56 protein-coding genes and 4 tRNA genes (1 of these 60 running past the window's edge) are annotated in these 49,600 nt (G+C 67.7%); 34 read left to right on the forward strand and 26 right to left on the reverse strand.

Annotated features, from left to right (window positions below; translation table 11 throughout):
* On the reverse strand, positions 1–425 hold the 5' portion of the coding sequence (locus A5752_RS14365) for a bacterial proteasome activator family protein (RefSeq protein WP_067086548.1). The gene continues 79 nt to the left of window position 1, outside the view; only the first 425 of its 504 coding nucleotides appear in the window; its start codon is at positions 423–425; its stop codon lies off the left edge, out of view.
* A gap of 417 nt (positions 426–842) precedes the next feature.
* Here A5752_RS14365 and A5752_RS14370 point away from each other — a divergent pair, with 417 nt between their 5' ends.
* Positions 843–2,039 (forward strand): cysteine desulfurase-like protein, encoded by a 1,197-nt coding sequence (locus A5752_RS14370; protein ID WP_067086551.1) that lies wholly within the window; start codon positions 843–845, stop codon positions 2,037–2,039.
* Positions 2,040–2,045: 6 nt separating this feature from the next.
* Here the strand turns inward: A5752_RS14370 and A5752_RS14375 are convergent, their stop codons facing one another.
* On the reverse strand, positions 2,046–3,020 hold the full coding sequence (locus A5752_RS14375; RefSeq protein WP_067086552.1) for an NAD(P)H-quinone oxidoreductase: 975 nt from the start codon (positions 3,018–3,020) through the stop codon (positions 2,046–2,048).
* 78 nt (positions 3,021–3,098) lie between these two features.
* Between A5752_RS14375 and A5752_RS14380 the strand changes: the two genes are divergently transcribed.
* Complete coding sequence (locus tag A5752_RS14380) at positions 3,099–3,611, forward strand: MarR family winged helix-turn-helix transcriptional regulator (RefSeq protein WP_067086555.1); 513 nt, start codon at positions 3,099–3,101, stop codon at positions 3,609–3,611.
* Between the two features lie 47 nt (positions 3,612–3,658).
* Positions 3,659–3,745, forward strand: a tRNA-Ser gene (locus tag A5752_RS14385).
* Between the two features lies 1 nt (position 3,746).
* On the opposite strand, the gene pdxR is transcribed toward A5752_RS14385, so the two are convergent.
* Entirely contained in the window at positions 3,747–5,141 is a 1,395-nt protein-coding gene (gene pdxR, locus A5752_RS14390) for a MocR-like pyridoxine biosynthesis transcription factor PdxR (RefSeq protein WP_067086558.1), read from the reverse strand.
* Positions 5,142–5,187: 46 nt separating this feature from the next.
* Here pdxR and A5752_RS14395 point away from each other — a divergent pair, with 46 nt between their 5' ends.
* Together A5752_RS14395 and A5752_RS14400 are read left to right on the forward strand one after the other, a co-directional pair.
* Complete coding sequence (locus A5752_RS14395) at positions 5,188–5,598, forward strand: hypothetical protein (protein WP_067086561.1); 411 nt, start codon at positions 5,188–5,190, stop codon at positions 5,596–5,598.
* The gene (locus A5752_RS14400) at positions 5,598–6,509 is read left to right on the forward strand and encodes an NAD-dependent epimerase/dehydratase family protein (RefSeq protein WP_067086563.1); all 912 of its coding nucleotides are present in this window, start codon (positions 5,598–5,600) and stop codon (positions 6,507–6,509) included. Before A5752_RS14395 ends, A5752_RS14400 begins: the two co-directional genes overlap by 1 nt.
* A gap of 16 nt (positions 6,510–6,525) precedes the next feature.
* Here the strand turns inward: A5752_RS14400 and A5752_RS14405 are convergent, their stop codons facing one another.
* The 4 genes from A5752_RS14405 to A5752_RS14420 all read right to left on the reverse strand — a co-directional run bounded on the left by A5752_RS14405 (position 6,526) and on the right by A5752_RS14420 (position 9,576).
* Positions 6,526–7,029, reverse strand: coding sequence for an isoprenylcysteine carboxyl methyltransferase family protein (locus A5752_RS14405; RefSeq protein WP_067086566.1), 504 nt, complete (start codon positions 7,027–7,029; stop codon positions 6,526–6,528).
* 9 nt (positions 7,030–7,038) lie between these two features.
* Complete coding sequence (locus tag A5752_RS14410; protein ID WP_502686733.1) at positions 7,039–8,139, reverse strand: type III polyketide synthase; 1,101 nt, start codon at positions 8,137–8,139, stop codon at positions 7,039–7,041.
* Between the two features lie 152 nt (positions 8,140–8,291).
* Positions 8,292–9,107: a crotonase/enoyl-CoA hydratase family protein gene (locus tag A5752_RS14415; protein ID WP_067086569.1), complete on the reverse strand. Its 816-nt coding sequence runs from the start codon at positions 9,105–9,107 to the stop codon at positions 8,292–8,294.
* A gap of 31 nt (positions 9,108–9,138) precedes the next feature.
* On the reverse strand, positions 9,139–9,576 hold the full coding sequence (locus A5752_RS14420) for a hypothetical protein (RefSeq protein ID WP_067086571.1): 438 nt from the start codon (positions 9,574–9,576) through the stop codon (positions 9,139–9,141).
* Positions 9,577–9,617: 41 nt separating this feature from the next.
* Between A5752_RS14420 and A5752_RS14425 the strand changes: the two genes are divergently transcribed.
* On the forward strand, positions 9,618–10,196 hold the full coding sequence (locus A5752_RS14425) for a TIGR03086 family metal-binding protein (protein ID WP_067086574.1): 579 nt from the start codon (positions 9,618–9,620) through the stop codon (positions 10,194–10,196).
* Between the two features lie 98 nt (positions 10,197–10,294).
* On the opposite strand, the gene A5752_RS14430 is transcribed toward A5752_RS14425, so the two are convergent.
* A complete protein-coding gene (locus tag A5752_RS14430; RefSeq protein WP_067086578.1) occupies positions 10,295–10,756 on the reverse strand; it encodes a DUF4334 domain-containing protein in 462 nt (153 codons plus the stop codon).
* Positions 10,753–11,808: a histidinol-phosphate transaminase gene (gene hisC / locus A5752_RS14435; RefSeq protein ID WP_067086580.1), complete on the reverse strand. Its 1,056-nt coding sequence runs from the start codon at positions 11,806–11,808 to the stop codon at positions 10,753–10,755. Before hisC ends, A5752_RS14430 begins: the two co-directional genes overlap by 4 nt.
* Before the next feature lie 83 nt (positions 11,809–11,891).
* Here hisC and A5752_RS14440 point away from each other — a divergent pair.
* The 5 genes from A5752_RS14440 to A5752_RS14460 all read left to right on the forward strand — a co-directional run bounded on the left by A5752_RS14440 (position 11,892) and on the right by A5752_RS14460 (position 14,036).
* Positions 11,892–11,983: transfer RNA gene (locus A5752_RS14440), tRNA-Ser, on the forward strand.
* Positions 11,984–12,029: 46 nt separating this feature from the next.
* Positions 12,030–12,102, forward strand: a tRNA-Arg gene (locus A5752_RS14445).
* Between the two features lie 118 nt (positions 12,103–12,220).
* Entirely contained in the window at positions 12,221–12,724 is a 504-nt protein-coding gene (locus A5752_RS14450; RefSeq protein WP_067086582.1) for a metallophosphoesterase family protein, read from the forward strand.
* Positions 12,717–13,130: an MmcQ/YjbR family DNA-binding protein gene (locus tag A5752_RS14455; protein ID WP_067086585.1), complete on the forward strand. Its 414-nt coding sequence runs from the start codon at positions 12,717–12,719 to the stop codon at positions 13,128–13,130. Before A5752_RS14450 ends, A5752_RS14455 begins: the two co-directional genes overlap by 8 nt.
* A 72-nt stretch (positions 13,131–13,202) precedes the next feature.
* Positions 13,203–14,036, forward strand: a complete 834-nt coding sequence (locus tag A5752_RS14460) for an SDR family oxidoreductase (protein ID WP_082963892.1) — start codon at positions 13,203–13,205, stop codon at positions 14,034–14,036.
* On the opposite strand, the gene A5752_RS14465 is transcribed toward A5752_RS14460, so the two are convergent.
* On the reverse strand, positions 14,037–14,585 hold the full coding sequence (locus A5752_RS14465; protein WP_067086591.1) for a cupin domain-containing protein: 549 nt from the start codon (positions 14,583–14,585) through the stop codon (positions 14,037–14,039).
* A gap of 51 nt (positions 14,586–14,636) precedes the next feature.
* Here A5752_RS14465 and A5752_RS14470 point away from each other — a divergent pair, with 51 nt between their 5' ends.
* Positions 14,637–16,514: an alkyl/aryl-sulfatase gene (locus tag A5752_RS14470; RefSeq protein ID WP_067086594.1), complete on the forward strand. Its 1,878-nt coding sequence runs from the start codon at positions 14,637–14,639 to the stop codon at positions 16,512–16,514.
* Positions 16,515–16,528: 14 nt separating this feature from the next.
* Here A5752_RS14470 and A5752_RS14475 read toward each other — a convergent pair whose 3' ends face one another.
* Positions 16,529–17,302, reverse strand: coding sequence for an SDR family NAD(P)-dependent oxidoreductase (locus A5752_RS14475; protein WP_067086692.1), 774 nt, complete (start codon positions 17,300–17,302; stop codon positions 16,529–16,531).
* A 17-nt stretch (positions 17,303–17,319) separates the two neighbouring features.
* Between A5752_RS14475 and A5752_RS14480 the strand changes: the two genes are divergently transcribed.
* Positions 17,320–17,922, forward strand: a complete 603-nt coding sequence (locus tag A5752_RS14480) for a histidine phosphatase family protein (protein ID WP_067086597.1) — start codon at positions 17,320–17,322, stop codon at positions 17,920–17,922.
* A 10-nt stretch (positions 17,923–17,932) separates the two neighbouring features.
* Complete coding sequence (locus tag A5752_RS14485) at positions 17,933–18,982, forward strand: phosphotransferase family protein (protein WP_067086600.1); 1,050 nt, start codon at positions 17,933–17,935, stop codon at positions 18,980–18,982.
* Here the strand turns inward: A5752_RS14485 and A5752_RS14490 are convergent.
* Positions 18,979–19,368, reverse strand: coding sequence for a LapA family protein (locus A5752_RS14490; RefSeq protein ID WP_067086694.1), 390 nt, complete (start codon positions 19,366–19,368; stop codon positions 18,979–18,981). The genes A5752_RS14485 and A5752_RS14490 overlap by 4 nt on opposite strands.
* 111 nt (positions 19,369–19,479) lie before the next feature.
* Between A5752_RS14490 and A5752_RS14495 the strand changes: the two genes are divergently transcribed.
* From A5752_RS14495 to A5752_RS14515, 5 genes are read left to right on the forward strand one after another with little or no spacing between them, the layout of a single operon-like run.
* Entirely contained in the window at positions 19,480–20,433 is a 954-nt protein-coding gene (locus A5752_RS14495) for an ABC transporter substrate-binding protein (protein ID WP_067086603.1), read from the forward strand.
* A complete protein-coding gene (locus A5752_RS14500; RefSeq protein WP_067086605.1) occupies positions 20,430–21,539 on the forward strand; it encodes an ABC transporter ATP-binding protein in 1,110 nt (369 codons plus the stop codon). Before A5752_RS14495 ends, A5752_RS14500 begins: the two co-directional genes overlap by 4 nt.
* A 3-nt stretch (positions 21,540–21,542) precedes the next feature.
* The gene (locus A5752_RS14505) at positions 21,543–22,217 is read left to right on the forward strand and encodes an ABC transporter permease (RefSeq protein ID WP_067086608.1); all 675 of its coding nucleotides are present in this window, start codon (positions 21,543–21,545) and stop codon (positions 22,215–22,217) included.
* An 8-nt stretch (positions 22,218–22,225) separates the two neighbouring features.
* Positions 22,226–23,029, forward strand: coding sequence for an ABC transporter permease (locus tag A5752_RS14510; protein ID WP_067086697.1), 804 nt, complete (start codon positions 22,226–22,228; stop codon positions 23,027–23,029).
* Between the two features lie 2 nt (positions 23,030–23,031).
* Entirely contained in the window at positions 23,032–23,622 is a 591-nt protein-coding gene (locus tag A5752_RS14515) for a putative glycolipid-binding domain-containing protein (protein ID WP_067086611.1), read from the forward strand.
* On the opposite strand, the gene A5752_RS14520 is transcribed toward A5752_RS14515, so the two are convergent.
* Positions 23,585–24,544 carry a prephenate dehydrogenase gene (locus A5752_RS14520; RefSeq protein ID WP_286159390.1) on the reverse strand — a complete coding sequence of 320 codons (960 nt, stop codon included), beginning with the start codon at positions 24,542–24,544 and terminating at the stop codon, positions 23,585–23,587. The two genes, A5752_RS14515 and A5752_RS14520, sit on opposite strands and share 38 nt — an antisense overlap.
* A gap of 95 nt (positions 24,545–24,639) precedes the next feature.
* On the opposite strand from A5752_RS14520, the gene A5752_RS14525 reads away from it, so the two are divergent.
* The 6 genes from A5752_RS14525 (at position 24,640) to A5752_RS14550 (ending at position 29,049) form a co-directional block, all read left to right on the forward strand.
* Positions 24,640–25,161 (forward strand): tRNA adenosine deaminase-associated protein, encoded by a 522-nt coding sequence (locus tag A5752_RS14525; RefSeq protein ID WP_067086616.1) that lies wholly within the window; start codon positions 24,640–24,642, stop codon positions 25,159–25,161.
* 9 nt (positions 25,162–25,170) lie between these two features.
* Positions 25,171–25,629, forward strand: a complete 459-nt coding sequence (locus A5752_RS14530) for a nucleoside deaminase (RefSeq protein WP_067086618.1) — start codon at positions 25,171–25,173, stop codon at positions 25,627–25,629.
* A gap of 29 nt (positions 25,630–25,658) precedes the next feature.
* Positions 25,659–25,749: transfer RNA gene (locus tag A5752_RS14535), tRNA-Ser, on the forward strand.
* A gap of 83 nt (positions 25,750–25,832) precedes the next feature.
* Positions 25,833–27,044: a PP2C family protein-serine/threonine phosphatase gene (locus A5752_RS14540; protein ID WP_156613863.1), complete on the forward strand. Its 1,212-nt coding sequence runs from the start codon at positions 25,833–25,835 to the stop codon at positions 27,042–27,044.
* Positions 27,041–28,612: a sensor histidine kinase gene (locus A5752_RS14545; RefSeq protein ID WP_067086621.1), complete on the forward strand. Its 1,572-nt coding sequence runs from the start codon at positions 27,041–27,043 to the stop codon at positions 28,610–28,612. Before A5752_RS14540 ends, A5752_RS14545 begins: the two co-directional genes overlap by 4 nt.
* A complete protein-coding gene (locus tag A5752_RS14550) occupies positions 28,609–29,049 on the forward strand; it encodes a response regulator (protein WP_067086624.1) in 441 nt (146 codons plus the stop codon). The genes A5752_RS14545 and A5752_RS14550 overlap by 4 nt, the downstream gene beginning before the upstream one ends.
* Here A5752_RS14550 and A5752_RS14555 read toward each other — a convergent pair.
* Entirely contained in the window at positions 29,035–29,469 is a 435-nt protein-coding gene (locus tag A5752_RS14555) for an ATP-binding protein (protein WP_067086703.1), read from the reverse strand. The two genes, A5752_RS14550 and A5752_RS14555, sit on opposite strands and share 15 nt — an antisense overlap.
* 113 nt (positions 29,470–29,582) lie before the next feature.
* On the opposite strand from A5752_RS14555, the gene proS reads away from it, so the two are divergent.
* Positions 29,583–30,992, forward strand: coding sequence for a proline--tRNA ligase (gene proS, locus A5752_RS14560; RefSeq protein WP_067086627.1), 1,410 nt, complete (start codon positions 29,583–29,585; stop codon positions 30,990–30,992).
* A gap of 6 nt (positions 30,993–30,998) precedes the next feature.
* On the opposite strand, the gene A5752_RS14565 is transcribed toward proS, so the two are convergent.
* Positions 30,999–31,370 (reverse strand): hypothetical protein, encoded by a 372-nt coding sequence (locus A5752_RS14565; RefSeq protein ID WP_067086629.1) that lies wholly within the window; start codon positions 31,368–31,370, stop codon positions 30,999–31,001.
* A 57-nt stretch (positions 31,371–31,427) separates the two neighbouring features.
* On the opposite strand from A5752_RS14565, the gene A5752_RS14570 reads away from it, so the two are divergent.
* Positions 31,428–31,766, forward strand: a complete 339-nt coding sequence (locus tag A5752_RS14570; RefSeq protein WP_067086632.1) for a DUF732 domain-containing protein — start codon at positions 31,428–31,430, stop codon at positions 31,764–31,766.
* Positions 31,767–31,832: 66 nt separating this feature from the next.
* Here A5752_RS14570 and A5752_RS14575 read toward each other — a convergent pair whose 3' ends face one another.
* Both A5752_RS14575 and A5752_RS14580 read right to left on the reverse strand, forming a co-directional pair.
* A complete protein-coding gene (locus A5752_RS14575) occupies positions 31,833–32,297 on the reverse strand; it encodes a lipoprotein LpqH (RefSeq protein ID WP_067086635.1) in 465 nt (154 codons plus the stop codon).
* Between the two features lie 112 nt (positions 32,298–32,409).
* Entirely contained in the window at positions 32,410–32,859 is a 450-nt protein-coding gene (locus A5752_RS14580) for a lipoprotein LpqH (RefSeq protein ID WP_067086637.1), read from the reverse strand.
* A gap of 17 nt (positions 32,860–32,876) precedes the next feature.
* Between A5752_RS14580 and tgt the strand changes: the two genes are divergently transcribed.
* Positions 32,877–34,151: a tRNA guanosine(34) transglycosylase Tgt gene (tgt, locus tag A5752_RS14585; protein ID WP_067086640.1), complete on the forward strand. Its 1,275-nt coding sequence runs from the start codon at positions 32,877–32,879 to the stop codon at positions 34,149–34,151.
* 68 nt (positions 34,152–34,219) lie between these two features.
* On the forward strand, positions 34,220–35,428 hold the full coding sequence (locus A5752_RS14590; protein WP_067086642.1) for a saccharopine dehydrogenase family protein: 1,209 nt from the start codon (positions 34,220–34,222) through the stop codon (positions 35,426–35,428).
* Positions 35,429–35,492: 64 nt separating this feature from the next.
* Here A5752_RS14590 and A5752_RS14595 read toward each other — a convergent pair whose 3' ends face one another.
* From A5752_RS14595 to gluQRS, 3 genes are read right to left on the reverse strand one after another with little or no spacing between them, the layout of a single operon-like run.
* Complete coding sequence (locus A5752_RS14595) at positions 35,493–36,248, reverse strand: amino acid ABC transporter ATP-binding protein (protein ID WP_067086644.1); 756 nt, start codon at positions 36,246–36,248, stop codon at positions 35,493–35,495.
* Positions 36,245–37,708 carry an ABC transporter permease subunit gene (locus A5752_RS27155; protein WP_082963893.1) on the reverse strand — a complete coding sequence of 488 codons (1,464 nt, stop codon included), beginning with the start codon at positions 37,706–37,708 and terminating at the stop codon, positions 36,245–36,247. Before A5752_RS27155 ends, A5752_RS14595 begins: the two co-directional genes overlap by 4 nt.
* A 45-nt stretch (positions 37,709–37,753) precedes the next feature.
* Complete coding sequence (gene gluQRS / locus A5752_RS14605; protein ID WP_067086647.1) at positions 37,754–38,623, reverse strand: tRNA glutamyl-Q(34) synthetase GluQRS; 870 nt, start codon at positions 38,621–38,623, stop codon at positions 37,754–37,756.
* A gap of 247 nt (positions 38,624–38,870) precedes the next feature.
* On the opposite strand from gluQRS, the gene A5752_RS14610 reads away from it, so the two are divergent.
* Positions 38,871–40,193: an MFS transporter gene (locus A5752_RS14610; protein WP_231983413.1), complete on the forward strand. Its 1,323-nt coding sequence runs from the start codon at positions 38,871–38,873 to the stop codon at positions 40,191–40,193.
* 1 nt (position 40,194) lies between these two features.
* On the opposite strand, the gene A5752_RS14615 is transcribed toward A5752_RS14610, so the two are convergent.
* Complete coding sequence (locus A5752_RS14615) at positions 40,195–41,472, reverse strand: aspartate aminotransferase family protein (protein WP_067086709.1); 1,278 nt, start codon at positions 41,470–41,472, stop codon at positions 40,195–40,197.
* 60 nt (positions 41,473–41,532) lie between these two features.
* Between A5752_RS14615 and A5752_RS14620 the strand changes: the two genes are divergently transcribed.
* Positions 41,533–42,990: an NAD-dependent succinate-semialdehyde dehydrogenase gene (locus A5752_RS14620; protein ID WP_231983410.1), complete on the forward strand. Its 1,458-nt coding sequence runs from the start codon at positions 41,533–41,535 to the stop codon at positions 42,988–42,990.
* Positions 42,991–42,993: 3 nt separating this feature from the next.
* On the opposite strand, the gene A5752_RS14625 is transcribed toward A5752_RS14620, so the two are convergent.
* The 3 genes from A5752_RS14625 to A5752_RS14635 are packed head-to-tail and all read right to left on the reverse strand — an operon-like array spanning position 42,994 to position 45,163.
* Entirely contained in the window at positions 42,994–43,653 is a 660-nt protein-coding gene (locus tag A5752_RS14625) for a GntR family transcriptional regulator (protein WP_067086655.1), read from the reverse strand.
* Complete coding sequence (locus tag A5752_RS14630) at positions 43,650–44,369, reverse strand: maleate cis-trans isomerase family protein (RefSeq protein WP_197500620.1); 720 nt, start codon at positions 44,367–44,369, stop codon at positions 43,650–43,652. The genes A5752_RS14625 and A5752_RS14630 overlap by 4 nt, the downstream gene beginning before the upstream one ends.
* Positions 44,370–44,425: 56 nt before the next feature.
* Positions 44,426–45,163, reverse strand: coding sequence for a maleate cis-trans isomerase family protein (locus A5752_RS14635; protein WP_197500621.1), 738 nt, complete (start codon positions 45,161–45,163; stop codon positions 44,426–44,428).
* 77 nt (positions 45,164–45,240) lie between these two features.
* Between A5752_RS14635 and A5752_RS14640 the strand changes: the two genes are divergently transcribed.
* The 3 genes from A5752_RS14640 to A5752_RS14650 are packed head-to-tail and all read left to right on the forward strand — an operon-like array spanning position 45,241 to position 48,208.
* The gene (locus tag A5752_RS14640; protein ID WP_502686734.1) at positions 45,241–46,299 is read left to right on the forward strand and encodes a D-2-hydroxyacid dehydrogenase; all 1,059 of its coding nucleotides are present in this window, start codon (positions 45,241–45,243) and stop codon (positions 46,297–46,299) included.
* The gene (locus tag A5752_RS14645; protein ID WP_067086660.1) at positions 46,296–47,699 is read left to right on the forward strand and encodes an amidase; all 1,404 of its coding nucleotides are present in this window, start codon (positions 46,296–46,298) and stop codon (positions 47,697–47,699) included. Before A5752_RS14640 ends, A5752_RS14645 begins: the two co-directional genes overlap by 4 nt.
* Entirely contained in the window at positions 47,696–48,208 is a 513-nt protein-coding gene (locus A5752_RS14650; RefSeq protein WP_067086663.1) for a DUF3830 family protein, read from the forward strand. Before A5752_RS14645 ends, A5752_RS14650 begins: the two co-directional genes overlap by 4 nt.
* Positions 48,209–48,217: 9 nt before the next feature.
* Here the strand turns inward: A5752_RS14650 and A5752_RS14655 are convergent, their stop codons facing one another.
* Together A5752_RS14655 and A5752_RS14660 are read right to left on the reverse strand one after the other, a co-directional pair.
* Entirely contained in the window at positions 48,218–48,643 is a 426-nt protein-coding gene (locus tag A5752_RS14655; RefSeq protein ID WP_067086717.1) for a hypothetical protein, read from the reverse strand.
* 59 nt (positions 48,644–48,702) lie between these two features.
* Positions 48,703–49,600 (reverse strand): ATP-dependent DNA ligase (locus A5752_RS14660; RefSeq protein ID WP_067086720.1); only part of this gene is annotated, 898 nt, incomplete at its 5' end.

The following is a 49,600-nucleotide window of genomic DNA, read 5'->3' on the forward strand; positions in this document are numbered from 1 at the left end:
ATCTGCTCCAGCTGCTGGCGGGCCGCCATCTGCTGGGCGAACAGCGCCGTCTGGATCCCGTGGAACAGGCCCTCCAGCCAGCCCACCAGCTGTGCCTGCGCGATCCGCAGCTCGGCGTCCGACGGCACGCCCTCTTCGGTGAACGGCAGCGTGAGCCGCTCGAGCTCGTCGCGAAGTTCGGGGGCCAACCCCTCTTCGAGTTCGGTGATGCTCGTGCGGTGGATCTCGCGCAGCCGGGTGCGGCTGGCGTCGTCGAGCGGTGCCGCCCGCACCTCCTCGAGGAGCTGCTTGATCATGGTGCCGATGCGCATCACCTTCGCCGGTTGCTCGACAAGGTCGGTCAGGGACTTGCCGTCCTTCTCCTCGTCACTGTCGGCGTTCGTGCTCTCACCGCTGATGATCTCGATGTTGTCGTCGTCGGTCATATGCCCTGCGTTCCCTCTAATCTCCACGCCATTCGTCGCTGGGGTCCCGCGATCCCGCCCTCGATCGCCGACCATCTAGCGAGATTAGTCCCGTCGCGCGTGGGCCGGTCGCCGCGTCGCGCACGGGCAACGTGGCGCCCGTCACCGCAAATCCGTCGGCGAAACGTCTCGGACCATCGAGCAAACGCCAGCACGCACGGCTATCAGTCCGAACAAGATGTCTCGTTAACCTGCCGTCGCGAGTGTCCGGCGCTGTCGGGCTGACCAGCAACGACAACGGGTTTAGCCCTCCGATCGTCAAGGTCACTGGACTAGTATGGCTGCCCAGCAGACCCAGTCCGACATGGCGGGTCGGGCCGAGTATCGACCAGAATCGTGTCGGTTTGTGAACTCACGGACTCTCGAAGGTGGGCTGGCATGGCATACGACGTCGCCCGGGTGCGCGGTCTGCACCCGTCCCTGGGCGACGGATGGGTGCGGTTCGACGCCCAGAACGGCATGTTGTTGCCCGACGCCGTGGGCCGCGCGGTGTCGACCGCGTTCCGCGGTTCGATGCCCACGCCGGTGGGTCCGCATCCGTCCGCGCAACGCAGCGCCGCGGTGCTGGAGGCCGCGCGGTTAGCCGTGGCGGATCTGGTCAACGCAGATCCCCGCGGCGTCGTCCTCGGCGCCGACCGGTCGATCCTGCTGACCTCGCTGGCCGACGCGTCGTCCTCGCGTGTCGGTCTCGGTTACGAGGTGGTGGTCACCCGGCTCGACGACGAAGCGAACATCGCACCGTGGCTGCGTGCCGCCAATCGCTATGGCGCCAAGGTGAAATGGGCCGAGGTCGACATCGAGACCGGCGAGTTGCCCAGCTGGCAGTGGGAGAGCCTGCTCACCAGGCCGACCCGGTTGGTCGCAATCACCTCGGCCTCTTCGACTCTGGGCACCGTTACCGACCTGCGCGCGGTGACGAAGCTGGCCCACGATCAGGGCGCGATGGTCGTCGTCGACCACTCAGCGGCCGCCCCCTACCAGTTGATCGACATCGACGAGATCGACGCCGACGTGGTGGCGGTCAATGCGTTGGCTTGGGGTGGTCCGCCCATCGGCGCGCTGGTCTTTCGCGATCCGTCGCTCATCGACTCCTTCGGATCGGTGTCGCTCAACCCGAACGCGACCGGTGCTGCGCGGCTCGAGGTCGGTGCACACCAGTTCGGCCTGCTCGCCGGCGTGGTAGCCAGCATCGAGTACCTGGCTTCGCTCGACGAGAACGCGCACGGCACGCGCCGGGAACGCCTGGGGATCTCGATGCACTCGGCGAACGCCTACATGAGCCGGCTGTTCGACTACCTGCTTATCTCGCTGCGTTCGCTGTCGACCGTCATGGTCATCGGTCAACCCGAATCACGAATTCCCGTACTGAGTTTCGCGGTCAACGACGTGCCGGCCGATCGTGTGGTGCAGCGCCTGGCCGACAACGGCATTCTGGCGATCTCGAACGCGAGTTCGCGTGTGCTCGACGTGATAGGCGTCAACGACGTCGGCGGTGCGGTGACGGTCGGGCTCGCGCACTACACCACAACCGCCGAGGTTGATCAGCTGGTTCGCGCGCTGGCCTCGCTGGGCTGACCGCCGCTAATCGGCAACGCGCAGAAGAACTTTCCCGGACACCTCGCCGGACTGCAGCAGCTCGTGCGCCGCGCCGGCTTCCTGCACCGGGTACTCGGCACCGATGATCGGCCGTACCTGACCGCTCTCGATCATCGGCCACACGTTGGCCACCACCGCGGAGACGACATCGCTCTTGCTGCCGCGGCCGCTGACCGGACGCGCGCGAAGCGCGGTCGCGATGACGCCGGCCCGCTTGCCGAGCAGTTTGCCGATGTTGAGCTCGGCCTTCACCCCGCCCTGCATCCCGATGATCACGAGCCGGCCGTCGGACGCGAGTGCGTCGATGTTCCGGTCGAGGTAGGCCGCTCCCATGATGTCGAGGATCACGTCGGCGCCGCCCTCGGCCTTGACCCGCTCGACGAAGTCCTCGTCGCGGTAGTTGATCGTCACCTCGGCGCCGAGCTCGGCGCACAGGTCGAGCTTGTGGGCCGAGCCCGCCGTCACCGCCACGCGGCAGCCGAGCGCGCGCCCCACCTGCACGGCATGGGTGCCGATGCCGCTGGCGCCGCCGTGCACGAGGACCAGTTGGCCGGACGACAGGCCGGCCGTCATCACCAGGTTGGACCACACCGTGCAGGCCACCTCCGGCAGTCCCGCGGCCTCGTGCAGCGACACCGACTCGGGAATCGTCATCACCTGTCCCGCCGGGACGACCACGAACTCGGCGTAGCCCCCGCCCGCCAGCAACGCGCAGACCTGTTGCCCGACAGCCCAATCCGACACTTGGTCGCCAACCGCGGCGACCGTTCCGGAGACCTCGAGCCCGAGGATCTCACTGGCGCCGGGCGGTGGGGGGTATTTGCCCGCGGCCTGCAGCAGATCGGCGCGGTTGATGCCCGCCGAGGCCACCTTGATCAACACCTCGCCGTCGGTGGGCACGACGTCGGGAACTTCTTGCCAGCTCAATCGGCCTTCCGGCCCGGCCACGATCGCATGCATTCAAATAACGCTACTAGCCTGCGAGAACACTGTGACGAATCAGTCGCCAGCAATGTCATCGCCGTTTACTATTGCCGAATGGAGGGGATTATTGCGGGTCGTACCGCGGGGGACATGCCAGGGCTGGACATAGCCGAACAGCGATCCTGGCAAAATTTTTTGGACGCCGCTCTGCGGCTGTACGCGACCTTGAACCGGTCGCTGGTGGATAAGCATCACCTGACGCTCAACGACGTCAGGCTGCTGGACATCCTGGACAAGTCGCCGACGGGATCGGCCCGGATGGGCGACCTCGCCGAGGCGTTGATGTCGCTGCCCAGCCGGGTCACCCGGCAGATCCGTCGATTGGAGATGCAGGGCCTGGTGAAACGAGGGGCCAGCCCCGACGACGGCCGCGGCGTGCTCGCCAGCATCACCGACGACGGACGGACCGCGGTGCGCGACGCGATGACCACATACGCCGAGAACGTGCGGGCGCACTTCCTCGACCGGTTGTCGCGGCCCCAGGTCGCGGCGATGGGCGAGAACTGCAGGCGCATCAGCGTCGCGCTCAAGAACGGGTCGACGAACGCCAAGCTCGGGCGGGTCTGAGGGATTCCCCGTCGCGGCGGGAATCGCCGCCCCGTACTCTTGTCGGCGGTGGCGTGGCAGAGCGGCCTAATGCACTCGCCTTGAAAGCGAGAGACGGCTAACACCGTCCGGGGGTTCAAATCCCTCCGCCACCGCTCACGCGATGTGGTGGGCGATGCGCGCCAGCAGCCGCACACCCGAATCGATCTGTGACTCAGTGAGGTTGGCGTAGCCGAGCAGCAGTCCCGGCGGCGCCGAGGCGGGGTCGGCGTAGCACGGCGCGAGTGGTTCGATCCGCACCCGTTGCTCGGCCGCGCCGCGCACCAGCTCGCCGACCGGGAAGCCGTCGGGGAAGCGCACGGTGAGGTGGACACCGGCGGCCGCGCCGAGCACCCTCGCTTGCGGCAGGTGCCGGGCCAGCGCGCCGAGCAGCGCGTTGCGCCGGGTCAGGTAGCGGCGGCGCATCTGGCGCAGGTGCCTGTCGTAGCCGCCCGACCTCAGCAGCTGCGCGAACGCCAGCTGGTCCATCACCGAACTTCCGGTGTCCGCAAGGCCTTTCGCCGTTCTGACCGATCCGACTAGGTGCGCGGGCAGCACCATCCAGCCGATGCGAAGACCGGGTGCCAGCGTCTTGCTCGTCGAGCCGATGTAGACGACACGGTCAGGTGCGATTCCCTGCAGTGCACCGACGGGCGCACGGTCATAACGGTATTCAGCGTCGTAGTCATCCTCGATGACCAGGTTGCCGGCCCGCGCCCAGTCCATCAACTCGGTGCGCCGCGCCGCCGACAGCACGACCCCGGTCGGGGACTGGTGCGCCGGCGTGGTGAGCACGGCGTCGGCGCCGGTGGCGGCCAGGGCACCGACGTCGAGCCCGTTCTCATCGACGCGAACCGGGCGGGGCTCGATCCCGTTGTCGCGCAGGACCATCCGATGCAGCCAGAATCCGGGGTTCTCCATGGCCAGCGTCGACGCCGGCAGTGCCCGGGCGAGCAACGCCACGGCCTGGGTCGCACCCGAGCAGAGCACGATGTGCTGTGGGTCGGCCAGCACACCACGGACGCGTCGCAGATAGTCGGCCACCGCGGCGCGGGCCGTGAGCAGCCCCTGGGGCGCGACGTACCCGAACGCGTCTGCCTCGATCTCGGCCAGTCCCTGGCGCAGCGCCCGCAGCCAGGCGTCGCGCGGAAAGCTCCGCAGATCCGGTGAGCCCGGCAGGAAGTCGATGTCGTAGCGGGCGGTAGGCAGGTCGTCGCCGCGCGCGGGTGCCTCGACGGCATCGACGGTCGCCACCACCGTCCCCGATCCGTGCCTGCTCAGCAGGAAGCCCTCGGCGACGAGCTGGCTGTAGGCGTCGACGACGAGTCGCCGGGACACTTCCAGGTCGGCGGCGAGGACGCGGCTGGAGGGCAGCCGCGTCCCCGGTGCGAGACGCCCCGTCCTGATGGCGGTCCGCAGACCATCGGCCAACTGGCGGTGCAGTGGGTCGATGGCGCCGCGGTCCAGCTCCACCAGAAGCTCCGGCCCGGAAGTGGTACCCGATTCCGCCATCAAAGTGGTGCCTATCTTGAGGCCAGTAACGAACTAGCGTGACGGTATGACAACGACGCCGACGCGCACAAGGGCCGGGTTGGTCGAGGTGACGCTGATCGTCTTCGGGCTCTACGCCCTTGCCGTGGGGTTGTTCATGATGTTCGCCCCCGGTGCGTTCTTCGACACCCTGGGCTACTTCGGTGTGCGCAACGACCACTACATCTTCGACAACGCCACGTTCGAGGTGCCGCAGGGGCTCATGCTGCTCGCGGCGGTGCGGTGGCACAGCTGGCGCACTCCGGCGCTGGCGTTCGCGACGCTGCGCTGGGCGCTGCACGCGATCAGCCACCTCATCGACCCGCACCACGGCGCGGGTGACTGGATCGGCTGGCTGGAAGCGGGCGGTCTGGTGGTCACCACCGCGATCCTGGCGATTGCCCTGCGCGCCAGCGTCATTACCGATAGGAGACCATGATGCGAGTTCTGGTAGCCGGCGCGACGAGCGTGCCGGGTCTTCCCCTGCTCCGCGAGCTGAACAACCGCGGCCACGAGGTCGTCGGGCTGACCCGGTCGTCGTCCAAAACCGCGGCGATCACGGCTGCGGGTGCCAAAGCCGTCGTCGCCGACGTGTTCGACCCCGACGACATCGACAAGTTGGTCGCCGATGTCGGCCCCGAGGCCGTGGTGTCGCTGTTGACCACGCTGCCGAAGCGGGGACCCATGCGGGTCAAAGACTTCGAACCCGCGAGGAAGCTGTGGGGCACGGGTGCGCCGAACCTGCTGGCGGCCGCGCAACGTGCCGGGGTGCGGCGCGTCGTTGCCGAATCGGTGATCTTCGCGTACGGCTATCCGACGACCGGCCCGGCGATCATCGACGAATCGGACCCCTACCCCGGTCCGCCCCCGAAGGGCGGTGACGCCATGCTCGGCGCGATGCGGGCGATGGAACAGGCCGTGCTGACCTCGAGTGAGCACAGCGACACCGAGGGAATCGTGTTGCGCTACGGCGCCTTCTACGGCCCCGGGGTGCCGCACGACGAGATGTTCGCGCGGATGGCCAAGTGGCGGGTCAGGCTCGACATGGGTGGACACGGAATCACGTCGTGGATCCACATCGACGACGTCGCCAAGGCCACGGCGAATGCGCTCGACCGCGGGCGGGACGGCCAGATCTACAACATCGTCGACGATCGGCCGCAGTCGTTCAACGGGTATCTCCAGGAGATGGCCGAGAAGTTGGGACGCCCTCGGCAGCTACGCATTCCGCGTTCGGTGCTCAAGGTCGCTGCGCCCTACGGCGTCACCGCATTCGGCGATACCTGGCTGCCGCTGTCCAACGCCAAGGCCAAGGCCGAACTCGGATGGACGCCCGTCGCGAGGGTCTGACTCCTCGGTCCGACTACTACGCGTAGCCCAGCGCCGCGTTCTCGGCCCGGATGCGGACGTTGAGCACCAGTGCGTTGGCCACGGTGAAGACGATCGCGGTCAGCCACGCCGAATGGACGAGGGGCAGCGCCGCCACCTCGACCACCACCGCGGTGTAGTTCGGATGGTGCAGCCAGCGGTACGGACCGCGGTCCACGAGCGGTGCGCCCGGAATGACGATGAGCCGCGGGTTCCACCGCTTGCCCAAAGTCGCCACGCACCACCACCGCAACGCCGTGCTCGCGCACACGACGGCCACCATCGTCCAGCCGAGCGCGGGAATGAACGGCCTGTGCAGCGTGGCCACCTCGACGATGCACGACACCAGGAGCAGCGTGTGCATCGACACCATCGCCGGATAGTGGCCCTGCCCGAACTCCCTGCCGCCGTTGGCAAGGGACCAGCGCGTGTTACGTCGCGACACCGCCAGTTCGACGAGCCGTTCGAGCCCGATCGCGACGATGAACAAGTAGTACGCCATGTCCGGTCCTCACCACTTCAGCAGGAGCATCTCGAAGCTGAAGCCCGGCCCCATGGCGAGCAGCACGCCGAACGATCCCGGGGCGGGTGGTGAGGCCAGCGTGCGGTGCAGCACGTCGAGCACCGACGCGGACGAGAAGTTCCCGTTCTCCCGCATCGAGTTCCGGCTGTGGGTGTTCGCCTCCGGCGGCAGGCCGAGCGCGGTGTCGATCGCGTCGAGCACCTTGGGTCCGCCGGGGTGACATATCCACGTGGAGATGTCCGCCACCGTCAACCCGTGGTCGCCAAGGAACGCGGTGACCTCTTCCGAGAGATGGTTCGCGGCCATGTGGGGGACCTCGCGCGACATCACCAGCCCGAAGCCGTCCGACGAGATGTTCCACCCCATCACGTCGACCGTGTCCGGGAACAGCCGGCTCCTGGTCGCCAGTACTGCGGGCGCGTGCGCGATCGTCGGGGGGACGCGGTCCGCACCTGAGGCCACCACCGCCGCCGCGCCGTCCCCGAACAGGCAGGCACCGATCAGCGCCGGGATCGATGTGTCGTTGCGCTGCAACGTAAGTGAGCACAGTTCCACCGAGAGAAGAACCGCGACGTCGGAGGGAAAACCTCTCAGGTAGTCGTGCACACGGGCCATGCCGGCAGCGCCTGCGACACAACCCAACCCGAACAGCGGGATGCGTTTGACGTCGGGTCGCAGGCCGATCCGCGACGCCACTCTTGCGTCGATGGTGGGCACGGCCACGCCGGTGCTCGACACGAATACGATGGCGTCGACCTCCTCGGCATTGACGTGAGCAGCCTCGAGCGCCGAGCGCACTGCCCGCTCACCGAGATCGGCGGCGACCTCGATGTAGGCGTCGTTGGCCTCGGTGAACCCCGACAGATCCGGGTAACGGGACAGTGGCAGCGAGAGACTGCGGCTCTGCACGCCGCTGGTCTCTGCGAAGCGGATGAACTCCGGGCCGCCGACGCTGGTGAGCATCGCCGCGACCTCGGCCTGCTCGTAGCGATTCGAGGTGAAGGCCACCGCTGTGCCCCCGATACGGGGTGCACCGATTCGTTGAACCGCGTCGCTGTCAAGCGACGCGAAGTGAGTTGTATCAGTCATGTAGTGCTGAACGCCGCTGCGGGCAGGATCGTTGCCCGAGGTGACGCATCGCACAGCGATCCGTACGAAATCCGTTGCGGCCGAACGGATTCTGTACGCCTAGTTCCTGATGAGAAGCGGGGAAAGCGATGGGAATGTGCTGGGAGTCAACGCTATTCGCCGGCGAACTTCGGTGGACGCTTCTCGAACATCGCCTTGACCGCCTCGCCCAGATCCTTCGACGGCAGGAATGCCGAATTCCACGCTGCCACATAGCGCAAACTCTCCGACACCCTGGCGATGCGCTGCTGGTCGAGCACGTCCTTGATGCCGTGCACCGTCAGGGGTGGGTTGGCGGCGATCTCGGCCGCGGTCGCGTGCGCCCCGGCGAGTGAGGCGTCGGCGTCGTCGTACACGTCGTTGACCAGACCGATCTTCTCGGCCCGCGCAGCGTCGATGTCCTTACCGGTGAGGGTCAGCTCGCGCAGGTGCCCGTCGGACAGGATCAGCGGCAGCCGGGCCAGCGAGCCCACGTCGGCGACGATCGCCAGCTTGACCTCGCGCACGGAGAACTTCGCGTCGGCGCTGGCGTAGCGGATGTCGACGGCGCTGATCAAGTCGACGCCGCCGCCGATGCACCAGCCGTGCACCGAGGCGATGGTGGGGGTGCGGCAGTCCGCGACCGCGTTGATGGCGCCCTGCATCTTCTGCAGCGTGGTGTGGAACTCCAGGCGACCCTTGGCGCCGGAGTCCAGGCCGGGCAGGCTGCCGCCCATCGCGACCAGGTCGAGCCCGTAGCTGAAGTTCTTGCCCGAGCCGGTCAGCACGATGGCGCGGACCTCCGGGTCGGCGTCGAGCGAGCCGAACACGTCGGGCAGCTCTGCCCAGAACGCCGGGCCCATGGCGTTGCCCTTGCCCGGCCCGATCAGCGTCACGCGTGCGACGTGATCGGAGATGTCAACGGTGACGGATTCGTAGGTCTCGCTCATGGGCGAACACGCTAGTTGGTCGGCCCCGCGGTCACCCCGGCGGCTTGCCCAGCAGAACCTCGTTCACCGTGGCGCTGGGCAGGAACTGGCACGCGGCGTCGACCAGCATCTGGCCGATGCCCTCACCGTCGGGGCCGAGCGGGTTGCCCTCCTGGTTGAGGATCTCGCGGATGACGGCGACCTGGGTCGTCTCGTCGAGCCCGTTGTACTCGTCGCATTTCATCGACAGCGCGTTCGGCGGCGCCGGGACCACCGGAACGTCGGTGTTGCGCGTCGGCAGCGGAATATCGGGCAGCCCGATGTCGGGCAGCCCCGGGATCGACGGTGATGTCGGCCGCGTCGGCGAGGTGGTCAACGGTGGCCCGGGTTCGGTCGTCATCGCGACGGATCCCTCGGTGGTGCGCGAGCATCCCGCCGCGACACCGGCGAAGACCAGCACCGCCGCCGCCACTCGCACGTGCGTCCTCATCCCGGCAACGATAACGCCCCACCGCGACGTAGCGTGGCGTCATGCCCGATGACTTGCGTGCAGGACCCGAATCACCGCCGACCGATGAACTGCGAGCGGCGGAGAAATCGTTCGCCGTGCTGCAGCACGTGCTGCACGGCATCGCCGTCGACGATCTGCACAAGCAGACACCGTGCCGGGAGTTCGACGTGGCGGCGCTGACCGACCACCTGCTCAACTCCATCGCGATTCTCGGCGCGATGGCGGGCGCGGAGTCACCCGAGCGCGACCGCGATGCGCCGGTCGAGCAGCAGGTGGTGTTCGCGGCCCGCTCGGCGCTGGACGCCTGGCAGCGTCGGGGGCTGGACGGCACTGTGGAGTTCGGCGGCAACGAGGTGCCGGCCCGGGTGATGGTCGGCATCCTGTCGCTGGAGTTCCTGGTGCACGCGTGGGACTACGCGGAGGCGGTGGGACGTGAGGTCACCGCCCCCGAGCCGTTGTCCGACTACGTGCTGGGCCTGGCACGCAAGATCATCACGCCGGAGGGGCGCGCCAATGCCGGCTTCGACGACCCGATCGACGTCGGCGCCGACGCCGATGCGCTGACGCGGCTGCTCGCCTACACCGGCCGGCAGGGCTAGCCGTTTCGCGAGACTGAAGGCCTAGCCGTTTCGCGAGACGTACGCCAGGGCTGTGGATGCGCAGCCCCCCACGACCCTGGTGTTCAGCTCGCGAGCGCTCAGACCCGCTCGAGGTAGAAGTACAGGTGCCGGTCCCCGTCGAGCGCGCCCTTGCCGTTCATGATGCCGACGACGGCGTTCTCGTCGACGACCTTGAAATGATCGTGCACCGGCGCGCCGTCGTACACCATCGAGGCCGTCACCTCGCCGCGGAACTCCTCCATCCACAGGCTGGCCTCGCCCTTCATCGCCTCGGTGTTGGAGAACTTGTTGCCGTCGGAGTCCAGGCACACCAGGGGCTTGGCATCGGTTGCTGAGTGGAAGGTCTTGCCGAACCAGTTGAGGCGTTCCATAAACCCGTTCGACTTGTGACCGGTGTGGAACTCGCCGCCCTTCCACTCGCCGATCATGAAGTCGATGGTGGCCGGCTGCAGTGTCGCCCAGAAGTCGTCGAGTTCAGCGTCGGAGATGGCGCCGGTGCGCGCGACCAGTTCATCGAAGGTCTCGCGGGCATCGCTCATTGCTGTCCCATCCATCGGCGGGCGAACTCGAGGAACGCGTCGTTCTCGTGCGTGGCGGCGACGGTGACGCGCACTCCGTCCTCACCATAGGGGCGCACGATGATGCGGTTGTCCGCCGACGCCTCGGCGAACTCCTGCGCGCGCCCGGGCAGGGGCAGCCAGACGAAGTTGGCCTGCGAGTCGGGCACGGTGTAGCCGGCGGCGCGCAGTGCGTCGGTGACCCTGTCGCGTTCGGCGACCACCGCGTCGGTGCGCTCGAGAAGCTCGTCTGCGGCATCCAACGACGCGATGGCGGCGGCCTGCGACACGCTGGTCGCGGTGAACGGCACGTACACCTTACCGAGCGCGGTGATGAGATCCGGGTCGCCCACCGCGTAGCCCACCCGCAGGCCGGCCAGGCCGTAGGCCTTCGAAAACGTCCGCAGCACAACGAGGTTGGGGTGCGAGCGGACGAGGCCGAAGCTGTCGGGAACCATCGGATCGCGGATGTACTCGACATAGGCCTCGTCGAGCGCGATCACGATGTGCGGCGGCACCGCGGCGACGAAGCGGGCGAGCGCCTCGGGTGCGACGACCGTGCCCGTCGGGTTGTTGGGATTGCACACGAAGATCAGCCGGGTGCGGTCGGTGATCGCGGCCAGCATGGCGTCGAGGTCGTGGGTGTGGTCGGTGAGCGGCACCGGTACGGGCGTGGCTCCCGCGGTGCGTACCTGTAGCGGATAGATCTCGAAGCTGCGCCACCCGAAGAGGACTTCGTCGCCGACGGTCGAGGTGATCTGGATCAGCTGCTGGCACAGGCTGACCGATCCGCAACCCACCGAGATGTGCTCGGGGGCGAAGTTGACGTGCTTGGCGAGCCGCTCGCGAAGCTCGACGTAGCCGTTGTCGGGATAACGGTTGATGTTGCCGATGGCATCCTCGATCGCGGCCCGCACGCTCGGCAGCGGGGGATGGACCGTTTCGTTGCTGGCGATCTTGATTGCGCCCGGAACCGTCCTGCCGGGGGTGTAGGCGGGCAGATCAGCCAGTTCGGGACGCAGCCGGACGGTCACCGCACCAGTTTATGGGTCGGTCGAATGCGCTTTGCCTCGCGCGGTAGGCCATGTGTACGCTGTCGGATCGGCGGTAATCGTCAGGAGGCGTGCCAGAGCGGCCGAATGGGGCTCACTGCTAATGAGTTGTCGCCCTCAAAGGCGACCGGAGGTTCAAATCCTCTCGCCTCCGCCACGGCTGACACCGTCAGCCGAACAATTGAACATTGCAGATCGACCATGCGCCCGTAGCTCAACGGATAGAGCATCTGACTACGGATCAGAAGGTTAGGGGTTCGAATCCCTTCGGGCGCGCTTTTTCTTCCCTCGAGCCCGTGCTTGTTCGCGCTGCCACCCGCGATATGTGCACACAACCGTGCGTTCGGCGCGGCCTCCGGGCACGCCGATTGCGCCGCCCACTAGATTGGGAACAGTGCGGCTGTTGTTGATCGCCGATACTCATGTCCCCAAGCGCGCCAAGGACCTGCCCTCGCGGGTGTGGGATGAAGTGACGAAAGCCGACGTCGTCGTGCACGCAGGCGACTGGGTGGACCCGGCGCTGCTGGACGCGCTGGAGGCCCGCGCCAGGCGTCTGGTCGGCTGCTGGGGTAACAACGACGGTGCCGAGTTGCGGCGTCGGCTGCCCGAACGGGCCGACGTGACGCTCGACGGGCTGCGGTTTACCGTCGTGCACGAAACCGGCGCGGCGACCGGCCGTGAGGCCCGCATGGCCAAGGCCTATCCCGAGACCGATGTGCTGGTCTTCGGCCACAGCCACATCCCCTGGGACACCACCGCGAAAACCGGCCTGCGACTGCTGAATCCGGGCTCTCCGACCGACCGGCGGCGTCAACCGCACTGCACGTACATGACCGCCACGGTGCGCAAAGGCACCTTGTCCGACGTCATCCTGCACCCCGTGGACCGCCATGCGTGACCGTCCGGCGCGGGTGGCCGACGTGCACGAGATCGCCGCGGCCATGCCGCACGTCACGCGTATCGAGGGTCCCAAGGGCAACGCGATCTACCAGGTCGGAGGCAAGTCGTTCGTGTTCTTCCGCACGCCTCAGCCCGACGCCGAGGATCCGGAGACCGGCGAACGCTACGCCGATGTGATCATGATCTGGGTGGAATCGGAGATGGACAAGCTGGCGCTCATCCAAGATCCCGGTTCACCATTCTTCACCACCGACCGTTTCGAAGGTCATCCTTCGGTCCTGGTGCGCGCCAGCCGATTACGTGAGATCGGCAAGGTCGAGCTGACCGAGCTCATCCAGGACGCGTGGCTCTCCCGCGCTTCCAAACGCCGGGCCGACCGGTGGCTGGAAGAACACCCTGGCTAGCCGAGATCACGCGTATCACTTCGCCAGTGTGCCCGCGGCGATAGTCTGCGCCTCACGATGGGAGGCGCGGACATGGCGCGAGGGACCGTGGTCAAGGACAAAGTCATCGCCATCACCGGCGGTGCACGCGGAATCGGTTACGCGACGGCAAGAGTGCTGCACCGAAGCGGTGCGAAGGTGGCCATCGGTGACGTCGACGAGGTAGCGGCCAAGCAGGCGGGCGTCGACCTCGATGTCGACTTCTACGCCCGCCTGGACGTCACCGACCGGCAGTCGTTCACGGCATTCCTCGACGATGTCGAACGAGAAGTAGGGCCGGTGGATGTCCTGATCAACAATGCGGGCGTGTGTCCGACGGGGCCGTTCGCCGACGAGCCCGACGAGGTCACCCACCGCACGCTGGGCATCAACGTCTTCGGGGTCATCCTCGGTACGAAGCTGGCGGCTGAACGAATGGTCAAGCGAGGCAGTGGCCACATCATCAACATCGCTTCGCTCGCCGGGATCAACGCCGTGCCCGGAATCGCCACCTACTGCGCGACGAAGCACGCGGTGATCGGTTATACCGACACGGTGCGCCTGGAACTGCTGGGCACCGGCGTCACCGCGTCCGCGGTCCTGCCCACCTTGACGAACACGGCGATGATCGACGGGGTGGGCAGCATGCCGGGGATGCGCAACGCCGAACCGGAAGACGTCGCCGCCGGAATCATCCGGCTCATCGCAAAACCGAGGCCACGACTCACGGTTACCCGGCAAGCCGGTGCGATGATGGCCGTCACAAAACGACTGCCATTGCGAGTGAACGAGGCGGTCACCCGTGCGCTCAAGGCGGACCGGATTTTCGCCGACGCCGCCGGGACCGAGGCGCGCCGCGAGTACGAGGGTCGCGCGCGAAGCTCCTAACTACCTGGCCGGCACGTTGGCGTGCTCGGCCCCGCAGATGAACACTGCCATCCGGGCCGGCGTATCACCCGGGTTCTTCCACCGGTGCCGGGTCCCGTTCTGCACGACGGTGTCGCCCGGATGCAGGGTCACTTCGGCGCCGTCGTCGAGCTCGAGGACGACTGTGCCCTCGAGCACCACCTCGAAGTCGACCGTGTCCGTCGTGTGCATGCCCGGGTCGGTGTAGTCCATGTAGCCGAGCATTCCCGGCAGCTTCTCCTCCATCTCCAGCATCGCCTCGTCGATGTCGAGGGCCTCCGGGGCCTGGGCGCCGTGCGACGGCGGCAATGTCAGCATCGCGAACCGAAACCCGCCGACCGGCGGAAAGTAGTTGTGCCACTGCGGCATCGAACCGTCGCCGGGAAAACGGCAGGGCTCGTCGCCGCCCCACAGAAGATGGTTCTCGAAGCCGGGCATCAGCATCGTCTCGATCGGCGCGACCTCGTCGTCGCTGACGAACACGGACTTGCCTGACGGATCGTGACCGGTCACCACTCGGCGTACTTGCATGGGCTCAGTGAACCAGCCCCGCGCCGACCCGGGAATGAATATCGTGACGCCATGCGACAGAAACCTCCCACGGCCGTCATCGAGTCCGCACACCGGGAGCACCTCACGGCGTTACCGTTCGACGACACCGCGGACTTCACCGATGCCGACCGCGGTTTCATCGCGGCGCTCGAGCCGTGTGTGATCAAGGCCGCCGACGGCCGAGTGGTCTGGGACAACGACACATACGCGTTCCTCGACGGCGATGCCCCGACGTCGGTGCATCCCAGCCTCTGGCGACAGAGCGGCCTGTGCGCGAAACAGGGTCTCTACGAAGTGGTCGAGGGCATTTACCAGGTGCGCGGATTCGACCTGTCCAACATCACCTTCGTCGAGGGCGACACCGGCGTGATCGTGATCGACCCGCTGATCTCCACGGAAACCGCGGCGGCGGCGCTGGCGCTGTACCGCGAACACCGGGGAGATCGGTCCGTGAGCGCTGTCATCTATACCCACAGCCACGTCGACCATTTCGGCGGCGTCCTGGGCGTCACCTCACAGGCCGACGTCGACGCAGGACGCGTTGCGATCATCGCGCCCGAGCACTTCACCGAACATGCCGTGCAGGAGAACGTCTATGCGGGCACTGCCATGGGCCGTCGCGCGAGCTACATGTATGGCGCGCTGCTGGCCCGGGGGCCGCAGGGGCAGGTGGGGTGCGGACTCGGGCAGGTGACGTCGACGGGCGAAGTCGCGCTGATCGTTCCGACCGTCGACATCCGCGAGACCGGCGAGACCCACACCGTGGACGGTGTCGAGATCGAGTTTCAGATGGCACCAGGCACCGAGGCGCCCGCTGAGATGCACTTCTACTTCCCGAGGTACCGCGCGCTGTGCATGGCCGAGAACGCCACCCACAACCTGCACAATCTGCTGACCCTGCGTGGGGCGCTGGTGCGCGACCCGCACGGATGGGCCGGTTACCTGACCGAGGCGATCGACGCGTTCGCCGACCGCGCCGATGTGGTGTTCGCGTCCCATCACTGGCCGACGTGGGGCCGCGACCACATCGTGGAATACCTGTCGCTGCAACGGGATCTGTACGCCTACCTGCACGACCAGACGTTGCGTCAACTGAACCAGGGCTTCACCGGTATCGAGATCGCCGAGGACTTCACGCTTCCTCCCGCGCTGCAAAAAGCGTGGCACGCACACGGCTACTACGGTTCGGTGAGCCACAACGTGAAGGCCGTTTACCAGCGCTACATGGGCTGGTTCGACGGTAATCCAGGCCGGCTGTGGGCCCACCCGCCGGAGGCCGCAGGGCCCCGCTACGTCGCCGCGATGGGCGGACTGGACCGCGTGGTCGAGATCGCCCGCCAGGCCTTCGACGAGGGTGACTACCGCTGGGCAGCAACGCTTCTCGACCACGCGGTCTTCACCGATGAGCAGCACGCCGAGGCGCGTGAACTGTACGCCGACACCCTCGAGCAACTCGCCTACGGCGCCGAGAACGCGGTGTGGCGCAATTTCTTTCTCTCCGGTGCGACCGAACTGCGCGAGGGCAACTTCGGCACACCCACCCAGACCACGTCGACGTCGATGGTCGCGCAGCTGACTCCCGAGCAGATCTTCGACGCGCTGGCCATCACCGTGAACGGTCCGCGGGCATGGGATCTGTACCTCGCCATCGACGTCACCTTCGGTGACACCGCGACAAATTACCGGCTGACGCTGCGCAACGGGGTGCTGGTGCACCGAAAGGTGGCCGCCGACCAAGCGTCGGCTCAGGCGACCGTGAACGTCGCCAGCAAGCTGCGGTTGCTCGCGCTCGCCGCGGGCGACGACAATTCACCCGGCCTGGACATCTCCGGCGACATCGGTGCGCTGCAGTCGCTGATCGCCGCGCTGGACCGCCCCGATCCGGCGTTCAACATCGTGACGCCATAATCGGCGGGGAACGGTTACGGGATGCCGCCGTCGACGCGGAGAATCGAGCCCGATGTGTAGCTTGACGCGTCCGACATCAAATACAGTGCGGCGCCTACGATCTCGGGTGGTTCGCCGAGCCGCTGCAGCGCGAAGTGCTGCGCGCCCTTCTGCGTCGCGGGGATGTCCCAGGCCTTGCTGATGTCGGTGAGAAACGGGCCGGGCATCAGCGTGTTCACCCGGACGGTCGGGCCGTAGGCCAGCGCGAGCCCCTCGGTCAGCGCGTTGAGCCCCGCCTTGGCCGCCGAATACGGCAGCTGCTCGGGGCGGGGGCGGCGCGAACCGCTCGAGCTCACATTGATGATCGAGCCGCCACCGTCGGCGACCATGCGCTCGCCCACCAGCGCAGACAACCGGAACGGGCCCTTGAGGTTCAGGTTGATCACCGAGTCGAACAACTTCTCGGTGACCGAGGGCAGCGACTCGTACAGCGGCGACATTCCCGCGTTGTTGATGAGCACGTCGACCTTGCCGAAACGTGCATACGCCGCGTCGACCAACCCGTCGAGCTCATCCCATCGCCCGACGTGCACCTGGTACGGCAGCGCGGCCCGGCCGGTTGCCGCGGCGATCTCCTCGGCCGTCGCCACGCACGAGTCGTATTTGCGGCTGGCGATCACGATGTCCGCACCGCACCGCGCGGCGGCCATGGCCATCTCCTTGCCCAGCCCGCGGCTACCGCCGGTGACCAGCACGACCCGGTCGCTCAGGTCGAAGAGCTCGGCTGCGAAATCTCTCTCGGAACCCATGGCCATATGGTGGCACGGTGCAGTTGCTCATCATTCGACATGCGTTGCCGCTCCGCAGCGAGCCGGGGCAGGGCTCCGATCCCGACCTCTCCGAAGAGGGCATCGAACAGGCCAAACGCCTGCCCGAGGCGCTGGCGCGCTTCCCCGTCTCACGACTGGTCAGCAGCCCCCAGAAGCGCGCGATCCAGACCGCGGAGCCGGTCGCCGAGGCGCTCGGCCTGCCGATCGACATCGACGACCGGCTGGCCGAGTATGACCGCGACCTCTCGCACTACACGCCCGTCGAGGAGATCTCCGAAGAGGACATGCGCCGGCTGGCCAACGGCGAGTTGCCCAGCGGCGTCGACCAGTCGGCGTTCCTCTCCCGGGTCAAGGCCGGGGTGGACGACATCGTCAAGGCCGCCAAGCGGGAGGACACCGTCGCGCTGTTCAGCCACGGCGGCGTCATCAACGCCCTGGTCCACGACGTCATGGGCACCGAACGGCTGTTGTGCGTGCAGGTCGACTACGCCGGCATCACGCGGCTGCTGTGGTCGTCGACGCGCAAGGCGTTCTTCGTAGCCGGAGTCAACTCCACCGAGCACGTATGGGACCTGCTGCCCAGGAATCAGCAGTGGTAGACATTTGCAAATGACCGCTGAGCCGCGCCCGCCCCAGCCCGCCCGACTGGAAGGGCTCGATCTCGACGCTCTGGACCGTCATCTGCGTTCGGAGGGCATCGCCCGTTCCGGTGACCTGCGCGCCGAGCTGATCTCCGGCGGCCGCTCCAACCTGACCTTCCTGGTGTGCGACGACCAGTCGAAGTGGGTGCTGCGCAGGCCTCCGCTACACGGCCTGACGCCGTCGGCGCACGACATGGCCCGCGAGTACAAGGTGATCTCCGCGCTGCAGAACACCGCCGTGCCGGTGCCGCGCGCGGTGACCATGCGTAACGACGACACGGTGCTGGGCGCGCCGTTCCAGATGGTCGAGTACGTCCCCGGCCGGGTGATCCGTCACGCGGCCGAACTCGAGGCCCTCGGCGACAAAGCCGCCATCGAGGCCTGCGTCGACGCGTTGATCAAGGTGCTCGCCGATCTGCACGCGCTCGACCCGGAAGAGGTCGGCCTCGGCGACTTCGGCAAGCCCACGGGATACCTCGAACGGCAGGTGAAGCGCTGGGGCGGGCAGTGGGAGTTGGTGCGCCGCGATGGGGACGAACGCGACGACGACGTCAAGCGACTGCACACCGCGCTCGGAGAGGCGATCCCGGCGCAGAGCCGCAGCGCGATCGTGCACGGCGACTACCGCATCGACAACACGATGCTCGACGCCGAGGACGGAACCAAGGTGCTCGCGGTTCTGGATTGGGAGATGTCCACCCTGGGCGACCCGATCAGCGATGCGGCGCTGATGTGTGTGTACCGCCACCCGATGTTCAACCTCGTGCACGCCGACGCGGCGTGGGCGTCACCGCTGATCCCTCCGGCAGACGAACTCGCACAACGGTATTCGGTGGCCTCCGGTCAACCGCTGGACCACTGGGAGTTCTACATGGGCCTGGCGTACTTCAAGCTGGCGATCATCGCGGCGGGCATCGCCTACCGCGGTCGGGTTGGCGGCGCGCCGTCGGACTTCGTCACCATGGTCGACGACGCGGTCGCGCCGCTGATCGACGCCGGGCTCGAGTCGCTCCGCTAGCGCAGCGCGGCTTTGTAGTTCTTCTTCGCCGCGCGGCGCAATTGGACCATCCGTGCCATTCCCGCGAGCGCGGCGATCAGACCGCCGCACACCGCGGCGAGCAGAATCGCCACCCCCAACGGCAGCTGCCAGTGCCAGCCGAGGAACGCGAACTGCGCCGACTCGGTGTTCTGCGCGATGAAGATCAGCAGCACGATCAGGATGAGCAGGCCGCTGATGACCGCGGTCCACAGCGCGGCGGCTCTGGTGAAGTGGACCCTGTTGACCGACGGTGGCGTGTGCTCGGCGATCTCGTCGTCCGTCGGCGGAACCGGCGGCCCGGGGTTGGGTGGGCCGTAGGGTTCCGGCTCGTTCTGCGCTGACGCCCCATACGGATCGGTACTCATGGCTCCATCTTTGCCCTTTCGCGTCCGCGGCAAACGGCGTTTGACGTGGACCGTCGAATCGATGCCCGACAAACCGCGCGTAGCTGCGGCGATGTCGATACTGTCGGGTTCATGACCTCGATGCCGCGACGCCGGCGCCGGCCGCTCGTCGTGGTGGTGGTGGTTCTCGCGTTCCTGATGACCGTGTCCTGTGGGAGCTCGAACCCGCTCGGTGGCGGCGAGATATCCGGTGACCTCAAGACGATCGCGGTGGGATCGGCGGATTTCACCGAGTCGAAGATCATCGCCGAGATCTACGCCCAGGCCCTGGAGACCAACGGCTTCACCGTGCGCCGCCAGTTCGGGATCGGCAGCCGCGAGACCTACATCCCCGCGGTGCAGGACCACTCCATCGACCTGATCCCGGAGTACACGGGCAACCTGCTGCAGTACTTCGACGAGGACACCACCGCCACCACCCCCGACGCGGTTCTGCTCGAACTGTTCAAGGTGCTGCCCGGGGACCTGTCGATCCTGTATCCGTCTCCCGCCGAGGACAAGGACACCCTCGCGGTGTCCGAGGCGACCGCGCAGCGGTGGAATCTCAAGACCATCGCGGATCTGGCCAAGCACTCGCCGGAGGTGAAAGTCGGTGCGCCTTCGGAGTTTCAGACCCGCGTGACCGGTCTGGTCGGGCTCAAGGACAGCTACGGCCTCGACATCGCACCGGCGAACTTCGTCGCGATCAGCGACGGCGGCGGCCCGGCGACCGTGCAGGCGCTCAACAGCGGGGCGGTCACCGCCGCGAACATCTTCAGCACCTCACCGGCGATCGAGCAGAGCAGGCTCGTCGTGCTCGAGGACCCCGAGAACGTGTTCCTCGCCGCCAATGTGGTGCCGCTGGTGGCGTCGCAGAAGATGTCCACCGATCTCAAGACGGTGCTCGACGCGGTCAGTGCGAAGCTGACCACCGAGGCCCTGATCGAGCTCAACACCTCGGTCGAGGGCAACCGGGGCATCGATCCCGACGAAGCGGCGCAGAAGTGGATCGCGGACAACGGATTCGACAGGCCGGTGCAGAAGTGATCGAGTTCGCCAACGTCACCAAACGCTATCCGGACGGCACGGTCGCCGTCGACGACCTGACGCTCGAGGTGCCCGAGGGAACGCTGACGGTTTTCGTCGGCCCGTCCGGCTGCGGCAAGACCACCTCGATGCGGATGATCAACCGGATGATCGAGCCCAGCTCGGGCACCCTGACCGTCGACGGCCGCGACGTCACCAAGGTCGATCCGGTCAAACTGCGTCTCGGCATCGGATACGTGATCCAGAGCGCGGGACTCATGCCGCACCTTCGGGTGGTCGACAACGTGGCCACCGTCCCGGTGTTGCGGGGCGAATCACGGCGCAGCGCACGGCGATCCGCGCTCAAGGTGATGGAACGCGTCGGCCTCGATGTGAAGCTCGCCGATCGTTACCCGGCGCAGTTGTCGGGTGGCCAGCAGCAGCGGGTCGGGGTGGCCCGGGCGCTGGCCGGCGACCCGCCGATCATGCTGATGGACGAACCGTTCAGCGCCGTCGACCCCGTCGTGCGCGAGGAACTGCAGGCCGAGATCGCCCGTCTGCAAAGCGAATTACGCAAGACGATCGTGTTCGTCACCCACGACATCGACGAGGCGGTCAAGCTCGGCGACAGGGTGGCCGTGTTCGGACGCGGCGGGGTGCTGCAGCAGTACGGCGACCCCGCGTTCGTGCTGTCGAATCCGGCCAACGAGGAGGTGGCGGCGTTCGTCGGTGCCGACCGCGGCTACCGCGGGCTGCAGTTCTTCCACGCGTCGGGCCTGCCCCTGCATGACGTCGACCACGTCGACGAAAGCGAGCTGGACACCCTGGATCTGGGGCCCGATGACTGGTGGCTGGTCACCAAGGACAACAGAAAACCGTATGCCTGGATCAACGCCGACGGTGTCGCCCTGCGCCGCAGCGGAAAGTCGCTCTACGACAGCACGATCGGCGGCGGATCGCTGTTTCGCCCGGACGGTACGCTGCGCAACGCGCTCGACGCGGCGTTGTCCTCGCCGAGCGGGCTGGGGGTCGCGGTCGACGACGACGGGCGGCTGATCGGCGGGGTGACGGCCGACGACGTCCTGGCAGAACTCGAAAAGCAGCGTCGCATACCGGAGTTGGGCTAGCGGATGCGGTATCTGCTCAACCACCTCGACGACCTGTGGGCGTTGACGGTGATCCACCTGCGGCTGTCTCTGATCCCGATCGTGCTGGGCCTGATCATCGCCGTGCCGTTGGGCGCGGCGATCCAGCGCACCACCGCGCTGCGACGGCTGACCACGGTCACCGCCAGCATCGTCTTCACGATCCCATCGTTGGCGCTGTTCGTGGTGCTGCCGCTGATCATCCCGACCCGCATCCTCGACGAGGCGAACGTGATCGTGGCGCTGACGCTCTACACCGTCGCCCTGCTGGTGCGTGCGGTGCCGGAGGCGCTGGACGCGGTGTCGCCGACGGTTCTCGACGCCGCGACCGCGGTCGGATACCGGCCGCTGACGCAAATGGTGAAAGTCGAACTACCCCTTGCCGTTCCGGTACTGATCGCCAGCCTGCGCGTGGTGGCGGTCACGAACATCTCGATGGTGTCGGTCGGTTCGGTGATCGGCATCGGCGGGCTGGGGACCTGGTTCACTGAGGGCTACCAGGCCAACAAGAGCGATCAGATCGTCGCCGGCATCATCGCGATCTTCGTGCTGGCGATCGTCATCGACACGCTCATCATGCTCCTGGGTAGGGCGCTCACCCCGTGGACGCGTGCGGCACGCGGGCCTCGGACATGGGGCCGGGCGAGGGCCGCGTCATGACGGGGCCGATGGATTTCCTGCGGGAGGCGCTGGCCTACCTCTTCACCGCCGCCAACTGGGGCGGCCCCGCCGGACTGCTCGCCCGCACCCTCGAACACCTCGAATACACCGTGGTGGCGCTGTTCTTCTCGGCGGTCATCGCGATTCCGATCGGGATGCTCATCGGCCACACCGGGCGCGGAACATTTCTCGTCGTCACGGGCGTGAACGCGTTGCGCGCGCTGCCGACGCTCGGTGTGCTGCTGCTCGGCGTGCTGCTGTGGGGGCTGGGGCTGGTGCCGCCGACCGTCGCGCTGATGCTGCTGGGCGTACCGCCCGTACTGGCGGGCGCCTATGCCGGCATCGCCAACGTGGATCGCACCGTGGTCGACGCCGCGCGCTCGATGGGAATGACCGACCGGCGCATCCTGTTGCGCGTCGAGACGCCGATCGCGTTGCCGTTGATCCTCGGCGGGCTGCGCACCGCCACGCTGCAGATCGTCGCGACCGCGACGGTCGCCGCGTACGCGAGCCTCGGCGGGCTCGGACGCTATCTGATCGACGGCATCAAGGTGCGCCAGTTCCATCTGGCGTTGGTCGGCGCGTTGATGGTGACGGCGCTGGCGTTGATCCTCGATGCGGCACTGGCGTTGGCGGTATGGCTCTCGGTGCCGGGAACCGGACGGCTCAGTATCCGGGGACGGCGCATGCCGCAGCCGTTCCTCGGTGACGAAGTCGTTCTCGAATCCCGCCCCGGCGCAACATCACAGCGCGACCGAAAAACCACCGACCATGCACGTTACGAACGAGGGGACCCTTCGCATACGGTATAGGGGTGAGTGAAGCAGGCGGCTCCGAAAAGTCATGGCCGGCGATTCTGACCTGGCGGGCGCACGACGTCCCGCGGATGGAATCGGTCCGGGTGCATGTGTCGGGCAACCGCATCAAGGCGTACGGCCGGATCGTGGCCGCCGCGACGCCGTCTCATCCGGCGTTCTCCGCCGACTATGACTTGGTGACCGACGAAACCGGCGGCACCAAACGGCTCTCCATGACCGTCACGCTCGCCGAGCGCGAGCGCCAACTGTCGATCGCCCGCGACGAAGAGAACATGTGGCTGGTTCAGCAGCACACCGGAGAGTCGCGCCGCGCCGCGTACGACGGCGCGCTTGACGTCGACGTGATCTTCAGCCCCTTCTTCAACGCGCTGCCGATCCGGCGCAGCGGGCTGTATCAGCGGACGGACTCGATCAGCTGCCCGGTGATCTACGTACGGCTCCCCGAACTGTCGGTGGAGACGGCGGTCATCAGTTACAGCAGCGCCGAGGACGGCATCAAACTGCACTCGCCCGTCGCCGACACCACGATCACCGTCGACTCGGACGGGTTCATCCTCGACTATCCAGGACTGGCAGAGCGGATCTGATCACCCCGCCCGCGCGTCCCGCGGCGGCCAGTTCCTCGCGCCACCGATCCTCGCCGATCACGACGGTCACGATCTCCGACCTACCGAAGTTGTCGTAGCGGGTCCGGGCGGCGTGCCCGGTCTCGACGAGATCGGTCAGCGGTTTGTGCGCGGCCAGCGCGCCGCGTGCCCGATTGAGCAGTTCGAGCGTGTGGTCGAGCACCGGCAGCAGTTCGTCGGCGTTGGCCTCGCACATCGCTCGCACCAGGTCAGGCGCGGTGGCGGCGACCCGGGTGCCGTCGCGGAACGACCCGGCCGCCAGCGCGAACGCCAGCGGCACCTCGCCGGCGGTGGCGGCCAGCGCCTCGGCCAGCAGGTGGGGCAGATGCGAGATCGTCGCGGCGGCCGCATCGTGTTCGTCCGAGCGTGCAGGGACGACGACCGCGCCGCAGTCCAGCGCCAGGTCCATGACCAGACTCCAGACCTGCGGGTCGACGTGTTCGTCGACGCTGATCACCCACGGCGCGCCCACGAACAACCGGGCGTCGCCCGCCGTCCACCCCGAATGCGCGGTGCCCGCCATCGGATGGCCGCCGACGAATCGCTCCAGCAGGCCGTGGGACCGTACCTCCTGCAGCACAGCGGATTTCACGCTCGTCACATCGGTCAGCGGACAGTTCGGGGCCGCCTCACGGATGTGGCCGAGCATCTGGCCCAACGCGGGCACCGGTACCGCGAGGACGATCAGCGCGTCGTCGCCCGCCGCCCGCTCCAGCACCGCATCGAGGTCTTCGGAGGCGTCGAACCCGTCGGCGGTCGCGGCCTGGACGCCCTCCAGCGACCGGTTGTAACCGAACACGTCCCGCCCCGCCGCCGCGGCCGCGCGCATCACCGAACCGCCGATCAGCCCCAGGCCGAGCACGCAAACCGGTGTGTTGGTCACCCACCAAGGTTGGCACATCGGAGGCCATCGACCGACGTCAGGCTTGGTGGTCGATTCCTGGTCAAGGGCATGGACGGCGACTACCGTAGGCCGACATGGGAGCACAGCGTGCGCCGGCGCGGGAGCAGTCCACGGACACTCCCGACGGCTTCGGCGTCGCCGTCGTCCGCGAAGACGGCAAGTGGCGATGCGCGCCGATGCGCAGGGCGGCCCTGACCAGCCTCACCGCCGCCGAGCGGGAACTGCGCGAAATCCGCAGCGCGGGAGCGGTGTTCGGGCTGCTCGACGTCGACGACGAGTTCTTCGTGATCGTGCGTCCGGCCCCCTCCGGCGCGCGGTTGTTTCTTTCGGACGCCACCGCCGCGCTGGACTACGACATCGCCGCGGAGGCGCTGGAGATGCTCGACGCCGACATCGAGCCCGAGGAACTCGAGGAGGCCGAACCCTTCGAGGAGGGCGATCTGGGCCTGCTCTCCGACGTGGGGCTGCCCGAGGCCGTGCTCGGCGTCATCCTCGACGAATCCGACCTCTACGCCGACGAACAGCTGGGTCGGATCGCGCGCGAGATGGGTTTCGCCGACGAGTTGTCGGACGTGCTCGACCGCATGGGTCGGTGATTTCCGACGATCCCCGACGATGAGGCGCTGATCCGCGCCGCCCTCGAGGCCGCGACGGCTGCGGGTCCCCAGGACGTACCGATCGGCGCCGTCGTCGTCTCGGCCGCCGGCACCGAACTCGCCCGGGCGGCCAATGCGCGCGAAGCTCTCGGCGATCCCACCGCGCACGCCGAGATCCTCGCGATCCGGGCCGCGGCGGCCGCACTCGGCGACGGTTGGCGGCTGGAGGGCGCCACGCTGGCGGTCACGGTCGAGCCCTGCACGATGTGCGCGGGCGCGCTGGTGATGGCCCGGGTGGCGCGCGTGGTGTTCGGCGCGTGGGAGCCCAAGACGGGAGCCGTCGGGTCGCTGTGGGATGTGGTGCGCGACCGGCGGCTGACGCACCGGCCACAGGTGCGCGGGGGTGTGCTGGCCGACGAGTGCGCGGCGACGCTGGAGGAGTTCTTCTCCCGACAGCGATTGGAGTAGACCGGTGCCCGCCCGGTAAGCTGCCACACGGTGGCGTGTCCGAGCGGCCTAAGGAGCACGCCTCGAAAGCGTGTGACGGGTAACCCCCGTCCGAGGGTTCAAATCCCTCCGCCACCGCCACAACGATTCAGGCACTATTGTCAGGATCTGTCACTGAAGCAGAGGTCGAGGCGACCGCGGTGACCAACCCGGAAGATTGGCATATGCGCGCGCTTCATGACCAAGACCCCTCGGCCTCGGCCGGCGGCGGTGCTGCGCTGCGCCCGTTTTCCGTGCTGCTCATCGAGGACGACCGCGGTGACGCCATCCTCGTCGAGGAGCTGATCGCCGACGCCGACTCCAACATCAAAGTGGTGTGGGCGGCGACCATGGAGGACGCCGAACAGCAGCTCGAAGTGTTCCGACCCGACTGCGTGCTGCTCGACCTGAACCTGCCCGACGCCGACGGCATCAAGGCCCTCGACCGCGTGGCCAGGCGCGACATCACCATGCCGATCGTCGTGCTGACCGGCCTCAACGACGAGCACTTCGGCATCTCCGCTGTCGCCGCGGGCGCCCAGGACTACCTCGTCAAGGGCCGCGTCGAACCGGAGACCCTGCGCCGGGCGCTGCTCTACGCGGTGGAGCGCAAACGCGCCGAGCTGACCTCGGTGGAACTGCACGCCAGCGAATTGCGCGCAATGGAGAACGCCCGCCTCGAACGCGGCCTGCTGCCGTCGCCGCTGCTCTTGGAACAGCCCGGGGTGGACATCGTCGCCGAGTACCGGCCCAGCCGCCAGCACGCCCTGCTCGGCGGCGACTTCTACGACTTCGTGCAGACACCGGATCGGACCGTGCACGTCATGGTCGGCGACGTCGCAGGACACGGTCCCGACGAGGCCGCCCTCGGTGTCGCGCTGAGGATCGGCTGGCGCGCGCTGACGTTCGCCGGGCTTCGCGGCAACGAACGCATGCGCCAACTCGAACGGATCCTGAGCACCGAACGGCCGGGATCGAGCATCTTCGCGACCGTCTGCAGCGTGGCGATGTCCACGGACAACCTCAGCTACAACGTCGTGTCGGCCGGGCATCCCGGCATGCTGCTACATGGGAACAACACCGTGGAGTGGATCGAACCCAGGGTCGGGCCCGCGCTCGGCCTGTACGGCCGCGAATGGCCGCTGAACCTGCTGGAACTGCCCGTCGGATACGGCCTCATCCTGCTGACCGACGGGTTGTTCGAGGGCCGGTCCGGCCGCGGAACCGAACGCCTCGGCGAGGCCGGCCTGCTCGAAGTGGCGCGGGGCTACGCGCACCTTCCCGGGCGCGAGTTCGTCACCGCGCTGATCGACGACGTCGAGCGTCGCGCCCAGTCGGTGGGCGGCATCAGCGACGACATCGCGGTGGTCCGGGTGGAGCGGACGACCACCGGATGAGGGGTCGCCTCACCGTCCAAGGGTGGCAGAACCTGGTGCTGTCCCTGATGGCAATCGTCGTCATCGGCGGTGCGATCGTCGGTGCGCTGCTGTTGAACCGCACCGACGAGGTCTCGCGCGAGTTGAACCTCGGCATCCAACCCGCCCGCGTGGCGGCCTACCAGCTACAGGCCGCACTGCGCGACCAGGAGACGGCCGTGCGCGGGTACGCGATCGCCGCCGATCCGCAATTCCTCGAGCCCTATTACGAGGGTCAGCAGGTCGAGAACGACTCCGTGCGGCAGATTCGCGACGGAGTCGGTCACCGGCAGGAACTCATCGACGACCTCGACGCGATCGAAAAGGCCGCGAACGCCTGGCGAACCACGTACGCCGACCCGCTGATCGCCTCGGTGACGCCCGGCGCGCCGAAAGTTTTGGACGCCGCCTCCGCCGAACGCGGGAAGCAGGGATTCGACGCTCTGCGCGTGCTGTTCGCCGACCAGAACAGCGACCTTTCGCAGGCCCGCCAGGATGCGGTCGACGAACTCGCCGCGGTGCAGACCTGGCGGGACACCCTGTTGATCTCCATCCTGATCGCGTTCTTCGTCGCGGGAATCGTGCTCGCGCTCCTGGTGCGCAGAGCGGTCACGCGCCCGCTCGAGCGGCTCGCAGCATCGTGCCGCAGGATCACCGAAGGCAATTTCGACGAGAAGATCTCGGTACGGGGCCCACGCGACATCCAGTCGATCGCGGCGGACGTGGAGGACATGCGCCAGCGCATCGTCGACGAGCTCGAGGCCTCCCGTTCGGCCAAGGAGCAGCTCGGCGAGCAGGCGCTGGAACTGCAGCGCTCGAACGCCGAACTCGAGCAGTTCGCCTACGTCGCGTCGCACGACCTGCAGGAGCCGCTGCGCAAGGTGGCGTCGTTCTGCCAGCTGATCGAGAAGCGCTACGGCGACCAGCTCGACGAGCGTGGCGTCGAGTACATCCGCTTCGCCGTCGACGGCGCCAAGCGGATGCAGGTGCTGATCAACGACCTGCTCACCTTCTCCCGCGTCGGCAGGCTCGGCTCCACCGAAGCCGACGTCGACCTCGACGCCGTGCTGGCCGACGCGATGGAGAACCTGGCCGCCGCGATCGAGGAGTCCGGTGCCGAGGTGGTCCGCACCGGGGAGCCGCTGCCCACCGTCAAGGGTGATCCCACCCTGCTGACGATGCTCTGGCAGAACCTGATCGGCAACGCGGTGAAGTTCCGCAAACCCGATGTCACGCCGCGAATCGTCATCGACTGTTCGGTCGGTGAGGGCACGCGCGAGGGCGCATGGCTGTTCACCGTGACGGACAACGGGATCGGCATCCCCGAGGAGTTCGCCGAGAAGGTCTTCGTGATCTTCCAGCGACTGCACGGCCGCGACATCTACACCGGAACGGGAATCGGCCTGGCACTGTGCAAGAAAATCGTCGAACACCACGGCGGTAACATCTGGATCGACACCGGCCACACCGAGGGCACTCGATTCCGCTTCACCATTCCCTGCGTCGTCGACGACCCTGTCGAGGCCGAAATGGAAGGATCCACCGCATGACATTGGAAGGCCGGGCGATCGACGTACTGCTCGTCGAGGACGACCCGGGTGACGAATTGATCACCCGAGAAGCGTTCGAGCACAACAAGATCAAGAACACCCTGCACGTTGCGCACGACGGCGAGGAGGGACTGGACTTCCTGTACCGGCGGGGCAAGTACGCCGACGCGCCGCAGCCGGACCTGATCCTGCTGGACCTGAACCTGCCCAAATACGACGGCAGGCAGTTGCTCGAGCAGATCAAATCCGACGCCGAACTCAGCCACATCCCGGTGGTGGTGCTCACCACGTCGTCGGCCGAGGAAGACATCCTGCGCAGCTACAAGCTGCACGCCAACGCGTACGTGACCAAGCCGGTCGATCTCGACCAGTTCATGAACGCCGTCCGCCAGATCGACGAGTTCTTCGTCCAGGTGGTACGGCTACCCAACTCCTGAGCGCCCCGCCGCGTCGGCCACGTCGAAGTCGATGCGCACGGTGGTGCCTGCCGTCGAGCGCTTCACCTCGACGCCGTCGCCCAGCGCACGGATGATCGGAAGACCCCGGCCACGGGTCGTCGGCTCCGTGCTCGGGGTTCGCCATTCGCCATGATCGGAAACGTAGACCACGATCCGTCCGTCCTCGACGGCCGCTTCGACGACCATCACCCCGTCGGCGGAGTCGCGGTAGGCGTGTTCGACGCAATTGGTGGCCGCCTCATTGACCGCCAGCACAATATCGGCGCCCACGGAGTCGGGCACGCCGATCGGTTCCATCCACCCGATAAGCCGACGACGAATCTGTGCCAGTCGATCCGCGGTGGCCGGCACTTCGATCCGCAGGGGGTCTGCCGGCCGCAGACGCACATCGATCACCACGCCCGTGGTTGTACCCCGCTTGCCCCGATTCATCACGTTCGCCGCGCATACGCTGTGGTCTCAAATCCGTAGCGAGGCGCAGATCACAACCGACCGACGATGAGAGGTAAGACATGCCGGTGCTGACGCCGCAGCACGAGGACTTTCCCCGCTGGTACCAGGACGTGTTGAACAAGGCGAAGCTGGCCGAGAACGGACCCGCGCGCGGCACCATGGTGATCCGGCCGACCGGCTACGCGATCTGGGAGCGGATGCAGGCCGACCTCGATGCGCGGATCAAGGGAGCGGGCGCGCAGAACGCGTACTTTCCGCTGCTGATCCCGATGAACTTCTTCGAGCGCGAGGCCGAGCACGTCGAGGGATTCAGCCCGGAACTCGCCGTCGTCACCCATGGCGGTGGCAAAGAGTTGTCTGAGCCGTTGGCCATCCGGCCGACGAGCGAAGCCGTCATCGGTGAGTACATGGCCAAGTGGATCGACAGCTACCGCGACCTGCCGTTGCTCCTCAATCAGTGGGCCAACGTGGTGCGCTGGGAGATGCGGCCCCGAATCTTCTTGCGCACCACGGAGTTTCTGTGGCAGGAAGGCCATACCGCGCACGACAGTGAATCCGAGGCGCGCGACTACGCCCGTTTGATCTTGCACGACGTCTACGAGCGGTTCCTGCGCGAGGTGATGGCGGTGCCGGTGATCGTCGGGCGCAAGACCGCCAAGGAACGGTTCGCCGGCGCCGCCAACACGATGACCTGCGAGGGCGTCATGCGCGACGGCAAGGCGCTGCAGATGGCCACGTCGCACGAACTCGGTCAACGGTTCGCCCGGGCCTTCGACATCACCTACTCCAGTGCCGCGGGCTCCTCCGAGCTCTGTTGGACCACGTCGTGGGGCGCCTCGACCCGGATGTTGGGCGGGCTGATCATGTGCCACGGCGACGACTTCGGGCTCGTCGTGCCGCCCACGCTCGCCCCGGTGCAGGCCGTCGTGGTGGTGGTCAAGGACAACGGTGACGGCGGCGTCGTCAGGGCCGCCGCAACGCTGGTCGACGAGCTCCGCGCGCGCGGCGTGCGGGTGCGGTTGGACGACAACGTCGAGGCCGCGTTCGGTTGGCGGGCCACCGACTGGGATTTGCAGGGCGTGCCGATCCGCATCGAGCTCGGCCCCCGCGACCTCGACAAGAACGCGGCGATGCTCTACCGCCGCGACACCCGCGAGAAGACCGCGGTGCGCCTCGACGACGTCACCGAGCGGGTGTCCGAACTCGTCGAGAGCATCCAGGCCGACATGCTCGCCGCGGCGACCGCACGCCGCGACGCGGCCATCGCCGACTGCGCGACGATCGACGAGGCCCGCGAGGCCGCGCAGACGGGCGTCGCACGGCTGCGGTGGGACGAGGTCGGCGTATCGGGGGAAGAAGAGCTCGCCGCGGCAGGACTGACGGTGCGTTGTCTGCGACGCGGCGACGGCACGCTGCCGGACACCGATGACGACGCCGACGCTCTGGCCTACGTCGCGCGTGCCTACTGACGAACGTCAGCCGTAGAAGATCACCTGGTAGTCGGGCGTCCACGCACCGCCCTTGCAACTCAGCGGAACCCCGTCGGGCGACTGGGCCACCCCGGTCGCGTCTCCGCACGGCAGTCGGTTGGTGCGGATGCCGATCAACGGGGGTGACGAGATCCAGGTGCTGCGCGAGTTGCATGCCAGCGTGTTGCCCGACGCGTCGATCCCGAAGTTGTAGCGGGTGTTCTGCACGCAGTGCGTGCCCTCCACCGCGGTGCGGTCGACGTAGGGAACACAGTCGGCGCCGTCGCAGTAGCCGGGCGACGCCGGCGCATTCGCGGCGGTCATCAGGGGTGCGGCGACGAACCCGCACGCGAGCGCAGCTGCAGCCATGAGCCTCATAGCTGGCTAGCCTAAGTGCCCCGCATCGACGGCGGGCACGGAATAGGCTCTTAAGCCATGAAGCCGGTTCTGGTTGCTCTGGCCGCCGCGGCGGGTGCGGCCGCGACGATCTCCGCTCCCGCTGCCAACGCCGACGTGGTCGCGTATCTGGTCAATGTGCACGTGCGGCCGGGCTACAACTTCCCGAACGCCGACGCCGCGATCGGCTACGGCAGGACGATCTGCGACCGGGTGGCGGGCAAGATGAGCTACGGCGAGCTGGTCAACCAGGTGACCGCCGACTTCCACACAGCCGACAAGTACCAGGGCATGTACCTGATCAATCAGGCGGTCAACGAGCTGTGCCCGGCGCAGATCTGGCAGCTGCGGCAGTCGGCGGCCGGCTACACGGGGTGAACCGATCGGAAGAAAAACGGCGGCGCCCCTGTCGGGACGCCGCCTTCTCTCACGCTCGAGACCTGACTACGGGCAGGTGACTTCGATCTCGAATGGCTTGTTGACCGGCTGCAGCGGGTTGGCCATGTCGACGCCCGTCGCGGTGCCGGAGATCTTGTAGGTCTTACCGTCCTTCTCGGCCTTGGCCTCGCCCTGGCCGGCTCCGCTCTGGAAGCCCAGGGTCACGCCGTTGACGTTGCCCAGGCCGACGGACTGCACGGTCGGTTCATCACCGGAGCTGACGACGGCGCCGATGCCCGTGGTCGCGTCGCCGATCGCGATGTTTGTGTTACCGCCCATATCGCTGCACACGACGGTGCCCTGGACGGCCTGATCCTGACCGTCGATCGTGACGGTGGTCTTGCCCTCCGCGGATGCGGCCGTTGATGTCTCGCCCGAGGTTTCAGACTTCTTGTCATCCGAGGAACAGCCGGACAGCCCGGCGATGAGGATCGCCGCGCCGCCGACGGCGACCAGGAAACCACGCTTCACCCTGTTCTCCTTTGTGTAGTGACCCGTCAAGATCGGATCATCAAAAGCAGTATGGTTCGCGCCAAACCCGGCATCCGCGATTTCGCCGAAATTGACGTGTACCGGGATCCGCTCAGCAGGACACGCGAATGGCGAACGTGCCGGACGCGCGGAAGCTGGGATTGTCGGTGTCGAAGCCGTCGGCGGCACCGGAAATGTCGTAGGTCCGGCCCGTCATCGAGATGTCCGCGGCCTCGGCCGTGTCGCCAACGCCCGCGGTGTAGCTGCCGGTGAAGCCCCCGACGTTGTTGATTCCGACCGACTCGACGGCCAACGCCTCCTTGTTCGACACCATCGCCGTGACGCCCGACGTCTGGTCGCCGGTGGTGATTGTGGTCAGGTAACCCGTGGTGTTGCACTGCACCGCGTCGGTGGTTCCCGCGTCGCGGCCGTTGACCGTCACCTGGGCCGTGCCCGCGATCAGCTCACCCTTGGGCGGGGTGTACTCGGGCGGACTCGAACAACCGGCCAACCCCGCCACGATCGCGGCCACGCAGCACGTCGGGACCCACCGATTTTTCACAGTGCAGAATCTACGACGTGGCCGTGCCGAAATCTCCCGCTCCGAAAGAGTCGTCGGCTCCGGTTTTCAGCGTGACCGCCGAACTCCCCGGCCGGGCCGGTCGCACCGGCGTGATCCGCACCCCGCACGGCGAGATCCACACCCCGGCGTTCATTCCCGTCGGCACCCAGGCGACCGTCAAGGCGGTGCTGCCCGAAACGATGAGAGAGCTTGGCGCCCAAGCTATTCTGGCCAATGCCTACCACCTGTACCTGCAGCCCGGTCCGGACATCGTGGACGAGGCGGGCGGCCTGTCCGCATTCATGAACTGGCCTGGCCCGACGTTCACCGACAGCGGCGGATTTCAGGTGCTGTCCTTGGGGGCGGGGTTTCGCAAAGTGCTCGCGATGGACACCGAGCGCGTCCAGGCCGACGACATCATCGCCGAAGGCAAGGAGCGGCTGGCCAACGTCGACGACGATGGGGTGACGTTCCGGTCTCACCTGGACGGCTCCGTGCACCGGTTCACCCCGGAGGTGTCGATCGGCATCCAGCATCGGCTGGGTGCCGACATCATCTTCGCGTTCGACGAGCTGACCACGCTGGTGAACACCCGCGGGTACCAGGAGCGGTCGGTTCAGCGCACGCACGACTGGGCCGTGCGGTGCCTGGCCGAACACCGACGGCTGCAGGCCACCCGGCCGGACAAGCCGAAGCAGGCATTGTTCGGGATCGTGCAGGGTGCGCAGTACGAAGACCTGCGGCGGCAAGCCGCCCGCGGGCTGGTGGCGATCGGCGAAGGCGCCGGGCCCGCTGAGGGTCTGGAGTTCGACGGCTACGGCATCGGCGGCGCACTGGAGAAGCAGAACCTGGCCACCATCGTCGGGTGGGTGTGTGACGAACTGCCCGCCGACAAGCCGCGGCATCTGCTGGGCATCAGCGAGCCCGACGATCTGTTCGACGCGATCGCCGCGGGGGCCGACACGTTCGACTGCGTATCGCCGTCGCGCGTCGCGCGCAACGCCGCGGTGTACTCCACGACCGGACGCTTCAACATCACCAATTCACGGTTCCGGCGCGACTTCACCCCGATCGACGCCGAATGCGACTGCTACACGTGCGCCCACTACACCCGGGCGTATCTGCATCACCTGTTCAAGGCCAAGGAGATCCTGTCGGCGACGCTGTGCACCATCCACAACGAGCGGTTCGTGGTACGGCTCGTCGACCGGATCCGGGCGGCCATCGGTGCGGGTGAGTTCGACGAGCTGCGCGCGGACGTGCTGGGCCGCTACTACGCAACCCGTGCCTGATTGGCGATTTCGGTGCGGTAACCGTCGCTGGACGATCGTTTCTGCACCGAATCCCGTACTTTCTAGCCATGCGAATACTGCTGATCGGCGCCGGCGGTGTGGGTGCCGCATTCTGTTCCATCGCGGCGCGGCGTGATTTCTTCGACACGATCCTCGTCGCCGACTACGACGAGGCCCGGGCGCGACGGGCCGCCGAGGCGGTTGGGGATGCGCGGTTCGGCGCCGCGCGGGTGGACGCCACGTCGGCCGAAGCGGTCGCGGACCTCGTCCGCACCCACGGCATCACCCATGTGATGAACGCCGTCGACCCGCGCTTTGTGATGCCGATCTTCGACGGCGCACTCGCCGGCGGCGCCGATTACCTCGACATGGCGATGAGCCTGTCGCGGCGCCACCCCGAGCAGCCGTATGCGCTACCGGGCGTCAAGCTGGGCGACGAGCAGTTCGCCGCCGAACAGCGGTGGCGCGACGCCGGCCGGTTGGCGCTGGTCGGCATCGGCGTGGAACCGGGCCTGTCGGACGTGTTCGCGCGCTACGCCGCCGATCACCTGTTCTCCGACATCGACGAGCTCGGCACCCGGGACGGGTCGAACCTGACCGTCGACGGTTACGACTTCGCACCGTCGTTCTCGATCTGGACCACCATCGAGGAGTGCCTCAACCCGCCGGTCATCTGGGAGGCCGACCGCGGTTGGTTCACCACTGAACCCTTCAGTGAGCCGGAGGTTTTCGACTTCCCCGACGGTATCGGGCCCGTCGAATGCGTGAACGTCGAGCACGAGGAAGTGCTGCTGATGCCGCGCTGGGTCAAATGCAAGCGGGCGACGTTCAAGTACGGCCTCGGCGAGGAGTTCATCGACGTTCTCAAGACCCTGCACAAGCTCGGGCTCGACCGCACCGACAAGGTGAACGTGTCCGGTGTCGAGGTCAGCCCCCGCGATGTGGTGGCGGCCTGCCTACCCAACCCCGCGACGCTCGGGCCGAAGATGCGCGGAAAGACCTGCGCCGGCCTGTGGGTGACGGGGACCGGCAAGGACGGCAACACCCGGTCGACCTACCTCTATCACGTCGTCGACAACGAATGGTCGATGGCCGAATACGGCCACCAGTGTGTGGTCTGGCAGACCGCGATCAATCCGGTTGTCGCCCTTGAACTTCTGGCTGACGGCACCTGGAGCGGCACCGGTGTGCTCGGACCCGAGGCGTTCGACGCCGTGCCATTCCTGGACCTGTTGACGGCGCACGGTTCGCCGTGGGGTCAGAAGGAGCTCCCCTAGTCTCGTCTGAGTGCGACTTGTGTGCGCTTAGGCGCGCCCAGCGCAACAGAATGCACACAAATCGCTAAAGCGGGTTGAGGATCCGGTCGAGGAACTGGCGGGTGCGCTCCTGTGTCGGGTTCCCGATCACCTCGGCGGGCGGACCCTTCTCCAGGATCACTCCGCGGTCGGTGAACAACACCTGATCGGAAACCTGTCGAGCGAACTGGATTTCGTGCGTGACGATCACCAGGGTCCAGCCCTCGACCGCAAGATCCCGGATGACCGACAGCACCTCGCCGACCAGTTCGGGATCGAGTGCGGAGGTCGGCTCGTCGAACATCACCACCTTCGGCCGCAGCGCCAACGCCCGCGCGATGCCGACCCGCTGCTGCTGGCCACCGGACAACTGGAACGGGAACTGGTCCTTCTTGTCGGCGAGCCCGACCTGTTCCAGCAGGGCCACGGCGTCCGCCTCGGCCGAGGCCTTGGGGCGCTTCTGCGCGACGACCGGGCCCTCGGTGATGTTCTGCAACACGGTCTTGTGCGGAAACAGGTTGTGGCTCTGGAACACGAACCCGCTCTGCGCCCGGTACTGACGCAACCGCTCCTTGGGCACCGGTTCGGAGAAGTCGATCTCGACATCGCCGACACGGATGACCCCGGCGTCGGGCACGTCGAGTGCGTTGAGGGCCCGCAGCAGCGTTGTCTTACCCGAACCCGACGGCCCGATGATCGTCGTCACCGAACCCTGCGCCACCTCGAACGAGACGTCGTTGAGAACGTTGTTGTCGCCGAAGGCCTTCCGTATGCCCTCGGCACGAACCCGTGATTGCGTCACTTGGCCACGAACCTTTCCAGCCGTCGCTCGAATCGGCTCTGACCGAACGAGAGCACCAGACAGATGATCCAGTAGTACAGCGCTGCGGTGCCGTAGAGCGCGAAGAACTCGAACGTCGGCGCTGCGATGTTCTGCGCCGTCCGGAACAGCTCGGTGACCAGAATCGTCGACGCCAGCGACGTGTCCTTCACCAGTGAGATCAACGTGTTCGACAGCGGCGGCACCGCAACCCTGCTGGCCTGCGGCAAGATGATGCGCCGCAGCGCCCCAACGTAATTCAGACCGATCGTCTCGGCCGCCTCCCACTGTCCCTTCGGGATCGATTGGATCGCCGAGCGGATCACCTCGGCCGCATAACCGCCGACGTTCAGGCTGAACGCGATGACCGCCGCGGGGAACGGGTCGATCCGCACACCGATTTGCGGCAACGCGAAGAACACGATGAACAGCTGAACCAGCAGCGGTGTCCCCCGAATGATCGAGATGTAGAACCGCGCAACGCCGGCGACCACGCCGTTCGTCGACAACCGCGCCAGCGCCACCACCAGCGCGATCACCAGGCCGATCGTGAAGCTGATGACCGTCAACGGGATCGTCTTCTCGATCGCCGCGCGCGCCAGCGGCCACAGGTTGTCTGCGATCAGTTGCCAGGTGCCCGTGGGCGCCGCCTTCGACAGGTCGACGTCAAGGTACTTCTTCGAGATCTCGGTCAGTGTTCCGTCGGCGCGCAGTTCCTCGAGCGCCTTGTTCAATTCGGGCACGTAACCGCTGTCCTTGCGCGCCGCGAACGCCTGCTCGCTGCGCTCCCCGGTCCTGGCCGCGATCTTGATCGGGGCGTCGGGATGTTCGGCCTGATAGGCCAGCACCGTGATGCTGTCGTTGACGACGACGTCGACTCGGCCGTCGTTGAGCACGCTGATCGCCTGGGAGAAACCGTCAACCGAATCGATCTGCGCTCCCGCGTCACGCGCGACCGTCGCCCAGTTGCTCGTCGGGCTCTGCGCGGCCCGCTTGCCTTTGAGATCGGCCAGCGACCGTACCGAATCGTCGTCGGCCCGTGTCACGATCACGCCCTCGGCGATCGAATACGGATCGGACAGGTCGTATTTGTCCTTGCGTTCGTCGGTGATCGTCACCTCGTTGGCGACGACGTCGAAGCGGTTGGCCTCCAGGGCGGCGAAGATCGAGTCCCACGACGTCTCGACGAACTCGATTCGCACGCCCAGCTTTTCGGCGACGGCGCGGGCGACGTCGACGTCGTATCCGGCGAGCTGGCCGCCTTGGCGAGCGTCGTGGAACGAATACGGCGGGTACACGCCCTCGGTGCCCACCCGCAGCACTCCCGCCGATTTGATCGGGTCGTCGCTGTTCGATTCCGATGAGCCGCACGCTGCGGCGCCGAACAGCACCGCCGCCGCGAGCAGGAGGGCGGGCAGTGCCCGCCTGAGGTTTCGGTGCACCGGCGGAACCTAATCCACGCGGTGCGGGTCGGGGAAGTGTTCGGCTCAGTCGGGGCGATAAATCCACGGCTGTCGCGGTAGCCGTTGCGGATCGAACTCAGCGAGCATGCCCTCGAGGTCGCGGGCGCGCCAGCCCAACGACTCACCGATCTGCGCGAGTGCCCGCGGTACGCCGATCTCGGCGAGCGTGACCGCGCCGTCGCGCTTGGCCAACCGTGCGCCGTCCTCGTTGAGCACCAGCGGAACGTGGGCGTAGACCGGCTCGGGGTGGCCCAGCATCCGAGCCAGATACGCCTGCCGCGGCGAGGAGGGCAGCAGGTCGTCCCCGCGCACCACCTGATCGACATCTCGGCTCGCGTCGTCGACCACTACCGCGAGGTTGTAAGCCGGTACCCCGTCGCCCCGGCGAACCACGAAGTCGTCGACGATGCCGGTGTACTCACCGTGGAGCACGTCGTGAACGGTGTGCACGATCGCGTCGGTGCGCAGCCGAAGCGCGGGCGGCCGCCCCGTCTCGGCCCGTCGCGCCGCGCGCTCGGCATCCGTCAGCTCGCGGCACGTGCCGGGGTAGGCGCCCTGCGGGGCATGCGGTGCCCGCGGAGCCTGCGCGATATCTCTTCGGCTGCAATAACACTCGTACAGCAGTCCGCGGCCGTCCAGCTCGGCGATCGCGGCGTCATAGCGCTCGGGATGCTCCGACTGCCACTCCACCAGGTCCCACGTCAGCCCGATCGCGGCGAGGTCGTCGAGTTGTCGCTGCCCGACGTCGGTGAAGGTGCGGTCATCGAGGTCGTCCACGCGCATGAGGAACCGCCTGCCCGTCGAGCGGGCGAACAGCCACGCGAGGATCGCGGTGCGCAGGTTCCCGATGTGCAGATCCGCCGAGGGACTCGGAGCGAACCTGCCTGCGGTCATGACCGCAATCTAGCGGGCACCGCTAGGGGGCTTTTAACAGTCTTGTCAATGTTGCCTTGGGAACGGCGATTCCGGGTATCCCCCGGCCTGCGCTGGTAATTTGCCTGTGCACCGAGAAACACGGCCCGATGCCGGCGCTCGCCGGGCAGGCCGTGCCCGACGGACGCGAGGAGGCCCGCACGTGGATCCCGATGGTTCCACCAGCCCGCACCACCAACCCGAGCACGAGGCGCCCTCATCGGGCGACGTGAAGAAGGCGATCGCGGCCTCGGCCGTCGGCAACTACACCGAATGGTTCGACTACGGCCTGTACGCCTACGGGGTCTCCTACATCTCTTCCGCGATCTTCCCGGGCGAGGGAACGACGGCGACGCTGCTCGCACTGATGACGTTCGCGGTCTCTTTCCTCGTTCGCCCCCTCGGCGGGTTCGTCTGGGGCCCGCTCGGCGACCGCCTCGGTCGGCGCCGCGTCCTGGCCATCACGATCCTGGTGATGGCGAGCGCGACGCTGTGCGTGGGACTCGTGCCGAGCTACGCCACGATCGGCGTCTGGGCACCCGTCCTGATGGTGATCCTGCGAATGATCCAGGGCTTCTCGACCGGTGGCGAGTACGGCGGCGCAGCCACGTTCATGGCCGAGTACGCGCCGACCCGCCGTCGCGGCATCCTGGGCAGCTTCCTCGAATTCGGCACCCTGGCCGGTTTCTCCACCGGTGCGCTGATGATGCTCGGCTTCTCGCTGGTGCTCTCCGACGACCAGATGGACGTGTGGGGCTGGCGGCTGCCGTTCCTCGTCGCCGCGCCCCTCGGCCTGATCGGGCTGTACCTGCGCACCCGGCTGGACGAGACCCCGGTCTTCAAGGAGTTGGAGGACCAGGGCGAGCAGGAGGCGAACGTCTTCGCCGCGTTCCGGGACCTTCTCGCCGAGTACTGGGGGCCGATCCTTCGCCTCGGCGGCCTGGTGGTCGCGCTCAACGTCGTCAACTACACGCTGCTCACCTACATGCCGACCTACCTCGAGCAGTCGATCGGGTTGTCCACCGACATGTCGTTGGTCGTACCGATCATCGGCATGCTCTCGATGATGGTGTTCTTGCCGTTCGCGGGCCTGGCCTCGGACCGGTTCGGGCGCAAACCGGTGTGGTGGGTCTCGTTGATCGGATTGTTCGTCGCCGGGATCCCGATGTTCATGCTGATGTCGACCGGCGTCATAGGCGCCATCATCGGCTTCGCGGTGCTCGGGTTGCTCTACGTGCCACAGTTGGCGACGATCTCGGCGACGTTCCCGGCGATGTTCCCGACCCAGGTGCGCTATGCCGGCTTCGCCATCGCCTACAACGTGTCGACGGCGCTGTTCGGCGGCACCGCGCCGGCGGTCAACGATTGGTTGGTCAACGCGACGGGCGACAACCTTGTGCCGGCGTACTACATGATGGGCGCCTGCATCGTCGGCGCGATCGCGCTGGTGAAGAACCCCGAGACCGCGCGATGCCCGATCAACGGGACCGAGATCCCCGGCACACCAGAGGCCCCGCCGCAGGAGGAGTACGCGCTCGAGGGCAGCCGCTGACTCAGAGGACGGCGTTCACCGCGTCGGACCAGATGCCCGCGGCCTCGTCGATCTGCTCGGCGGTGACGACGAGCGCGGGGATGAACCGCACGACCTGCCCCCATGCGCCACAGGTCAGCAACAGCAGGCCCCGGCGCGCGGCCTCCTGCTGCACGGCGAGGGCCGTGGCCCCATCGGGTTTGCCTGCGGCGTCGCGGAATTCGGTGCCGATCATTAACCCGAGACCGCGCACATCGGAGATCGCGTCGAACTTGTCGCCGACCGTCTGCAGCGCCTCGCGCAACTGCGCGCCGCGTTCGGCGGCGTTGTCGACCAGTCGCTCGTCGGCGATCACGTCCAAGGTGGCCACCGCCGCCGCACAGGCCACCGCGTTGGCGCCGTACGTGCCGCCCTGCGATCCTGGCCACGCCCGCTCCATCAGCGCCGCCGGCGCCGCGATACCCGAGAGCGGGAAGCCCGACGCGAGCCCCTTCGCGGTGATCAGGATGTCCGGGCGCGCTTGCGCGGTGAAGAAGTGCTGATGACCCCAGAAGCGGCCGGTGCGCCCGAAGCCGGTCTGCACCTCGTCGACGACCAGCAGGATGCCGTGCGCGTCGGCGCGCTCGCGCAGGCCGGCGAAGAACCGTTCGTTGGCCGGCACGTATCCGCCCTCGCCAAGCACCGGTTCGACCAAGAACGCGGCGGTGTCGGCCGGCGCGCTGATCGTCTGCAGGAGGTAGTCGAGTTGGTCCAACGCGAAGTCGGTGGCCTGCTCGACCGGCCATCCGAAGTGGCCCGGGTCGGGGAACGGTGCGACGTGCACGCCTGCCATCAACGGGGAGAAACCCGAGCGGAACTTGGTGCCGGAGGTGGTCATCGACGCCGCCGCGACGGTGCGGCCGTGAAACCCGCCGTGGAAGACGATGACGTTCGGCCTGCCGGTGGCCTGTCGGGACAGTCGCAGCGCCGCCTCCACCGCCTCGCTACCGGAGTTGGCGAAGAAAAGCCGGTCCAGTCCGGAGGGCAACACCTCGCCGAGGCGCTCCACCAGCGTGAGCAACGGGCGGTGCATCACGGTCGTGTACTGGCCGTGGATCAGCGTGGCGACCTGGCGCTGCGCGGCCTCCACCACCCGCGGGTGGCAGTGTCCGGTGCTGGTCACCCCGATGCCCGCGGTGAAGTCGAGGTACCGGCGGTCCTGTTCGTCGTAGAGCAGCACCCCTTCGCCGCGGGCGGCCACGACGCCGGTCGCCTGCTTGAGGATCTGCGAGAGCTGTGGGGCTTGAGAGGCCGAGGTCATGGCATGATCCTCAGCGGCGAGCTGTAGATTGTCAACAATCCGACCATTCAAGGAGGCGTGGTGGATCGCGAGCGGCATGTGATCGATGCGGTGAACAAGCGGCTTTTCGTCGACGGCAAGTGGGTCGACGCGAGCGAGGGGCGCACCTTCGACGTCGTCGATCCGGCGACCGGGCGGACGCTGTGTGCGGTCGCCGACGCCACCCCGGCCGACGCCCGTGCCGCACTGGATGCCGCGGTCACCGTCCAGCGGGAGTTCGCCGCGACACCGCCCCGCACCCGCGCCGACATGCTGATGGCCGCGTTCGAGTTGCTGCACGCCCGCGTCGACGACCTGGCGCTGCTGATGACGCTGGAGATGGGCAAACCCCTCGCCGAGGCGCGCGGTGAAGTCGCTTACGCCGCAGAGTTTTTCCGCCACTTCGCCGAAGAGGCCACTCGTATCGACGGTGGCTACCAGACCGCACCCGCGGGCAATGCGCGATTCCTGATCGCCCGCCAGCCGGTCGGGCCCTGCCTGCTGATCACCCCGTGGAACTTCCCGATGGCGATGGGCACCCGCAAGCTGGGCCCGGCCATCGCCGCCGGGTGCACCAGCGTGATCAAACCGGCGCACCAGACGCCGCTGACGATGTTGGCGCTGATGTCGATCCTCGACGAGGCGGGCGTGCCGGCCGGTGCGGTCAACTGCATCACCGCGATGGATGCGAACGCGGTGTGCGAACCGTTGATCCGGTCCGGGCTGGCCCGCAAGCTGTCGTTCACCGGGTCGACCCGGGTGGGCCGCATCCTGCTCGAACAATGCGCCCAGAAGGTGCTGCGGACCTCGATGGAACTCGGGGGCAACGCCCCGTTCATCGTGTTCGCCGACGCCGACCTCGACGAGGCGGTGGACGGGGCGATCGCGGCCAAGATGCGCAACATGGGCGAGGCCTGCACGGCGGCGAACCGGATCTTCGTCCATGCCGCGGTGATCGACGAGTTCGGGCGCCGGCTCGCCGAACGGATGGCGGCGATGACCGTGGGCCGCGGCACCGAAAACGGGGTCAAGGTCGGTCCGCTGGTCGACGAGGCCGCGCTGCACAAGGTGCAGGACCTGGTCGACGACGCGGTGGGCCGCGGGGCGCGCGTATTGACCGGCGGCACACCGGTTTCCGGCGACGGCTACTTCTATGCGCCGACCGTGCTGACCGGTGTCCCGCGCGACGCCCGGATGTCCGGCGAGGAGATCTTCGGCCCGGTGGCTCCGTTGACGCCGTTCGAGACCGAGGACGAGGTCGTCGCCGCCGCCAACGACACCGAATACGGACTGGTCGCCTACGTGTTCACCAACGACCTGCGGCGCGCGCTGCGGGTCGCCGAGGCGCTCGAGACCGGCATGGTCGGGCTGAACCAGGGCGTCGTGTCCAATCCCGCGGCGCCGTTCGGCGGCGTCAAGCAGTCGGGCCTCGGCCGTGAGGGCGGCTCCGTGGGCATCGACGAATTCCTGGAGACCAAGTACGTCGGTATCGCCCTGTAGGGGTCAGGCGCCGCGCGACACCCGAGCGATCAGCCGGTCGACGGCGTCCTCCATGTGCGCGATCAGCAGCTTGTCGGACAGCTGCACGTCGCCGGCCCTGATCGCGCTGGCCAGCGCCTGGTGCTCGACGACGCGGTCGCTGGGGTTGTCATAGGTGTCGGCCAGCGCGTGCACGCACATCCGCGTCTCGACGAGGTACGTCTGGTGCATCCGCGACAGCCGCGGGCTGCCCGCCAACTCGACCAGTCGCTCGTGGAAGCGGATGTCGGCCTCGCTGCCTTCCTCGACGTCGGCGGCCGCAGCCATCTCCTCGACGATCTCCAGCAGTTCGTCGCCCGCAGATGCGTAGTCGCCCTGCAGGATCCGGCGGGTCGCGGCGCGTTCGATGGCCTCGCGCGCGAGGTACATGTCGGACGCCACGTCGGGCGTCATGTCGATCACGAACACCCCGCGGTTGCGGATCGCGATCAACAAGCCCTCCTGGGTCAGCCGCTGCATTCCCTCGCGCAGCGGCCCGCGGCTGACGCCGAGCTTGCGGGCCAGGTCGGCCTCGATCAGCTGCGTGCCGGGCGCCAACTCGCCGTGCGCGATCGCCTGCCGCAGCTTGTCGGCGACGATGCTCGGCGTGGACTCCTGCTCGACGGGCGCGAGGAACTCGGTCACCGGGCCTCCTCGAACAGGCGGCCCAATCCGGGGATCGCGGGCGCTCCGCCGGCGAGTTGCAGACCCTTCCACACCGTCACCTGGTTGGCCGTCAGCACCGGTTTGCCGACCGCGGCCTCGAGCCGATCGACGATCGCCAGCGTGTGCATCGCGGTGTCGGGCACCAGCACCGCCTCCGCGTCGGGGTGATCGGCCGCGGTGACCATCTGCTCCACCCGCTCGGGCTCTATCGTGCCGACTTCGGCGGCCGTGATGATCCCGTGGCTGCCCATCGCCACCACCTCGACCCCGTCGGCGGCCAGGAACCGCACGAAATGCTCGGCGACATCCGGCGGGTACGACGCGGCCACCGCCACCCGTCGGATACCGAGGTGGCGCAGCGCGTCGACGAACGCTATCGAGGTCGAGGACGCCGGAACTCCCGCCGCCGCAGCAACTTTCGCGGCCTGGTGGCGCGCACCCTCGGGACCGAACACAAAGCTGCCCGATGTGCACGCCCACATCACTGCGTGCGGGCGCTCGTCGGCGAGTTGGCACACCCCCTCGGCGAGCCGGCCCTCGCCGCCGAGGTCGAGCAGCGCGTCGACCCGGTGCGCGTCCTCGCCGACGGAGGTGATGACCACGGGAAGGCGCAGTCGCCCCGCGACGCGGGCCTCCAGCGCCGGGAAATCGTCCTCGGCGCTGTGCCCCGGGTAGAGCAGTCCTACGGTCGGCATCACGGCCCCTTCAATCGGCAGATTGTCGACAATGTTAACAACCGGCAGGTCGACGCCTACGCCTCCAACAGGCGCTGGCCCGGCCCCACGGCCTTGCGCCCGGCGACGCGCAGCGCCGCCCACATCGTCACCTGGTTGGCCGTGACCACCGGCTTCTGCAGCTCGGCCTCCAGCTCGGCGATCAGGTCGTAGGTCGGCAGATTCGTACAGCTGACGACGATGGCCTCCGCGTCGGCGACGTCAGTGGCGCGGACCAGCTCGGCGGTCTCCGAATACGGCACCGCCCAGATCTGCTCGGTGAGGCCCAGGCCGGAGGTGGCAACCACCTCGATGCCGGCCTCCATCAGGTACTTGGTCAGGCCGATCGTCAGATCCGACGTGTACGGGGTGACGGTGGCGACGCGGCCGACACCGAGGTGGCGCAGCGCCTCGAGCATCGAGCCGCTGGTGGTGACCGCCGCCGGCGCACCGGCCGCCCGCATCGCCGCCACCAGCGCGGCCTCGCCGGCCATCCCCTTGACGAAGCTGCCCGCGGTGCACGCATACGCGGTGACGATCGGCGAGACCGCCAGCACGTTGGCCGCACCCGCGACCACGTGTTCGGGATCGGAGATGTGCACCGCCATGTCGACGGTCACCGGCAAGGGGGCGTACCTCAGCCGGGTGACGTACAGGCTGACGTCGTCGGGCGCCCAACGCCAGAGTTCGCGGTCGAGCGCGAAGTCGTACGGAGTGACTACGCCTATGCCTACCTGCTGCAATGGTGGGGGCGGCACCAATTCCCCGATCCTCATTTGCACAGTGTGAGGCCAGAAGACCAAACCAGCAACAGATTGTTGACAATCCTACGGCGTGTCCCTAGCTTGGGGGCGTGCCAGCCCCGGGGGAGAGCGTGCGGATCGCATCGTCGTCGCAGGTCAGGGGTGGTTCCGCCGAGCCGGTCATTGCCGTCCTGTGCGAAAAATCCACCGACCATCCGCCCGGCGTCGAGCGTGTCGGCGCCGAGATGCGCTACTGCACCGCCGAGGACCTCGCCTCGGCCGTCCGCGGAGCCCGCGCGCTGTTGCTCTGGGACTTCTTCTCGACCGCGGTGCGCGACGTGTGGAGCGACGCCACCGAACTCGAATGGATTCACGTCACCGCGGCCGGCGTCGACACCCTGCTCTTCGACGAACTGCGTGACTCCGACGTCGTGGTGACCAACGCGCGCGGCGTTTTCGACCGGCCCATCGCCGAATACGTACTCGGCGCGGTGCTCGCCCACGCCAAGGACAGCCGCACAAGCTTCGCGTTGCAGCGCGAGCATCGATGGCGTCACCGCGAGACCCGCGGCATCGCCGCGGCCCGTGCACTCGTGGTCGGCACCGGCAGCATCGGCCGGGAGATCGCCCGCTTGCTGCGGGCCGCGGGCATGCAGGTGCGCGGCGCGGGCCGCGTCGCGAGGGCGGACGACCCCGACTTCGGCGAGGTGGTGGCCAGTGCGGACCTGGCCCATGAGGTCGGCTGGTGTGATCACCTGGTGCTCGCGGCGCCGCTGACGTCGGCCACTCGCGGCCTGGTGGACGCGTCGGTGTTGTCCGCGATGAAGCCCGACGCGCATCTGGTCAACATCGGACGGGGTCCGCTGGTGGAGGAGTCGGCACTGGTTTCTGCGTTGCGCGACAACCGGATTGGGGGCGCGACGCTGGATGTGTTCGACACCGAACCGCTGCCGACCGACCATCCGCTGTGGGACGCTCCCAACGTGACGATCACCGCGCACATGGCCGGCGACGTCGTGGGCTGGCGGGAAACGCTGGCCGAGCAGTTCGCCGACAACGCGCGGCGCTGGCTGGCGGGGGAGCCCTTGGTGAACGTTGTGGACAAGAAGCTCGGCTACATCCCGAGCGGAGCCGGAAGGCCGGCGACATCGGGACGTGATTCGCGATGATCCTGACCGCAGCCGAATTGGTGCGAGGCTACCGTGCCAAGACCATCTCGCCGGTCGAGGCCACGCAGGAGGCGCTGGCCGCGATCGATGCGTACGACGGTGCGGTCAACGCCTACGTGCTCGTCGACCGCGAGGGTGCGCTGGCCGCCGCCCGCGCGTCGGAGGCGCGCTGGCACGCCGGGGAACCGCTTGGCCCCGGAGACGGGGTGCCGGCGTCGATCAAGGACGCGCTGTGGACCAAGGGATGGCCGACACTTCGCGGCAGCTGGCTCATCGACGAGACCGGGCCCTGGGACGAGGACGCGCCCTGCACTGCGCGACTGCGCGAGACCGGTGCGGTGCTGCTCGGCAAGACCACGACACCGGAGTACTCGTGGAAGGGCGTGACCGACTCGGAGCGCTTCGGCCTCACCGGCAACCCGTGGGACCCCACCAAGACCGCGGGCGGTTCGAGCGGCGGCAGTGCCGCGGCGGTGGCCCTCGGCATGGGGGTGTGGTCGGTGGGGACCGACGCGGGCGGATCGGTGCGGATCCCGGCGGGGTTCACCGGAACCGTCGCGCTCAAGCCGACCTACGGCCTGATCCCGCACTATCCGCCGAGCCCGTTCGGCACGCTGGCGCATCCGGGTCCGATGACACGGACCGTGGTCGACACCGCCGCGCTGATGGACGTCATCACCGGTTTCGACCCCCGCGACTGGTCGGCGATGCCGACGCCGCACGAGTCGTTCCTTGCCGGCCTCGACGACGGTGTCGCGGGTCTGCGTGTGGCGTTCTCACCGAGGCTCGGCTACGTACGCAACGACCCGGAGATCGACGCGGCGGTACGGGACGCGGTGAATGTGCTGGCCGACGCGGGCGCCCGGGTCGAGGAGGTCGACCCCGGCTTCCGCGATCCGATCGAGGCCTTCCACATCCTGTGGTTCTCGGGGGCGGCGAAGGTGTTGCAGGCCTACGGCGAAGCGGTCGACGATCGCGTCGATCCCGGGTTGCGCCGGATAGCCGCGGTGGGTGCGACGTTCTCGGCGTCGGACTACCTCGACGCCACGGCCGTGCGGATGCACCTCGGGCAGGTGATGGGCCGGTTCCACCAGGACTACGACGTGCTGGTCACCCCGACGCTCCCGATGCCCGCCTTTCCCATCGGCCGCGACGTGCCCGAGGGGTGGCGGTCGCATTATTGGGCGAGCTGGACGCCCTACACCTACCCGTTCAACATGACTCAGCAACCCGCACTGAGCGTGCCGTGCGGCTTCACCTCCGCTGGGCTGCCGATCGGGCTGCAGATCGTCGGCCCCAGGCACTCCGATGCGACGGTGCTGCGGGTGGGGCGTGCACACGAGATGGCCACCGACTGGCATACGCGTACACCCGCAGTGATGACACAAGGAGTTCGATGAGCAGGCTGATCACCGTGTCCCTCGACAAGCGCGGCGTCAGCTGCACCGCGCGCCTGCTCGACGATGCGGCACCACGCACGTGTGCCGCGGTGTGGGACGCGCTGGACGAGCGCCCACTGTCGTCGCAGGTGTTCCACGGAAAGTACGCCCGCAACGAGATCTACACGCTCCTACCGGCTTTCGCGCCGGCGGACCCGGGCAGGGAGAACACCACCGTGACGCCGATCCCCGGCGACCTGTGCTGGTTCTCGTTCGACTCCGACCAGCTGGGCAACCCGGCCTACGGCTACGAGAACTCCACCGGGACCGGCACCACCGGTGCGATCGTCGACCTGGCGCTGTTCTACGGCCGCAACAACCTGCTGATCAACGGGGACCAGGGTTGGGTGCCGGGCAACGTGTTCGGAGAGGTCATCGAGGGCCTCGACGAGATGGCCGAAGCCTGCCAAGACCTGTGGATGGGCGGTGTGCGCGGAGAAACCCTGACCTTCGCGCGCGTTGCGGGTTGAGGCTCCGCGCTACAGCGGCTGCAGGCTGACCGGTTGTTCGCTCTCTCCGGGGTTGGGATCGTTGCAGGAACCGGCTTTCCACGCGTAGCGAAGGCTGCCCGCCAAGGTCGCTGGGTCGAACGAGTACGTCAGATCGGCTGGGCCGGTGGTGCCGTCGGCACACGGACGCCCGTTGAAGACATCGTGACGTTCGATGGTCCATGGGCCGTCTGCCTGCCTACCGATCTGCGCGATCATTCCCGTCGAGCTCGAAACCGTTCCGCCGCACCGGCCTTCGGGGTGGCACTGGGTGGTGATGGCCCACGTGTTCGACGTCGGCCCGTTGACGAACCGGAATTCGCCCTCCAAGCGCCCCTGTGCTGCCGCCGGTGCGGCCAATCCGACCGCGGCGCTGGCGAGCACCACCGCCGCGGCCGTCGCTCGTGTGATCGCCATGCCCGCAGCATCACACGTCGGGCGCACCCGGGTCGGCGAGTTGACGAAAGTCACCGCGGTCAGCCGAGGCCGGGAACGATGTCGCGCAGCGCGAAGGTGACCGGTTGCTCGAGTTGCTCGTAGGTGCACGAGCGGGGGTCGCGGTCGGGGCGCCACCGGTTGAACTGGGCGGTGTGGCGGAACCGTTCACCCTCCATGTGGTCGTAGCGGACCTCGACCACCCGTTCGGGGCGCAGCGGCACGAACGACAGATCCTTGCCGGCGTTCCAGCGCGACCCGCCGCCGTAGCGGCGCACGATGTCGGGGTCGGTGTCGGCGGCCCAGTTCCACGGGTGTTCCTCGAAAGTCGTTCGCAGCGGCTGCAGTTCGGCGAACAGCTCGCGACGGCGGGCCATCGGGAACGCGCCGACGACGCCGACGGATGCCAGTGTGCCGTCGTCTTTGTACAACCCGAGCAGAAGCGATCCGATCGCATCCTCGCCGGATTTGTGCACGCGGTAGCCGGCGACGACGCAGTCCGCCGTCCGCTGATGCTTGATCTTGAACATCACGCGCTTGTCCGGCTGATAGGTCAGGTCGACGGGTTTTGCGATCACGCCGTCGAGTCCCGCGCCCTCGAACTCGTCGAACCACCGGTGCGCCGTCGCGAGGTCGGTCGTCACCGGGGTGACCTGGAATTTCGGGCCCGCGCCAGAGAGCGCGTCGACGAGTGCATTGCGGCGTTCCCCGAAAGGCCGTTGGGTGTAATCGATGTCGTCTCGCGCGAGCAGATCGAACGCGATGAAGGCCGCGGGTGTCTTCTCGGCCAGCATCCGGACCCGCGAGTCGGCGGGGTGGATGCGTTGTTGCAGGGTCTCGAAGTCGAGGCCATGGCCGGCGGCGACGACGATCTCGCCGTCGATCACGCAGCGCGGCGCCCTGTCTCTTATACACATCTCCGAGCCCACGAGACTGCAG

Origin of the sequence: Mycobacterium sp. 852002-51961_SCH5331710 (assembly GCF_001665535.1) — a bacterium.
Classification (GTDB): domain Bacteria; phylum Actinomycetota; class Actinomycetes; order Mycobacteriales; family Mycobacteriaceae; genus Mycobacterium.

What these genes read in the sequence shown, in the direction of transcription:
- A5752_RS14420 (WP_067086571.1), bottom strand. Translation starts at nt 9,576, where the DNA reads ATGAGGACGCACGTGCGAGTGGCGGCGGCGGTGCTGGTCTTCGCCGGT.
- A5752_RS14470 (WP_067086594.1), top strand. Translation starts at nt 14,637, where the DNA reads ATGCGACAGAAACCTCCCACGGCCGTCATCGAGTCCGCACACCGGGAG.
- A5752_RS14465 (WP_067086591.1), bottom strand. Translation starts at nt 14,585, where the DNA reads ATGCAAGTACGCCGAGTGGTGACCGGTCACGATCCGTCAGGCAAGTCC.
- A5752_RS14545 (WP_067086621.1), top strand. Translation starts at nt 27,041, where the DNA reads ATGAGGGGTCGCCTCACCGTCCAAGGGTGGCAGAACCTGGTGCTGTCC.
- A5752_RS14565 (WP_067086629.1), bottom strand. Translation starts at nt 31,370, where the DNA reads ATGAGGCTCATGGCTGCAGCTGCGCTCGCGTGCGGGTTCGTCGCCGCA.
- A5752_RS14655 (WP_067086717.1), bottom strand. Translation starts at nt 48,643, where the DNA reads ATGGCGATCACACGAGCGACGGCCGCGGCGGTGGTGCTCGCCAGCGCC.
- A5752_RS14590 (WP_067086642.1), top strand. Translation starts at nt 34,220, where the DNA reads ATGCGAATACTGCTGATCGGCGCCGGCGGTGTGGGTGCCGCATTCTGT.
- A5752_RS14525 (WP_067086616.1), top strand. Translation starts at nt 24,640, where the DNA reads ATGGGAGCACAGCGTGCGCCGGCGCGGGAGCAGTCCACGGACACTCCC.
- A5752_RS14570 (WP_067086632.1), top strand. Translation starts at nt 31,428, where the DNA reads ATGAAGCCGGTTCTGGTTGCTCTGGCCGCCGCGGCGGGTGCGGCCGCG.
- A5752_RS14410 (WP_502686733.1), bottom strand. Translation starts at nt 8,139, where the DNA reads ATGACTGATACAACTCACTTCGCGTCGCTTGACAGCGACGCGGTTCAA.
- A5752_RS14635 (WP_197500621.1), bottom strand. Translation starts at nt 45,163, where the DNA reads ATGAGGATCGGGGAATTGGTGCCGCCCCCACCATTGCAGCAGGTAGGC.
- A5752_RS14615 (WP_067086709.1), bottom strand. Translation starts at nt 41,472, where the DNA reads ATGACCTCGGCCTCTCAAGCCCCACAGCTCTCGCAGATCCTCAAGCAG.
- proS (WP_067086627.1), top strand. Translation starts at nt 29,583, where the DNA reads ATGCCGGTGCTGACGCCGCAGCACGAGGACTTTCCCCGCTGGTACCAG.
- gluQRS (WP_067086647.1), bottom strand. Translation starts at nt 38,623, where the DNA reads ATGACCGCAGGCAGGTTCGCTCCGAGTCCCTCGGCGGATCTGCACATC.
- pdxR (WP_067086558.1), bottom strand. Translation starts at nt 5,141, where the DNA reads ATGGCGGAATCGGGTACCACTTCCGGGCCGGAGCTTCTGGTGGAGCTG.
- A5752_RS14490 (WP_067086694.1), bottom strand. Translation starts at nt 19,368, where the DNA reads ATGAGTACCGATCCGTATGGGGCGTCAGCGCAGAACGAGCCGGAACCC.
- A5752_RS14405 (WP_067086566.1), bottom strand. Translation starts at nt 7,029, where the DNA reads ATGGCGTACTACTTGTTCATCGTCGCGATCGGGCTCGAACGGCTCGTC.
- A5752_RS14370 (WP_067086551.1), top strand. Translation starts at nt 843, where the DNA reads ATGGCATACGACGTCGCCCGGGTGCGCGGTCTGCACCCGTCCCTGGGC.
- A5752_RS14380 (WP_067086555.1), top strand. Translation starts at nt 3,099, where the DNA reads ATGGAGGGGATTATTGCGGGTCGTACCGCGGGGGACATGCCAGGGCTG.
- A5752_RS14395 (WP_067086561.1), top strand. Translation starts at nt 5,188, where the DNA reads ATGACAACGACGCCGACGCGCACAAGGGCCGGGTTGGTCGAGGTGACG.
- A5752_RS14645 (WP_067086660.1), top strand. Translation starts at nt 46,296, where the DNA reads ATGATCCTGACCGCAGCCGAATTGGTGCGAGGCTACCGTGCCAAGACC.
- A5752_RS14510 (WP_067086697.1), top strand. Translation starts at nt 22,226, where the DNA reads ATGGATTTCCTGCGGGAGGCGCTGGCCTACCTCTTCACCGCCGCCAAC.
- A5752_RS14375 (WP_067086552.1), bottom strand. Translation starts at nt 3,020, where the DNA reads ATGCATGCGATCGTGGCCGGGCCGGAAGGCCGATTGAGCTGGCAAGAA.
- A5752_RS14430 (WP_067086578.1), bottom strand. Translation starts at nt 10,756, where the DNA reads ATGAGCGATGCCCGCGAGACCTTCGATGAACTGGTCGCGCGCACCGGC.
- A5752_RS14425 (WP_067086574.1), top strand. Translation starts at nt 9,618, where the DNA reads ATGCCCGATGACTTGCGTGCAGGACCCGAATCACCGCCGACCGATGAA.
- A5752_RS14540 (WP_156613863.1), top strand. Translation starts at nt 25,833, where the DNA reads ATGCGCGCGCTTCATGACCAAGACCCCTCGGCCTCGGCCGGCGGCGGT.
- A5752_RS14485 (WP_067086600.1), top strand. Translation starts at nt 17,933, where the DNA reads ATGACCGCTGAGCCGCGCCCGCCCCAGCCCGCCCGACTGGAAGGGCTC.
- A5752_RS14550 (WP_067086624.1), top strand. Translation starts at nt 28,609, where the DNA reads ATGACATTGGAAGGCCGGGCGATCGACGTACTGCTCGTCGAGGACGAC.
- A5752_RS14630 (WP_197500620.1), bottom strand. Translation starts at nt 44,369, where the DNA reads ATGCCGACCGTAGGACTGCTCTACCCGGGGCACAGCGCCGAGGACGAT.
- A5752_RS14460 (WP_082963892.1), top strand. Translation starts at nt 13,203, where the DNA reads ATGGCGCGAGGGACCGTGGTCAAGGACAAAGTCATCGCCATCACCGGC.
- A5752_RS14455 (WP_067086585.1), top strand. Translation starts at nt 12,717, where the DNA reads ATGCGTGACCGTCCGGCGCGGGTGGCCGACGTGCACGAGATCGCCGCG.
- A5752_RS14505 (WP_067086608.1), top strand. Translation starts at nt 21,543, where the DNA reads ATGCGGTATCTGCTCAACCACCTCGACGACCTGTGGGCGTTGACGGTG.
- A5752_RS14495 (WP_067086603.1), top strand. Translation starts at nt 19,480, where the DNA reads ATGACCTCGATGCCGCGACGCCGGCGCCGGCCGCTCGTCGTGGTGGTG.
- A5752_RS14415 (WP_067086569.1), bottom strand. Translation starts at nt 9,107, where the DNA reads ATGAGCGAGACCTACGAATCCGTCACCGTTGACATCTCCGATCACGTC.
- A5752_RS14650 (WP_067086663.1), top strand. Translation starts at nt 47,696, where the DNA reads ATGAGCAGGCTGATCACCGTGTCCCTCGACAAGCGCGGCGTCAGCTGC.
- A5752_RS14475 (WP_067086692.1), bottom strand. Translation starts at nt 17,302, where the DNA reads ATGGGTTCCGAGAGAGATTTCGCAGCCGAGCTCTTCGACCTGAGCGAC.
- A5752_RS14400 (WP_067086563.1), top strand. Translation starts at nt 5,598, where the DNA reads ATGCGAGTTCTGGTAGCCGGCGCGACGAGCGTGCCGGGTCTTCCCCTG.